At 59.9% G+C, this 54201-nt stretch carries 40 protein-coding genes and 3 pseudogenes; 22 read left to right on the forward strand and 21 right to left on the reverse strand.

Going from position 1 to position 54201, the window contains the following annotated elements:
• Positions 1-33: 33 nt before the first annotated feature.
• The gene (locus tag BHU62_RS21550) at positions 34-333 is read right to left on the reverse strand and encodes an Arc family DNA-binding protein (protein WP_073534488.1); all 300 of its coding nucleotides are present in this window, start codon (positions 331-333) and stop codon (positions 34-36) included.
• A 172-nt stretch (positions 334-505) separates the two neighbouring features.
• Positions 506-766: a multiple stress resistance protein BhsA gene (gene bhsA, locus BHU62_RS21555; RefSeq protein ID WP_073534489.1), complete on the reverse strand. Its 261-nt coding sequence runs from the start codon at positions 764-766 to the stop codon at positions 506-508.
• A gap of 329 nt (positions 767-1095) precedes the next feature.
• On the opposite strand from bhsA, the gene pyrF reads away from it, so the two are divergent.
• Positions 1096-1824, forward strand: coding sequence for an orotidine-5'-phosphate decarboxylase (pyrF, locus tag BHU62_RS21560; protein WP_171971342.1), 729 nt, complete (start codon positions 1096-1098; stop codon positions 1822-1824).
• Positions 1825-1834: 10 nt separating this feature from the next.
• A complete protein-coding gene (yciH, locus tag BHU62_RS21565) occupies positions 1835-2161 on the forward strand; it encodes a stress response translation initiation inhibitor YciH (RefSeq protein WP_060418537.1) in 327 nt (108 codons plus the stop codon).
• A gap of 191 nt (positions 2162-2352) precedes the next feature.
• Here yciH and osmB read toward each other — a convergent pair whose 3' ends face one another.
• From osmB to BHU62_RS21585, 4 genes are all read right to left on the reverse strand, one after another.
• Entirely contained in the window at positions 2353-2571 is a 219-nt protein-coding gene (gene osmB / locus BHU62_RS21570; protein WP_004930634.1) for an osmotically-inducible lipoprotein OsmB, read from the reverse strand.
• A 267-nt stretch (positions 2572-2838) separates the two neighbouring features.
• Positions 2839-3585 carry a DNA-binding transcriptional regulator YciT gene (locus tag BHU62_RS21575; protein ID WP_073534491.1) on the reverse strand — a complete coding sequence of 249 codons (747 nt, stop codon included), beginning with the start codon at positions 3583-3585 and terminating at the stop codon, positions 2839-2841.
• Between the two features lie 50 nt (positions 3586-3635).
• Positions 3636-6068 (reverse strand): formate C-acetyltransferase/glycerol dehydratase family glycyl radical enzyme, encoded by a 2433-nt coding sequence (locus BHU62_RS21580; protein ID WP_073534492.1) that lies wholly within the window; start codon positions 6066-6068, stop codon positions 3636-3638.
• A gap of 4 nt (positions 6069-6072) precedes the next feature.
• Entirely contained in the window at positions 6073-6972 is a 900-nt protein-coding gene (locus tag BHU62_RS21585) for a glycyl-radical enzyme activating protein (protein ID WP_073534493.1), read from the reverse strand.
• Positions 6973-7121: 149 nt separating this feature from the next.
• Between BHU62_RS21585 and fsa the strand changes: the two genes are divergently transcribed.
• From fsa to BHU62_RS21605, 5 genes and pseudogenes are all read left to right on the forward strand, one after another.
• Complete coding sequence (fsa, locus tag BHU62_RS21590) at positions 7122-7787, forward strand: fructose-6-phosphate aldolase (RefSeq protein WP_047567218.1); 666 nt, start codon at positions 7122-7124, stop codon at positions 7785-7787.
• 281 nt (positions 7788-8068) lie between these two features.
• Positions 8069-9790 carry a ShlB/FhaC/HecB family hemolysin secretion/activation protein gene (locus tag BHU62_RS21595; RefSeq protein WP_073534494.1) on the forward strand — a complete coding sequence of 574 codons (1722 nt, stop codon included), beginning with the start codon at positions 8069-8071 and terminating at the stop codon, positions 9788-9790.
• A gap of 56 nt (positions 9791-9846) precedes the next feature.
• Positions 9847-16857, forward strand: a pseudogene (locus BHU62_RS25620) (filamentous hemagglutinin N-terminal domain-containing protein); the annotation flags it as partial.
• Between the two features lie 273 nt (positions 16858-17130).
• Positions 17131-20733: pseudogene (locus BHU62_RS25625) on the forward strand (hemagglutinin repeat-containing protein); the annotation flags it as partial.
• Positions 20733-21272 (forward strand): hypothetical protein, encoded by a 540-nt coding sequence (locus tag BHU62_RS21605; RefSeq protein WP_073534495.1) that lies wholly within the window; start codon positions 20733-20735, stop codon positions 21270-21272. The pseudogene BHU62_RS25625 and the gene BHU62_RS21605, both read left to right, overlap by 1 nt.
• Before the next feature lie 54 nt (positions 21273-21326).
• On the opposite strand, the gene BHU62_RS21610 is transcribed toward BHU62_RS21605, so the two are convergent.
• On the reverse strand, positions 21327-21650 hold the full coding sequence (locus BHU62_RS21610; RefSeq protein WP_073534496.1) for a hypothetical protein: 324 nt from the start codon (positions 21648-21650) through the stop codon (positions 21327-21329).
• A 724-nt stretch (positions 21651-22374) separates the two neighbouring features.
• Here BHU62_RS21610 and BHU62_RS21615 point away from each other — a divergent pair.
• The gene (locus BHU62_RS21615; RefSeq protein WP_078062099.1) at positions 22375-23658 is read left to right on the forward strand and encodes a glycosyltransferase family 9 protein; all 1284 of its coding nucleotides are present in this window, start codon (positions 22375-22377) and stop codon (positions 23656-23658) included.
• A gap of 9 nt (positions 23659-23667) precedes the next feature.
• Here the strand turns inward: BHU62_RS21615 and BHU62_RS21620 are convergent, their stop codons facing one another.
• Complete coding sequence (locus tag BHU62_RS21620; RefSeq protein ID WP_073534497.1) at positions 23668-25734, reverse strand: carbon starvation CstA family protein; 2067 nt, start codon at positions 25732-25734, stop codon at positions 23668-23670.
• Between the two features lie 384 nt (positions 25735-26118).
• Here BHU62_RS21620 and BHU62_RS21625 point away from each other — a divergent pair, with 384 nt between their 5' ends.
• Positions 26119-27282 (forward strand): M20 aminoacylase family protein, encoded by a 1164-nt coding sequence (locus BHU62_RS21625; protein WP_073534498.1) that lies wholly within the window; start codon positions 26119-26121, stop codon positions 27280-27282.
• Positions 27283-27312: 30 nt separating this feature from the next.
• Positions 27313-28623, forward strand: coding sequence for an MFS transporter (locus tag BHU62_RS21630; protein ID WP_073534499.1), 1311 nt, complete (start codon positions 27313-27315; stop codon positions 28621-28623).
• 75 nt (positions 28624-28698) lie between these two features.
• On the opposite strand, the gene BHU62_RS21635 is transcribed toward BHU62_RS21630, so the two are convergent.
• Both BHU62_RS21635 and gloA read right to left on the reverse strand, forming a co-directional pair.
• The gene (locus tag BHU62_RS21635; protein WP_073534500.1) at positions 28699-30633 is read right to left on the reverse strand and encodes an exoribonuclease II; all 1935 of its coding nucleotides are present in this window, start codon (positions 30631-30633) and stop codon (positions 28699-28701) included.
• 187 nt (positions 30634-30820) lie between these two features.
• Positions 30821-31348: a lactoylglutathione lyase gene (gene gloA / locus BHU62_RS21640; RefSeq protein ID WP_073534501.1), complete on the reverse strand. Its 528-nt coding sequence runs from the start codon at positions 31346-31348 to the stop codon at positions 30821-30823.
• Positions 31349-31447: 99 nt separating this feature from the next.
• On the opposite strand from gloA, the gene BHU62_RS21645 reads away from it, so the two are divergent.
• On the forward strand, positions 31448-32302 hold the full coding sequence (locus BHU62_RS21645) for a LysR family transcriptional regulator (RefSeq protein WP_073534502.1): 855 nt from the start codon (positions 31448-31450) through the stop codon (positions 32300-32302).
• A gap of 15 nt (positions 32303-32317) precedes the next feature.
• On the opposite strand, the gene BHU62_RS21650 is transcribed toward BHU62_RS21645, so the two are convergent.
• Positions 32318-34624 carry an FdhF/YdeP family oxidoreductase gene (locus BHU62_RS21650; RefSeq protein ID WP_073534503.1) on the reverse strand — a complete coding sequence of 769 codons (2307 nt, stop codon included), beginning with the start codon at positions 34622-34624 and terminating at the stop codon, positions 32318-32320.
• A 282-nt stretch (positions 34625-34906) separates the two neighbouring features.
• Here BHU62_RS21650 and dacD point away from each other — a divergent pair, with 282 nt between their 5' ends.
• Both dacD and BHU62_RS21660 read left to right on the forward strand, forming a co-directional pair.
• A complete protein-coding gene (dacD, locus tag BHU62_RS21655) occupies positions 34907-36076 on the forward strand; it encodes a serine-type D-Ala-D-Ala carboxypeptidase DacD (RefSeq protein WP_073534504.1) in 1170 nt (389 codons plus the stop codon).
• A gap of 65 nt (positions 36077-36141) precedes the next feature.
• Positions 36142-37047 carry a LysR family transcriptional regulator gene (locus tag BHU62_RS21660; protein WP_073534505.1) on the forward strand — a complete coding sequence of 302 codons (906 nt, stop codon included), beginning with the start codon at positions 36142-36144 and terminating at the stop codon, positions 37045-37047.
• A gap of 44 nt (positions 37048-37091) precedes the next feature.
• Here BHU62_RS21660 and BHU62_RS21665 read toward each other — a convergent pair whose 3' ends face one another.
• The 6 genes from BHU62_RS21665 to sapA all read right to left on the reverse strand — a co-directional run bounded on the left by BHU62_RS21665 (position 37092) and on the right by sapA (position 43992).
• The gene (locus tag BHU62_RS21665) at positions 37092-38276 is read right to left on the reverse strand and encodes a CMD domain-containing protein (RefSeq protein WP_073534506.1); all 1185 of its coding nucleotides are present in this window, start codon (positions 38274-38276) and stop codon (positions 37092-37094) included.
• 421 nt (positions 38277-38697) lie between these two features.
• Positions 38698-39510 carry a putrescine export ABC transporter ATP-binding protein SapF gene (sapF, locus tag BHU62_RS21675; protein ID WP_004930589.1) on the reverse strand — a complete coding sequence of 271 codons (813 nt, stop codon included), beginning with the start codon at positions 39508-39510 and terminating at the stop codon, positions 38698-38700.
• Between the two features lies 1 nt (position 39511).
• Positions 39512-40504, reverse strand: coding sequence for a putrescine export ABC transporter ATP-binding protein SapD (gene sapD / locus BHU62_RS21680; protein WP_073534508.1), 993 nt, complete (start codon positions 40502-40504; stop codon positions 39512-39514).
• Positions 40504-41394: a putrescine export ABC transporter permease SapC gene (sapC, locus tag BHU62_RS21685; RefSeq protein WP_004930580.1), complete on the reverse strand. Its 891-nt coding sequence runs from the start codon at positions 41392-41394 to the stop codon at positions 40504-40506. Before sapC ends, sapD begins: the two co-directional genes overlap by 1 nt.
• The gene (sapB, locus tag BHU62_RS21690) at positions 41381-42346 is read right to left on the reverse strand and encodes a putrescine export ABC transporter permease SapB (RefSeq protein WP_073534509.1); all 966 of its coding nucleotides are present in this window, start codon (positions 42344-42346) and stop codon (positions 41381-41383) included. Before sapB ends, sapC begins: the two co-directional genes overlap by 14 nt.
• Complete coding sequence (gene sapA, locus BHU62_RS21695; protein WP_073534510.1) at positions 42343-43992, reverse strand: ABC transporter substrate-binding protein SapA; 1650 nt, start codon at positions 43990-43992, stop codon at positions 42343-42345. The genes sapB and sapA overlap by 4 nt, the downstream gene beginning before the upstream one ends.
• 204 nt (positions 43993-44196) lie before the next feature.
• Between sapA and folE2 the strand changes: the two genes are divergently transcribed.
• The 3 genes from folE2 to zigA are packed head-to-tail and all read left to right on the forward strand — an operon-like array spanning position 44197 to position 46871.
• Positions 44197-45123 carry a GTP cyclohydrolase FolE2 gene (gene folE2, locus BHU62_RS21700; RefSeq protein WP_073534511.1) on the forward strand — a complete coding sequence of 309 codons (927 nt, stop codon included), beginning with the start codon at positions 44197-44199 and terminating at the stop codon, positions 45121-45123.
• Positions 45113-45673 (forward strand): carbonate dehydratase, encoded by a 561-nt coding sequence (locus BHU62_RS21705; RefSeq protein WP_073534512.1) that lies wholly within the window; start codon positions 45113-45115, stop codon positions 45671-45673. The genes folE2 and BHU62_RS21705 overlap by 11 nt, the downstream gene beginning before the upstream one ends.
• A gap of 10 nt (positions 45674-45683) precedes the next feature.
• The gene (zigA, locus tag BHU62_RS21710) at positions 45684-46871 is read left to right on the forward strand and encodes a zinc metallochaperone GTPase ZigA (RefSeq protein WP_073534513.1); all 1188 of its coding nucleotides are present in this window, start codon (positions 45684-45686) and stop codon (positions 46869-46871) included.
• 428 nt (positions 46872-47299) lie between these two features.
• Here the strand turns inward: zigA and BHU62_RS21715 are convergent, their stop codons facing one another.
• The 4 genes from BHU62_RS21715 to pspF all read right to left on the reverse strand — a co-directional run bounded on the left by BHU62_RS21715 (position 47300) and on the right by pspF (position 50509).
• Positions 47300-47866: a papain-like cysteine protease family protein gene (locus BHU62_RS21715; RefSeq protein ID WP_073534514.1), complete on the reverse strand. Its 567-nt coding sequence runs from the start codon at positions 47864-47866 to the stop codon at positions 47300-47302.
• Positions 47867-47935: 69 nt separating this feature from the next.
• Complete coding sequence (locus BHU62_RS21720) at positions 47936-48445, reverse strand: hypothetical protein (protein ID WP_073534515.1); 510 nt, start codon at positions 48443-48445, stop codon at positions 47936-47938.
• Positions 48446-48471: 26 nt separating this feature from the next.
• A complete protein-coding gene (locus BHU62_RS25105; RefSeq protein WP_139282315.1) occupies positions 48472-48891 on the reverse strand; it encodes a hypothetical protein in 420 nt (139 codons plus the stop codon).
• Between the two features lie 610 nt (positions 48892-49501).
• Positions 49502-50509 (reverse strand): phage shock protein operon transcriptional activator, encoded by a 1008-nt coding sequence (gene pspF, locus BHU62_RS21725; protein WP_073534516.1) that lies wholly within the window; start codon positions 50507-50509, stop codon positions 49502-49504.
• Between the two features lie 184 nt (positions 50510-50693).
• Between pspF and pspA the strand changes: the two genes are divergently transcribed.
• From pspA to BHU62_RS21755, 6 genes and pseudogenes are all read left to right on the forward strand, one after another.
• Positions 50694-51359, forward strand: coding sequence for a phage shock protein PspA (pspA, locus tag BHU62_RS21730; protein ID WP_073534517.1), 666 nt, complete (start codon positions 50694-50696; stop codon positions 51357-51359).
• Between the two features lie 63 nt (positions 51360-51422).
• On the forward strand, positions 51423-51650 hold the full coding sequence (pspB, locus tag BHU62_RS21735) for an envelope stress response membrane protein PspB (protein ID WP_004930553.1): 228 nt from the start codon (positions 51423-51425) through the stop codon (positions 51648-51650).
• Positions 51650-52009 (forward strand): envelope stress response membrane protein PspC, encoded by a 360-nt coding sequence (gene pspC / locus BHU62_RS21740; protein ID WP_004930552.1) that lies wholly within the window; start codon positions 51650-51652, stop codon positions 52007-52009. The genes pspB and pspC overlap by 1 nt, the downstream gene beginning before the upstream one ends.
• A gap of 104 nt (positions 52010-52113) precedes the next feature.
• Positions 52114-52371 (forward strand): phage shock protein PspD, encoded by a 258-nt coding sequence (gene pspD, locus BHU62_RS21745; protein WP_073534518.1) that lies wholly within the window; start codon positions 52114-52116, stop codon positions 52369-52371.
• Positions 52352-53749, forward strand: coding sequence for a YcjX family protein (locus BHU62_RS21750; protein WP_073534519.1), 1398 nt, complete (start codon positions 52352-52354; stop codon positions 53747-53749). Before pspD ends, BHU62_RS21750 begins: the two co-directional genes overlap by 20 nt.
• Positions 53746-54201, forward strand: a pseudogene (locus BHU62_RS21755) (TIGR01620 family protein); the annotation flags it as partial. The gene BHU62_RS21750 and the pseudogene BHU62_RS21755, both read left to right, overlap by 4 nt.

Consider the following 54201-nt stretch of genomic DNA (forward strand, 5'->3'; position numbering starts at 1 on the left):
CGAATCATCGCCCCGTTTTTTTATGTTCATCGCTTACTTTTTCTTGCCGTTTTTAGTGCCGGTTTTCAGCAGTTGACGTAGTTTCTTCAGCTCTTTCTGGCTCAACGGCTGTTCAATTTCTTCTTCGGTACTTTGATTGTCGATCTCGCCGTGGTGCAGTTCTTCCGCTTTCTTGGCCGATTTTTCTGGCTTGGTGGCGGGCGCGCTGAAGCTGCTGTCCAGGCGCTGGCACACTTCCACGCTCAACGAAAACTCGTTTTCAGCGGCGGCGGCGCGGATTTTTTCCTTGAGTTCCAGAGGAATTTTAATGGTAAGTGTCGATATCTCGCTCATTTTGAAAGCCTTTCTGCAGGAAGATGCCTTCAAGCTAAGCCACTGGCGATCGGGTGTCTAGTGTGTAATAAAAATTTAATATTTCTGTAACAATAAAGGGCGGGGTCAAGGCAGTGATTTCAGGCGGGAAACAGAGGCAGGGCCCGAAAGATCGGGCCCTGTACCGGAAATGTTATTTGTAGATGATCGCGGTGCCGCTCAGCATGTTGTTACCGCCGGCGGAGATGATGCGGTAGCTGCCGGCGCCCTGAGCATCTGCTTTAGCGGCCAGTTTTTTCTCCAGGCTGCTGAGGGTGGTCGCGTGGCCTGCGGAAACGATGCCGGTGGCGGTCAGGCTGTCTGCCTGCCGGCTGTTGACCGGTTCAGCGGCGAAGGTGGCGAAAGAGGTCAGTGCGATAGCGGCAGCGGCTGCAAAATATTTGATGGTTTTCATAGGTGACTCCAGTCGGTTTATTTAGGAAGGAAGCCATTCGCTTCCGATGTGTTGAATAATAAAGCATCTGAACCGATTGAAAATCTGATAATGCTGATCTAGTTATTCAAAATATTTGATTGATAATTTACGCATCTTTACGGCGTTTTACGCTGCGTGGTTTATCGCCGGCGCGCTTTCATTGACGCGCCATGACAAAGGCGGGAGGTAACATGACACAGCGCCGGTGCGCGCTGCGGCTGGGATTTCTGGCCCCCGGCATGTAGAATGCGGCGGTCAGTTTCGCGGGTGAGTGCCTGATTATGTCCATTTTACAGAAGGTAGAAGAAATGAAGTCTGAAAATAACGCTAATAACAATGACTTAAAATCATCTCCAATCGTTGTGGCGTTAGATTACGCCGATAAGAACGCTGCGCTGGCGTTCGCCGACCGTATCGATCCGCAAGACTGCCGGCTGAAAGTGGGCAAAGAAATGTTCACGCTGTTTGGGCCGCAGCTGGTGCGCGATTTGCACGGACGCGGCTTCGACGTGTTTCTCGACCTGAAATTCCACGACATTCCCAATACCACCGCGCATGCGGTCGCGGCGGCGGCCGAGCTGGGCGTTTGGATGGTCAACGTCCACGCCAGCGGCGGCGCACGCATGATGACCGCCGCTAAAGAAGCGCTGGCGTCTTATGGAGCGGATGCACCGCTGTTGATTGCCGTCACGGTGCTGACCAGCATGGAAGCGGAAGATCTGCGCGGCATCGGCATTGAGGTCAGCCCGGCTGAGCACGCCGAACGCCTGGCGCGCTTGACCCGCGACTGCGGGTTGGACGGCGTGGTGTGTTCCGCACACGAAGCGCAGCGTCTGAAAGCCGCCTGTGGGCAGGCTTTCCAACTGGTCACGCCGGGCATTCGCCCTGAAGGCAGCGCGGCGGGCGATCAGCGCCGCATCATGACGCCGGTACAGGCGCAGGCCGCCGGCGTGGACTATATGGTGATCGGGCGTCCGATCACCCAATCCGCCGATCCGGCCGCGACGCTGCGCGCGATCCGCGCCTCTTTGGCCTGAGGAACCGCCGATGAATGACGATAACAGCCGCCTGGTGTACTCCACGGACACCGGCCGCATCAAGCAGGAAGAGGTTAAACCGCAACGCGCCAAGGGCGACGGCATCGTGCGTATCCAGCGTCAGACCAGCGGCCGCAAGGGGAAGGGCGTGTGCCTGATCGCCGGTGTCGATCTGGACGACGCGGCGCTCGACAAACTGGCGGCCGAGCTGAAAAAGAAATGCGGCTGCGGCGGTTCGGTGAAAGACGGGATCATCGAGATCCAGGGCGATAAACGCGATCTGCTCAAACAGCTGCTGGAAGCCAAAGGCATGAAGGTCAAGCTGGCGGGCGGTTGAGGCGAATCGCCATGCCGCGGTGCAATGCCGTGGCATGGCTTGAGGTTGTTGCTGCCGGGTGTTAGCCCGTTAACGGCAAAAGAACCCTAGGATTAAAGAATAACAGACCTGAAATCATCGTTATTTTGGTTAATGCGTCAAAGCGCCGGCGGCGCTTTTGCCAGCCTGTCGGCAGGAGACTATCGGTGAGGTTACTTGCCTACCTGGTGACCGATGATGCCCCCAACCGCAGCCCCACCCAGCGTACCCAACGCGCTGCCGTTAGTCAGCACTGCGCCACCCACAGCACCGGCGCCGGCGCCGATAGCGGTGTTGCGATCGCGTTTGGACATGTTGGAACATGCGCTGAGTGAAAACGCCAGAGTCAGAGCCAGAGCGGCGGTGGCGAAACGTTTATTGATAATCATCATAATGACTTCTCCTTAGCATTGGCTATATGGAAGTGCCCTATAAGTATAGGCGTTAACCATAAATCAGGCCTGCCGTTGGTTCCCATAGAGTATCGATATTAAAAATGGCATTTTTTGTTAACGGCCGAATAATTAGCAGGTTACGGCCAAAAAGTTGCCGAAACTGAGTATAGGTTTCTCGGGAAGGATAAACAGGTAAATAGTCTTAAAATCTCGCCGCGCAAGGGGAAAAGACGCGCGGTTCGGCCCGCGCGGCGGCGGCTTGCGTTATTCGTTGACTAATTCCACCTGCACGCCCTGGCGTTTCAGCTGATGCTGATACTCCAGCGCCAGGCGTGAATCGGTGATCACCCGGCTGATTTGCCCCGGCTGCGCCAGCGGGTTGGGTTGGATTTGGCCGAATTTGCTGGAGTCGGTCAGCACGATATTCTCTACGCCCTTGGCCAACACCGCGCTGACCACGTCGGCACGCATCATATCGCGGCCGGTAAAGCCGGTTTCGGCGTGGAAACCGTCAATACCGATAAATGCCTTGTTGAAATGCACCTGTTGTATGCACAGCCGCGTAAGCGGCCCTACCACGGTCTCGCTTTTTTTCTGGTACATGCCGCCCAGCACAATCACATCGCAGTCGGTTTCTTTCAATAGGTTGGCGATGTAGTGGCTGACGGTGATCAGCGTAATGCGCTTGCGCTCAGCGATATAGCGCGCCAGCAGGGCGTTGGTGCTGCCGCTCTCGATAAAGATCGTTTCGCCGTCGTTGACCTGCGCGGCGGCGTACTGCGCCAACCGCTGCTTGAGAGTGAAATTGGACATCATGCGGGCGTCGACGTCGTCGCTCTCCAACGCCACGGCGGAACCGTGTACCCGCTTCAGATAACTGCGCTTTTCCAGCAGGTTGAGATCCTGACGGATGGTGACTTCCGATACGCCTGAGGCCCGCGCCAGTTCGTTGACGCTGATCCGCCGGCGATCGTTAACCAACTGCAATATGGTCTGTTGTCGTAAATTCATATCGGCCTGATGAGACGGCCGCCAAGGCGCGGCCGCTAAGAGTCAAAGGTTTAAATAGTATGTTCTGTGCGCGCAATAATATCATCCTGCGCCTCAGGGGATAATGCGGTAAAGAAGGCGGAATAGCCAGCTACGCGAACCACTAAATCACGATATTGGTCAGGGTGTTGCTTCGCCGCCAGCAGCGTTTCGCGCGACACGATGTTGTACTGCACATGCCAGCCGCGATAGCTCTCGAAGAAGGTGCGCAACATCAGCATCAGCTTTTCCCGATCGCGTGGGTTGTCCAGCGTCGCCGGGTTCAGCTTTTGGTTAAGCAGCACGCCGCCGAGGATCGCCTCGGTCGGCAACTTGGCGAGCGAGTTGAATACCGCCGTCGGCCCGAGGTGATCGGTGCCGGACGCCGGGCTGGCGCCTTCCGCCAGCGGGGTGTGCGCCTTACGGCCGTCCGGCGTGGCCAGAGTGGCGGCACCGAAGGGCACGTTGGCCGAGATTGACGAGGTGCCGGCGTAGTAACCGCCGCCGATCGGCCCGCGGCCGAAGCGGGTGTTGCGATACTGTTTCAGTTCTGCGATGTAGGTTTGGTAGGCGCGCACCAGCAGCCGATCGACCTCGTCCACATCGTTGCCGTATTTGGGCGCGGCGTTGAGCAGACGCTGACGCAGTTGCTCGCCGTCCAGCCCGGCGAAGTCGTCGGCCAGCGCCGCCGCCAGCTGTTGCTGGCCGATTGCCCCTTGGTCGAATACCAGTTTGCGTACCGCCGCCAGGCTGTTGCCCAGGTTGGCGATGCCGACCTGCAGGCCGGATACCCAGTCGTATTTGGCGCCGCCTTGCTTGATGCTTTTGCCGCGTTCGATGCAGTCATCCACCAGCGCGGAGCAGAGGATATCGTGGGCATTTTCTTCCAGCACGCTGTCCACCACGCACTCAATTTCGATCGACTTGCGCGTGTAGTAGCGGATTTGCCGATCCCAGGCGGCCATCACCTGCTCGAAATCGGCGAAGTTTCCTTTGGACAGCGCCTGTTCCTGCGGCAGGAAGATCCGCCCGGAAGTGGCGTCGCGGCCCTGTTCCAGCGCCGCCAGCAGCACGCGGGCGAAGTTGATGAAGCTCATGCCGGTGCAGCGATAGCCCCATTTACCGCCGACGGCGGTCTCGATGCAGCCGATGGCGGCGTAGTCGTAGGCGTCTTGCGGTTCAACGCCCAGTTTGATGAATTCGGGAATGACGATTTCGTCGTTGTTGAACGCCGGCATGCCGAAACCGCAGCGGATCACCTGCACGCAGGCGTCGAGGAAATCGGCGCTCATCCCGGCGTGGTAACGCACGCTGAGGTTGGGCTGGGTGGAGCGCAGGCGGCCGCAGGATTCGAGAATGGCGTAGGACAGCGGGTTGACCGCGTCGCACGGCCGCCCGTCGATCAGCTGTTGCCCGCCGATGGTGACGTTCTGGTACAGCGGGCTGCCGGCGGAGGCCTTGGAATGCGAGCCGGAGCGGATCTTGTTGACCTCCAGCAGCTTCAGCCAGCAGCCGTGCAGCAGCTCGATGGCGTCTTCCCGCGCCAGGTTCTGCTCCAGCTCCACGTCGCGCCGATACCAGGGATAGAGATATTGGTCGAGGCGGCCGAAGGAGACCGAATGGCCGTTGGATTCGATCTGCAACGTCAGCTGGATGAAATAGCACAGCTGCAGCGCCTGCCAGAAGGTGCGCGGCGGGCGATGGGCGATCAGATCGCAGTTGCTCGCCATGGTCAACAGTTCGGTGCGGCGCCAGTCGCGGGTTTCGCGTTGCGCCATAGCGCGCGCCAGGTGGGCGAAGCGCAGGATATGCTCGCTCAGCGCCGTCAGTACGATGTCGATAGCGTTGAGAAACTGCGCTTTGTGCAGGTCTTCCCACTCGCTCAGGCGCAGACGGCCATGGCGTTCGCGAACTTTCTCGCGCAGACCGTCGAGGCCTTGCTCCAGCAGCAGCGGGAAATTGACCGCCAGATGGGCGTCGCCGGAGGTCATGTTGCCCTCGGCCTTGATGATGCCGGTGGCGAGCAGCGCCTTCTGTTCGTCGGTAAACATACCGTAGCAGCGATCCTGCACCGTTTGGCCGCGCCACCAGGGGCAAAGCCGATGCAGAATCGCCTTGTTCTCTTCGCTGACCGAGAAACCGGCGCCTGGCCGGTCGGCCAGTTGATCGATCTCGTTTTCTATCCAGCCGACGGTGTATTCAGGAAAGATCGGCGCGGCGCGCAGCTCACTGGCCTGGTTGCCGATAATCAGCTCGTCGTTGGCGATCCAGATGCTGCGCTTCGCCAGGTGGTTGGCCAGCGCCAGCGCGCGGCGCACCGGCAGCGGCCGATCCTGATGCTGTTGATAGGCCTCGGTATAGTGCTGCGCGCGTTCGGTGCACACCGGCGGCTTGACGATGTGAATCAGCGCGTTTTTATGCGCCTGAATGCGGGCGCTTAGGGTGGTCAAATCCAACGTGGTCATGGCGTTATCCTCGCAAAATGGCGGTCAGGCCTTTGGCGCCGGCGTAAGTTTCGGCGAAGGCCAGCAGATCGGGTGCGTCCAGCGGCGTGCGTGCGGCGCGGTAGGGCTCGCCAAGCAGGTGATACTTGTTGATGCCCAGCGTGTGGTACGGCAGAAAATGGATCTCCGACACGCCGATCTCGTCGGCGGCGAAGTCGACGATCGCGCGGACTGAGTGGCGATCGGCATTGAAATCGGGGATCAGCGGTACGCGCACGGTCATCTGCACGCCGTGCGCCGCCAGACGGCGGAAATTGTTCATCACCCGACGGGCGGAGCCGCCGGTCCAGGCTCTGAAGCGCGCTTCGTCGGTGTGCTTGAGGTCGGCCAACAGCAGATCCAGCCAGGGCAACGAAGGGGCGATGTATCGCCACGGAACGTGCAGACAGGATTCAACGGCGGTGTGGATGCCGGCCTCGCGGCCGCGCCGCAGCAGCTCCGCCGCCACCTCCGGTTGCATAAAGGGTTCACCGCCGGACAGCGTTAAACCGCCGCCGCTGCGCAGGTAGAAAGGCTTATCCCGCATTACCTCGGCCATGATATCGTCGGAATTGACCGCGCTGCCGCACAGGCTGAGTGCGCCGGTCGGGCAGGCAGCGGCCAGTGCCGCATAATCGTCGGCGCTGATGAGCTCGCGCCGCAACGTCAGGGCCCCTTCGTCACGCTGCAGGCCTTGCGGGCAGCGCTCGGCGCACAGCCTGCAGCCACTCAGGCACAGACGCTCGTCAAACAGCAGATCCGCGCGGCGCGAGCGGCTTTCCGGGTTTTGACACCAGCGGCAACTCAGCGGGCACCCTTTTAAAAAGACCACGCTGCGGATACCGGGGCCGTCATGCGTCGAGTAGCGCTGCAGATTGAAGATCATGGGTCACCCGTTTGGCGTTGCTGAATCTTTCGTCATTAAAAGTGTTTCGAATGAAAGTTGAGTTGATTTTGGTCAAAAGTTGACAGGGTTTTTGCCCTATGATGATCAGAGTTTGAATCCGCCCACAGAACATGACACAGGAGTCCGTGATGGAGCTTTATCTCGATACCGCCGATGTGACTGCGGTAAAACGCCTGGCGCGCATTCTGCCGCTGCACGGTGTCACCACCAACCCAAGCATCGTGGCGAAGGAAGGCAAGCCGATCTGGGAAGTGCTGCCCGCGCTGCGCGACGCCCTCGGCGGCACCGGCAAGCTGTTCGCGCAGGTGATGGCGGCCGATGCGGAGCGCATGGTGGCGGAGGCGGCGCTGCTCAGCCAGCGCGTGCCGGGGCTGGTGGTCAAGATCCCGGCGACCGCAGAGGGGCTGGCGGCGATCAAGAAACTAAAAACGATGTCCATCCCGACGCTGGGCACCGCGGTGTATGGCGCCGGGCAGGGGCTGCTGGCGGCATTGGCCGGGGCGGAATATGTGGCGCCTTACGTCAACCGCGTGGACGCGCAGGGCGGTGACGGCATTGAAATGGTGCACGAGTTGCAGCAGCTGTTGAGCCTGCACGCGCCGTCGGCGCAGGTGCTGGCCGCCAGCTTCAAGACGCCGCGCCAGGCGCTGGAATGCCTGCTGGCGGGCTGCCAGGCCATCACGCTGCCGGTAGACGTGGCGGAGCAGTTCCTGAGCGCGCCGGCGGTGCAGGCCGCGGTCGAGAAGTTCGAACAGGATTGGCAGGGCGCTTTCGGCAGCAATTTGCTGAGCTGACGGCAGCCAGGCTCGCGTGCATTGCCTTTTGCCCGGCAATCCCTTTCTAAAGGATGGCGGCCACGCCGCCATCCTTCCCGTCATTATGTTTTCCTGTCAGACCGTTATTTCCCCACTTAATCATTCCTGAACTGTTTTATTTTTGCATTGACCAAAATAGATTGATTTTTGATTTGTTTTGCTCATAATTCGTTCGCAAAGGAGTGTACTTACAATAATTTAAATTATTTATAATATTGCACTCATAAATTTCTTGAAATAATAATGATGGGGAGCCAGGGATGCGCTCAAATTATGCTCGTGCTTTGCCTTGTTTTATCCGCTGTAGTTTGTCGGGATTATTGCTCAGCGCCGTGCCGCTGTTATCCGCCTCCGCAGCCGGGGTTTCCGGTGAGGGCGCGGCGGCGATTGACGCCCGCGAGCAGCTGCGCCAGCAAGAACGAGAACGCGCCCTGCAGAGCCAAAATGCCCCCCAGGCTGATGCGCGCTTGGCTGGCCCCGAGCTGGTTCTGCCCGATTACCCTTCCCACGAAAGCCCTTGTTTTACCATCAATCGCCTAATGCTCGTCGGGGAGTCGGCCGATCGCTTTCAGTGGGCGCTCGCGGCCGCCAACGATGCTAAAGGCCGTTGTCTGGGCGGGCAGGGGATCGTGCTCGTCGTCAATAAGGTACAGAATGCCATTCTGGCCAAAGGCTATGTCACGACACGGGTGATGGCGCAGGAGCAGAACCTGACCCAGGGCGAGCTGACGCTCACGTTGCAACCCGGGCGTATTGGCGACATCCGCTTTGAGGAGCCGGTCTCCTGGCGTGGGCGGTTGTGGAACGCCGTGCCGGCATCACGTGGCGATATTCTCAACCTGCGCGATATCGAACAGGGGTTGGAGAACTTCAGGCGGGTACCCAGCGCCAATGCCGACATTAAAATCGTCCCCGGAGAGCAGGACGCCACCAGTGATCTGCGGATCAACTGGCACGAGGGGCGCCCGGTGCGGCTCAGCCTGGGGCTGGACGACAGCGGCTCCAAAAGCACCGGGCGTTATCTCGGTTCGGCCACCCTGGCTATCGATGCGCCCTTTGCGCAAAATGACCTGCTCTACGCCAATATCGGCAAGGATCTGTTCCAGCACGGGCCGTTCGGCAACCGTTCACATGCCCTGAACTACTTTTTCCCGGTGGGATACTGGGCCTTTTCGGCCAACTACAACGACTACACCTACCACCAGAACATTCCCAACGCCAATGAGGTGCTGCGCTACAGCGGCAAAAGCGACAACATTCAGCTGACGGTCTCCCGGCTGTTGTACCGTGATCAAGCGCATAAAACTACGCTCAATCTGCGCGGCTATCGCAAACACTCCACCAATGCGGTCAATGACATCGCGTTAGATCAACAGAAGCGCCGTACCGCCGGCTGGGAAGTGGGGCTGAACCAGCGCAGTTATTTCGGCGCTTCCACGCTGGATGCGTCTATCAACTGGCGGCGCGGCACCGGGGCTATGGGGGCCTTGCGCGCGCCGGAAGAAGTGAATCACACAGGCTCGGCCCGAACCGGCATTCTGCTGGGTGATGCAGGCATCAACATGCCGTTCACCTGGGGCGCGCAGCCTTGGCGGGTATATACCAGCGTGCGCGGCCAGTGGAGCCCGAACGCGCTGACGCCGCAGGAACGGATGGCCATTGCCGGGCGTTATACGGTGCGCGGTTTTGACGGCGAACAGATGCTGTCTGGCGAAAAGGGCCTGATCTGGCGTAACGACATCGCCTGGAATGTGTTTGCCCGCGGGCACGAACTCTATTTGGCCGCAGACTATGGGCGGGTGGACGGCCTGAGCACGCGAGGCTTGCCGGGGCGGCAGTTGGCGGGCAGTGCGCTGGGTGTCCGCGGCGCATTGTGGGGGCGATTCAGCTATGACCTGTTTGCCGGCGTTCCCTTGTATAAACCTGCGGGCTTCCACTCCTCGGGTGCCACGGCCGGCTTCAGCGTAAATCTGGAAATCTGAATATCGCGTTGCTGATACTGATCTGAACGGACTGACTTTTCTCACGGATGTGACCCATGAACAAGCATTGCTATCGCCTTATCTTTAGCCGCACCCACGGGGAGTTGCGGGTAGTGTCCGAACTGGCCCGCAGCTGCAGCACCGAACCGGGGCAACACCGCGGCGCGGGCGCGCCTCGCCTGTGGGTGACGGTGCGGCGCGCCGTGTGGATGCTGGGTATGGCCCTATTCGCCGGGCCGGTGATGGCCGATGGCATCGTGGCGGACGGTGCCGCCAACCCTTCCCAGCGGCCTGAGGTTATCGCTACGCAGAACGGGTTGTCGCAGGTTAACATCACCGCCCCCAATCAGGCCGGGATATCGCATAACCAATATCAGCAGTTCGATGTTGAAGCCAAAGGCGCCATCCTCAACAACTCGGCAGTGATGACCTCGACCCAGATGGCTGGGATGATCCAGGGTAACCCTAATCTCAATCCCAACGCTGCACCGGCGCGCGTCATCCTCAACGAAGTCAACAGCAACAATCCCAGCCAGCTGCGCGGTTTTATGGAAGTGGCCGGCGGCAAGGCGCAGGTGATCGTGGCTAACCCGGCGGGAATCGTGTGCAACGGCTGCGGCACCATCAACGCCGGGCGCATGACGTTGACTACCGGTAAACCGCAGATGAATGCCGACGGCAGCGTGGCGGGCTACCAGGTGGAGCGCGGCGTGGTGCGCATTGAGGGTGGCGGACTCAACGGGGATGCCCGTCACGATACCGAATACGTAGACATTCTGGCGCGCGCGGTGGCGGTCAACGCCGGCGTCTGGGCCAAAGAAGGCGTGACGGTGGTAGCCGGTCGTAACCGTGTGAGTGCGGACGGTAAAACCGTGACGCCGCTGGCGGATGACGGCGGCGCCAGGCCTGAACTGGCTATTGATATGGGCCAGATGGGTGGCATGTACAGCGGCAGTATTCGCATGATCGGCACCGAGGCCGGCGTTGGCGTACGCAATCGCAACGGACAGGTACAGGCGGGCAAGACGCTGACCGTCAGCAGCGAGGGGCAGCTCAGTTGGCAGTCTGATGCGCCAGACGCCGCCACGCAGGCCGGCGGCAATATTCATCTGGCGGCGAAAGGCGACATCGAGTATCACGGCAAATTGCACAGCGGCGGCCAGCTTGCCGTGCAGAGCCGGGAGGGGGCGCTTACGCAGTCCGGCACGTTGGCGGCGGCCGGGGATGTGCAGATAAACGCCGCACACGGCATACAAAGCGGCGGCCATCTGCTGGCGGGCAGCGATGCCGACAGCCGGATTGTGCGCGCCGCGAGTTTGCGCCTTGACAGCCAGGGCGACATTCGTGCCGGCGGCAGCTTACTGAGCAAAAAGGATGTTAACGCAACCGGGCGTCGGGTTGACCTCAGTGGCGCGAAGGTGGCCGCAGGCCGTACCACGCTGACGGCTCAGGACGGCGGCGTGGCGCTGAGCCAGTCGACCGTCGACAGCGGTGAATTTACCGTGAATACCCCAGGTGATGTGGATGCCCGACAGGCGCAGATCAAAACCGGGCGCTGGCAGGTTGACGCCAACAATGTGTTTAACCAACAGGCCGTTTGGTCCCAAACCGGCATCGGCGAGAGCCGTTTCAGCCTGGAAGGCGAGCTGAATAACAGCGACGGCGCTATTGAGAGCCGCCAACTCGACCTCAAAGCGGCGGCGTTGGTTAATCAGCGTGGCCGCCTGGTGGCGCTCGACAATGCGGCGCAGCACTGGCGGGTTGGCGGCCTGCTCGATAATAACGGCGGCACAATGGGCAGCAACGGCGCTCTTCGCCTTGACGCCGACCGCCTCGATAACCAGAGCGGCACGGTAAAAACTCAGACGGGGCTCACGATTCATGCCGAAGGCGCGGTTAACAACGCCGGGGGCAATTTGCTGGCAGGCCAGGGGCTGACGCTCGAGGCGGGTGGCGGCCTGAACAATCGCTCCGGCACCCTGAACGGCGGCGACGTGCGTCTGGTGGCGCAGCAGCTGGATAACGCGCAGGGACAGGTCATTGGTCAGGGCAATCTCGATCTGACGGCAAGCCGGCTGGATAACCAACGCGGCCTGATTGGGGCCGGCAAGGCGCTGGAGGTAAATGCCGGCGACTGGGACAACCGCGGCGGCACGGCGCAAGGTGAAACGTCAGTCACGGCCACGGCAGGTACCCTCAACAACGACGGCGGCAAGCTGCTGTCCGGCCGGGCGTCCACCCTGAAGACCACGGGCAACGCCACCAATCGCGGCGGCGAAATCAGCGCCGCGGTGCTGACGGTGAATACTGACCTTCTCGACAACACGCAGGGCAAGGTGATTGGCCAGCAGCGGCTCGATCTGCATGCCCGCCAAGGGCTGGACAATACGCAGGGGCTGCTGGGTGCCGGAGGGGCGCTGACGGTGCGCACCGACGGCGAGCTGAATAACCGCCGCGGCACGGTCTCGGGGAGCGGGCAAACCCACATAGCGGCAGGGGACGTGCGCAACGAGGCCGGCAAGGTGTTGGCTGGGCAACAACTGGTATTGAACAGTGCTGCCAAGCTGACGAACCGTGAGGGCGAAATCAGCGGTGAATCGCTCACGCTGACGGCGCAACGGGTGGATAACGCGCAGGGCAAAGTGGTGGCTCGCCAGGGGTTGGGCCTGGCGGCGCAACAGGGGCTGAACAATGCCGCCGGCTGGCTTGAAGCCGGCGATGCACTCTCCGTGCAGACCAACGGGGACTGGGATAACCGCGGCGGCGCCGCTCAGGGCGGGCGTCAGGTCACCGCCTCCGTGCGCACCTTCGACAATACCGGCGGCAGGCTGCAGTCCGGCGCAGGTCTTCGCCTGGACGCCGCAGGCGATGTCCTCAATACAACCGGCAAGTTGACCGCGCAGCAATCGTTGGCGGTTAATGGGAGTGCCGACAGCCTGTTTGACAACGGCGGCGGGTCGCTGCAAAGCGGCGGCGATCTGTCGCTGCGGGGTGGGCGGTTGACCAATCGCGCCGCGGGCGTGGTCTTCAGCGGGCAGGCGCTCTCCCTAAACCTGACCGGCGGCTGGGACAACCAGGGCGGCACGTTTACCGGCAATGGGCGCACGCAGGTGCGCGCCGCCGGCCTGAACAATACTCAAGGGGCGGTCAATGCGCTGGACCACCTGGATATGCAGTTCACCGGCGCGTTGGATAACCGCCGGGGCAGGATTTTCAGCTCGCTGTCTCAGGCGCTCACGGCGCAGGACATTTTCAACGCTCAGGGCTGGATGGGCAGCCTGGGCAGCTGGCACGTCGTCAGCGGCGGTTTTGACAATACGGAAGGCAGCGTACAGAGCCAGCAGGACGCGCAGCTGGCGGCGGGCTGGCTGGGTAACGCTAAGGGTGTGATGCAGTCGGCACAAAACCTGGTACTGCGCCTCAAACAGGATATCGACAATCACGGCGGTAAGGTCTCGGCGCAGGGAGAATTGGTCGTACAGGGTTCTGGCAACGGCGAGCATGTCGGCGCCATCAATAACATCGGCGGCGAGGTGTTGGCCGGCCAGGCACTGACTATCGCCGCCCGCAGTCTCAATAACACCCAGGCGGGGCAGGTGTACAGCCAAAAACAGCTGCGGCTCAATCTGAACGGCGGGTTGGACAACCGTGGCGGGAAGCTGCAGAGCGGCGAAGCCTTGTCGCTCGATGCGCAAACGCTGAACAATGCCGGCGGGCAGATCGAGGGCCAGCAGCAGGTGGCGCTGCGTATTCTCGGTATGCTTGACAATACCGGCGGCGCGGTGCGCAGCAATGGCGAACAACGGATCTCGGCGGCCGGTATTGAGAACCGCCAGGGCGTATTCAGCAGCCGCAGCGGCATTGATCTGGCGGCGGCGCGGCTGGACAATGCCGGCGGTACGCTCATCAGTCAGGGAACGGGCGCCTACCGCATCGACACGCTCAACAACCGGCAAGGTAAGGTACACAGCGGCGGGGCGCTCACGCTCGACGGTGCGCAGATGAATAACCAGGGCGGGCAACTGGTGTCGACCCAGGGGCTGACGCTCAAGGCCGGGACGCTCGATAACAGTGGGCAGGGCAGGCTCAGCAGCCAGGCGGAACTGGATGTGCAGACCGATCGCCTGAACAACCGCGATGGCGGCCTGATACTGGGCACGGCTCGCACCGGTATCACCGCCCGTGACATCGATAACACGGCTGGTCGGCTCCAGAGCGCCGGCCATCTCACCCTCACGGACGTCGCCACGCTGGATAACCGCCAGGGGCGCATCCTGGCCAACGGCAATCTCGATATTAACGCCGGGCGTCCGTCAACCGACTCGCCGTTGGCGCTGCTCAACCAGGGCGGGCGCGTGGAGAGTGCCGAACAACTCACCGTGCATGCGCGTACTCTGGATAACCAGAGCGGCACTCTGCTGGGGCTGCAGGCGCTGACGCTGTCCGCACGGCAGGACTACACCCGCCAAGCCGGCGACACCGTCAGCAGTAACGGCACGGTGACGTTCTCCCTGAGCGGCGCCTTTACCAACCTGGCGGACTGGTTACTGCCAGGCAATCTGGTGCTCAATGCGGCCAGCATCACCAATCCGGCGACGCTGGTGGGTAAAACGCTGCAGCTGACGACCGGGGCGTTGCAAAACACCGGGCGCCTTGAAGCGGACAGCATGACGCTGAACGTCGATACCCTGGACAACGCCGCGGCGCTGATGGGTGACGATATCACCGTGCACGGGCGCGTTATCGACAACCACGGCGCGCCTGCGGTGATGGCGGCGACCCACAGCCTGACGTTGCAGGCCGGTGAACGCCTGACCAACCGGGAGGGGGCACTGATCTACAGTGGTGACCGTCTCCATCTGCACAGTGATGACCTGATTGAAAACCGGGCGAGCTTTATCGAAGCGGACGGTGACGCCACCGTCGAGGCCCGTCGCCTGAACAACCTGCGCGAAGGGCTGGTGATTGAGCGTGACGCCGAGAAGAGCGACTACAAATGGCACCGCTACAACTACTACTGGCGCTCCTACGGCTCCAAGGTCAATCCCGATAAAAGCACCATGGCGCCGACCACCCAGCAGTTGACCTATCAGGATGACGCGGCGGCACAAACCAACCGCTACGGCACCCTGCTGGCCATTGATGCAGTGGGCAAACGCGCGCAGGTGCGCGTCAAGGACAACAAAGGCCAACTGACCGACCTGTGGGTCAACTACCTGGCGCTCAAGCCGAATGCCGACGGCAGCTATGCGATGACGTTCTACGAGACGCGGGGGGGAAATCAGTTGGCGAGTATTCCGACGCCTTATCAAAACGGCTTCCACTGGGAACACGACTGGACGCAGGTGATGACCTGGGACCCTGAGAAACACCTCGATATCGCCACCGCGCCGTTCGTCACCGATTACAACAACCTGCGCGAACGTACCGAGAGCGGCACGGTGACGCGTGACAGGCTGGTCTCTGAAGGTATCGGCGGGCGTATTCTGGCGGGCGGCAATATGGTGCTGCGCATCACGGGAGCGTTGCTCAATGATGCCAGCGTCATTACGGCCAACGGCAACCTGACGCAGGACGGCGGCGGCAGCGTGGACAACCGCGGTTACTCGGTTAACGAACGGCGCCAGGCGGTTATCGTCGACCACTATGACAAGGACACCCACCACTGGTACCCCACGTTCAACCGGGACGAAAACACGGCGCTGGCGACCGTTGATGGTGTGATCACTGGCAACGGCACGGTCACCATTAACGGCGCCAGTATCACCAACACCACGGTCAATCAGGCGCAAATCAGTCAACTGGATGCGGCGTTGAAGGCAGTGGATGCCGAACGCGCCGAACTTGAGCGCAACCCGCTGGCCTTCACGGTAGAGGGCGCATCCCGAGCTGAAGGCGATACGACGCTAACACCGGGCAGAGGGATGACGCAACCCGGCACCACGCCATCCTCGCCGCTGGGGCGCCCGCTGCTACCGTCTGAGCTGGCGCTGACGCAGTTGCAACATCTGGGCAGTGTGGCCACCACTATCCCCAATAACGGTCTGTTCAGCCAGCATACGGCGACCGGCAGCCCGTTCCTGGTGGTGACCGACGCGCGCTTTACCCGCCGCGACAACTTTATCAGCAGTGATTACATGCTCGAGCGCGTAGGGTATGACCCCGCGCAGGCCCATAAACGCCTGGGCGACGGCTTTTACGAGCAGCGCCTGGTGCGCGAGCAGGTGCTGGCGCTGACCGGCAAACCGTCCGTCAAGGGCTGGGATGCGATGGAACAGTATCAGCAACTGATGAACAACGGCAGCAAAGTTGCCCAGGACTTCCACCTGGTGCCGGGCGTGGCCTTGACGCCGGAGCAAATTGCGGCGTTGCAACAGGATATCGTCTGGCTGGTGAGCGAGACGGTGCAAACGGCCGACGGCCCGCAAACGGTGTGGGTGCCAAAGGTGTATCTGGCGCAGACCACGCTGCGCCTGACCGGCGATGGCGCGGTGATTGGCGGCGGCGACCTGCATCTCTCGGCGGGCAGCATCACCAATACCGGCAACCTGTTTGCCGATAAGGCGCTGTCCGTTGATGCCGGGCAGTTCCTGCATCAGGGCGGCGACATCAAAGCCGGCAGTATTGACGTGCAGGCAGGCAGTCTGGCCATGAGCACCAACCTGCAGGATGCGCTGCGTCAGGCGACCATGAGCGCCGGCGACATTCGCCTGCACGGCACCGATATCACGCTCACGGGGGCGAAGCTCGATGCGACCGATACGCTCAACCTGAGCGCGCGTAACGACCTGACCATCACCGCCGCCAAAAGCAACCATACCGCCGATTTTGAGGTTATTTCCGGTTCAATGGGTAACCGCACCCGCGGCGGCACGGAAGCGGCTGGCGAGCGGCTGGCGCACGTCAGCGGCGAATGGCAGCAGGCACAGGGGAGTGAGCTTAACGCCGGCGGCAACCTCACGCTCAATGCCGGGCGCGACGTTCTGCTTACGGGGAGCCAGGCAAAAGCAGGTGGCCAACTCGGCGTGCAGGCCGGCGGCGATATCAACATCAGGGCCGAAAGCACCACCAATACCACGCACCTGGCCGCCAACAGCCGCACCTCATCGGTGAGCAACGACCGCCAGGAAGAGCGCCTGACATTAAGCGGACTCGGCGGAGACCAGGGCGTCACCCTGGTGGCGGGCAACCAACTGCTGGCCGAAGGTGCGCAGGTTGACAGTAAAGAGGGGCGTATAGGCGTCAGTGCGCAGGACGTGACCATTAAAGATGCACGTATCCGCACGCAAGATCGGGATAGCGAAAACAAACGTGAGGGCAAAACCCGCAGCCATCGCATCGAGCAAACCGAACGCGAAATCAGCACCGGCAGCACCTTCAGCGCGCGCGACGGTGTGACCGTGATCGGGCGTGAAGGTGACGTTACGGTTACTGGCAGTACCCTGCACAGCGACCAGGGTGCCATTGCCCTGCAGGCGAAAAATGATGTGACCCTTAACCACACCACCGACAGCGAGCATCGCGTCTCCAATGAGGAGAGCCGCGGCCGGAAAACCAAAGGTGAGCGCGCCGAAGAAATCCTGCGGGAAAATGTGGTCGGCAGCACCCTCAGTGGGCGCGACGGCGTCACGATAGTGGCGCAGGACGGTAGCATCACCGCCACGGCAAGCGCCTTGCACAGTGAGCAGGGTACGGTTGCCCTGCAGGCGAAGCAGGATGTGACCCTCAATACCGCCACCGAACGCGAGTCGACCTTCAGTGAAGAGCGGTCGCAGAAGAAAGGTTTCCTGAAAAAAAGCAGCAGCCACAGTATCGCCAACGATGCCACCACGCGCGAAAAAGGCAGCCTGCTGAGCGGCGACCGCATCAGCGTCAACGCCGGCAACGACCTGACGGTCTCCGGCTCGGCCATTGCCGCCGACCGGGACGTGAACCTGCAGGCCGGCCATAACGTCGATATCGGCGCGGCCACCGAGACCGACACGCATTACCTGCTGGAAAAGAAGAAAAAGAGCGGCCTGCTGGGCAGTGGCGGCATCGGCTTCACGATTGGCAAACAGTCGAGCAAACACGAAATCGACGAGAAAGGCACTACCCAGAGCCAAAGCGTCAGTACCGTCGGCAGCAGCCAGGGCAGCGTCAACATCACGGCGGGCAACCAACTGCACATTGGCGGTGCCGATCTGATCGCGAACAAGGACCTGGCTCTTACCGGCGACAGCGTGACTATCGACCCTGGCTACGATCGGCGCACGCGTAAAGAAACCTACGAGCAGAAGCAAAGCGGCCTGAGCGTGGCGCTGTCGGGTACCGTGGGCGGTGCGCTCAACACCGCCGTCAGCTCGGCGCAGCAGGCAAGGAAAGAAGGCGACGGGCGCCTGAACGCGCTGCAAAACACCAAGGCTGCGCTGTCCGGCGTGCAGGCCGCACAAGCCGTTGAACTCGACAAGCTCAACACAGATGCGGGGAAAAGTGCCACCAATACGGTGGGCATCAGCGCTTCCTACGGCAGCCAGTCGTCGAAGAGCGAAACCCGCACCGTCAGCAGCCAGTCGCAAGGCAGCACGCTCACCGCCGGGCAAAACCTGTCGATAACGGCGCAGGGCAATAACCACAACGCACAGAGTGGCGATATCGCCATCGCCGGCAGCCAGTTGAAGGCGGGCAAAGACCTGTCGCTCGATGCGGCGCGGGACATTACCCTGCAGTCTGCGCAGAACAGCGAAAGCACCGTCGGCAAGAACAGCAGCAAAGGCGGTAACGTCGGTGTTGGTATCGGCGTCGGCTCTGGCGGTTATGGCATCAGCGTCTCGGCCGGCGTCAATGCCGGCAAGGGGCATGAGAGCGGCAACGGCCTGACCCATACCGAAACCACCCTGGATGCGGGCAGCCATCTCAGCCTGACCAGCGGCCGCGACACCACGCTTACCGGCGCGCAGGCGAGCGGAGAAAAAGTCACCGTCGACGTGGGCCGTGACCTGACGCTGCAAAGCGAACAGGACAGCGACCGCTATGACGCCAAACAGCAAAACGCCAGCGCGGGTGGCAGTTTCACCTTCGGTTCGATGACCGGCTCCGCCAACGTGAGCGCCAGCAAGGACAAGCTGCACAGCAACTTCGACTCGGTAAAAGAGCAGACCGGGCTGTTTGCCGGCCAAGGCGGGTATGACGTCAAGGTCAAAGAACACACCCAGCTCGATGGCGCCGTCATCGCCAGCACGGCAGACAAAGAGAAGAATCGCCTCGATACCGGCACGCTGGGCTGGCGCGATGTCCATAACCAGGCCGATTACAAGGCCGAGCACAGCGGCGGCTCACTCAGCACCGGCGGGCCGGTGGGCAAAGATCTGCTGACCAACACGGCCGGCGGCATGCTGTCGGGCGCCAACCACAGCGGACATGCCGAGGGCACGACAAAAGCCGGCGTCAGTGAGGGTACGCTGATAGTTCGCGATACCGACAAACAGCAGCAGGATGTGACGCAGCTAAACCGGGATACCGAGCATGCCAACGACGGCAGCATCAGCCCGATATTCAACAAGGAGAAGGAGCAAAACCGGCTGAAGCAGGCGCAGCTTATCGGCGAGATCGGCGGCCAGGCGATGGATGTCATCCGCACGCAGGGGGATATCTCTGGGCTGAAGGCGCAGAAAGACCCGGCGGCGCTGGCGCAGGCCCGGGAGCAGCTTGAGAAGAGCGGCAAACCGACGAACGATGCGGCGGTGATGAAGCAGGCGTACGACAACGCGATGCGGCAATACGGCACCGGCAGCGACCTGCAGAAAGCGGCGCAGGCGGTAACGGGGGCGCTGACGGCGCTGGCGGGTAACAACCTGGCGGGTGCGCTGGCGAGTGGTGCTTCGCCGTACCTGGCGATGGAAATCAAGAAACTGACCACCAACCCGCTGACCGGTAAGGTAGACGTTGCCGCCAACGCGATGGCACACGCGGTGCTGGGCGCGGTGACGGCGGAGCTGAACAACCAGTCAGCCGCGGCAGGGGGACTGGGCGCGGGCGGCGGGGAACTGGCGGCGCGCTACATTGCCGGGCAGCTGTTCCCGGGCAAAACGGCAGAGCAGCTGAGCGAAAGCGAGAAGCAACAGGTCAGCGCACTGAGCCAGTTGGCGGCGGGGCTTGCAGGCGGGCTGGCGACGGGTGATACTGCGGGGGCTGTTACCGGCGGGCAGGCTGGCAAGAATGCGGTTGAGAATAACTTGCTGGGCGGGAATGAAGAGACCCAGACCAAGTTCGTGCAGGAGCACGGCAAGAATATTGCGTCTTGTAGCACTGACCCAAGCTCAGAGTCTTGCCGGAAAGGGCTGGCGATGAACGATGCGCTGATGGTGGCGCTTCCTGCCGGTCTCGGTGGCGGTTTACTGGCGGCGGCAACACCAGAAATCGCAGCGGCTGCTAAAGTAGCGATACAGGCGTGTGCAGGTAATGTGGTGCTGTGCCTGAATAATGCCGGTATCCAGATGTCGGAAGCCATCGTACCGGGCGGTGTTGGGGTCGGTGGTGCGGTCGGTATCGGTAAGACTGCGGCAGAGGCGACGGCGGCGAAAGCTGAAGCTGTGGCGGCTAATGCGGTGAAGAACAGCCAGTTACCAACAGGGACTGTTTTTGATTCAATTAAAGCTACTCAGCCAGCTATACCTGGAACATCGATTCCTAAATCCTTTGAATTAACGGTTAATGGACAAACTATCTGGGTAAATCCGAATGCTACCAAGCATATGGGTGAGTACCTAACTCGAAATGGGTTGTCTCATAGTACAAGTGAAGGAAGCCAAGCCATGTTGACTAGTCTTCAAGATGCTGTTAAAAATGCATCCTCTCAGGGGATAAAGTTTAATGAAATGATGCAGGTTGGGCGTTGGGAGCTGGTATTTAGCCAACGACCTACCGACCCTTATCCAGTATTAAAACATGCGTTGTATAAATAATGAATTTAATCATTGATACTGTAGTTAAAGGGCATGATAACGTCGTCATTAATATTGATGGCGACGTTCCCCTTGATATTAAGCTAGTTGACTCAGAAGGTAGATCTCCTCTTTACTGGAGAGTTGGTGATGGGCGTAAAAGCTTGCTTGAGTTGGCTGTGTTACCGAAAAATGGTTTTTTATCTGCGATTACGTTAGTGATGATGGATATTAATTCTATCCATAAGGTGGAGAACAGTCAGGTTGAGTTATCCTGCGAGGAAGCTGGGCTGCCGATTGTTAACTTAGATTTATGGGAAGATTCGGCGAGCAACAGTTTTTCACAGCGTTTTATTGATGATTTTAACTGTGATATGCGGGTATATATATCGGAAGATACTATTTTAATTGAAATAAGTGGAAGCAATAATAAAATCAATTGGGTACGATGTGGGAGTAATTTTTACTTGGGTTTAAATGAAGGGAGAAGTATTACACATTTATTTTTAAATGGGTTGTCGCAAGTAGATATATCAAATTTTACTGAGTCTATCTATTAAATAAATCACAACCATTGGCTGGGGAAGTTGCTCCTATGCCCTAAGTGCTCCCACCTATCGCCGCTGCACCCGGATCACACCAGGAGCAGTGGTGATCTCCAGTTGTTCAACGTTGGTGCTCCCAGACTCGGTGAGCCAATTGCCGCCGATAGTTACCTCGTCGTTCTCCCGTACCCAGTCGGCCCCCAAATCTTGCCGTTGTTGGCTGGCTTCACACACTGCTTCCCAGGTTGCCTGGTCAGTGACGGTGGTGATCCACAGCCCATCGGGCCGTAGCGTCAGCTGCACCGGCTCCCCAGTCCCAAAACCCAGCTCGGCCAGGGTGTTGCCGCTCAGCGTCAGCTCCGGCAACGGCTCATGGGGAAAAGTGATGTTCATCCGGCGCCCTCCGTGGTGGGTGTGATACGGATATCTGGCGGCGACGGCGACGGCGACGAAAGCTGAAGCTGTGGCGCCTCGATACCGGCACGCTGGGCTGGACGGACATCCACAACCAGGCGGACTACAGCGCAACGCATAGCGGCGGGTCAATCAGTACCGGTGGGCAAAGATCTGCTGACCAACATGGCCGGCGGCATGCTGTCGGGCGCCAACCACAGCGGGCATGCCGAGGGCACGACAAAAGCCGGGGAAGAACCGCAGGATATCCCCGGTTTGCCGCGAATTTGTCGAGTACACGCACCACTCGCTGGGTTGGAAAATTTAGGTCTATTTCGATCTGGTTTATGTCTTGGATGAAAGCATGGAAACAAACGTAATTGTGATTAAGACGAAGCGTTCTTTCTCTGGAATATCTGTCTAGGCAGTCATCGATGTTGGTGGTAAAGTAATTCGCTCAGGCGATAATATATCACGGTTAACATAGTCGGTAAGGTGGTTGATATTACCCCTGTCTGGATTTGATATAAATGGTGAATGTGTTTAAGTGTAATCATGCTATGAGTGAATTATTATTCCCTGCAGCGGGTGGGTGAGTGATAGGTAATAATTCCGCATCTAAAGCCTCTTGTCACGGTAACCGAAAAGATCAATTGCCACGTAAATTTCATACGGTTTCTTCTCGGTTGTTGGTTTTTGTTTATTCAAACTAATGGAGTGTATTATGCATAAGGACTTGGACGTTTCCATCTCAACAGGGCGATTTAGAAAAATAAGAGAATGGAACAGGAGACGCAATTATTATTTCAAGAAAGTAAAGCTGAATATTAAGATTTATATTGCAAAACTTATCTGGGATAAGCGTAGAAAAAGTGTGTTTGATATCAAATCGGTCAAAACCGTATTGCTCCTGCGCAATGAAGGGACCGTAGGAGATGTTGTGGTTACGACGCCGCTAGTGAAATGTCTTTATGAGTCGGGTTATACAGTGGATTTATTGCTCACGCAATCAAGTGGCGTGGTGATGAAACATAATCCCTATGTCAGGAACATCTACGAGGCAGATGATTGTAATAATGAAGTTTTTTTGAAGGGGTTCACTCATACCGTTGCGAAGTCAACGGTTAAGATGTTGAAGGGGAATAATTATGACCTTGTGGTCGATCTTTGCTTGTTTGATACACCGGTACATAGGATGATGCTTTTTAGCGATATAAACGCAAGGTTTGTTCTGGGTTTTAATAAATGGAGTTGCATTAACCATTACAGCAAATCTATTTCATTTGAAAATGGTAAGGAACACGTAACTAAAGCCATTGCTTTGGTTGCCCATGCCGTAGGGACTAATCTTAAAAATCGCCGTGCCTATGACCTGCATATCCCAGACGATATACTTTTTGAAGTAAGGAAGTATTTAAGTGGTTGGAGTGATAAGGTTAAGGTTATAATTAATGCTTTCACTGGGAGCCCAGAGAGAAACCTATCTAAAGAACAACTCTCCCGACTTGTTGAAATGCTTAATAAAACCTCGCTCAATATAAAAATAATTATTCTTGATCATCGAAAAGAACTGGATATATCCCTGTCAGATAGTGTTGTTATAAATCCATTTAATTCACTGCACCATGTCATGGCATTGATTCGAGAGGTTGATGTAGTTATATCCCCAGATACGGCGATCGTACATATTTCTGCTGCATGGAATAAAACGTTGATTTGTGTTTACAAAAACGTAACGGATAATAATGATTTGTGGGGGCCAGGGTATGAAAATGCGAAGCAGATTATTGTTAACAGCAGAAAAATAGCTGATGTGGATAATGTTCCGGAGCTTATATTGCATGAGATTGGTCAAAGAGACCTGTTCGGTGGGCAAGAGATAAAACGCCGCCGCAGTTCGTTGAGCGGTGAGACGGATACCGCCGCTAACGCAATGTCACCCGCCGGCGCGGTAACGGCCCAGCCCCTTAAGCAGTGTACTGCTCCAGAGGCCGGCCGTTTATCTTAACGTCGAGACTCAGCTGCGGCCGGCCTCCTCTCGCAGGGCCACATTGACCTCGTGCGCCGTCGGCTGTTCAGATCGCAGCGCACGGCGAACCGCGAAGAAGGCGGCGATCAGCATGGTCACCGCCACCAGCATAAAGAACCCGCACAGTGCGGCGTTGATCTGGTTGCTGAATACGATGGTCTCCATGTCTTTCAGCGACTTGGCCGGCGCAATAATCGTGCCTTGTTCGATACCGGTGGAGAATTTCTTCGCCTGCGCCAGGAAGCCGATGCTTGGTTTCTCATGGAAGATCTTCTGCCAGCCGGCGGTCATGGAGGTCACGAACAGCCAGGCGGTCGGCAGAATAGTGACCCAGGCGTAACGCTGCTTTTTCATCTTGAACAGCACCACGGTGCCGAGGATCAGCGCCATCGACGCCAGCATCTGGTTACCGATGCCGAACAGCGGCCACAGGGTATTGATGCCGCCGAGCGGATCGACCACCCCCTGATACACGAAGAAGCCCCAACCGGCTACCGCCACCGTAGTGCCCGCCAGGTTGCCGAACCACGAACGGTTGTTGGCCAGCTGCGGCACCGCCACGCCCACCAGGTCCTGCACCATAAAGCGGCAGGCGCGGGTGCCGGCGTCGACGGCGGTCAGGATGAACAGCGCTTCGAACAGAATGGCGAAGTGGTACCAGAAGGCCATCATCGCCCGGCTGTTGAACACCTCGCTGATGATGTGTGCCATGCCCACGGCAAAGGTCGGGGCGCCGCCGGCGCGCGACAGTACGGAGTTTTCGCCCACCTCTTTGGCGATCAGCGCCAGCGTTTCCGGCGTAACGATAAAGCCCCAGCCGTTGATTACCTGCGAAGCATTTTCCACCGTGGTGCCGATCAGCGCCGCCGGCGAGTTCATGGCGAAGTAAACGCCCGGATCCAGCACCGAGGCGCAGATCAGCGCCATGATGGCGACGAAAGACTCCATCAGCATGGCGCCGTAACCGATAAAGCGAATGTGGCTCTCGCGTTCCACCAGTTTAGGCGTGGTGCCGCTGGAGACCAGCGCGTGGAAACCGGAAATGGCGCCGCAGGCGATGGTGATGAACAGGAACGGGAACAGGGCGCCGGCGAACACCGGGCCGCTGCCGTCGATAAAGCGCGAAACCGCCGGCATTTTCATCTCTGGCATGGCGAAGACGATGCCGACAGCCAGGCCGATGATGACGCCGATTTTCATAAAGGTGGAAAGGTAGTCGCGCGGCGCCAGCAGCAGCCACACCGGCAACACCGAGGCGACGAAGCCGTAGATCACCAGCACCCAGGTCAGGGTGGTGCCATGCAGCGTGAAGAACGGCCCCCAGTAGGGATCTTGCGCCACGTTGCCACCGTAAATGATCGCCAGCAGCATCAGCACAAAGCCGATCACCGAGATTTCTGCGATCTTGCCCGGCCGGATAAAGCGCATGTAGATGCCCATGAACAGCGCGATCGGGATGGTGGCGGCGATGGTGAACAGCCCCCACGGGCTGTCGGCCAACGCTTTCACCACTACCAGCGCCAGCGCCGACAGGATGATGATCATCACCCCCAGCGCGCCGAGCATGGTGATCACCCCGGCGAATGCCCCCAGCTCCTGCTTGGCCATTTCCCCCAGCGAACGGCCGTCGCGGCGGGTGGAGATAAACAGCACCAGGAAGTCCTGCACCGCGCCGGCCAGCATGACGCCGACCAGGATCCAGATGGTCCCCGGCAGAAAGCCCATCTGTGCGGCCAAAATCGGCCCCACCAGCGGCCCGGCGCCGGCGATGGCGGCGAAATGGTGGCCGAACAGCACCCATTTATTGGTGGGGACATAGTCCAGGCCGTCGTTGTGGCGTTCGGCCGGGGTCAGACGGCGGTCGTCCAGTTCAAAGACCTTGTCGGCGATGAACCGGCTGTAGAAGCGGTAGGCGATGCTATAGCAGGCGACGGCGGCGACCACCAGCCAGACGGCGTTGACGTGCTCGCCGCGACTGAGCGCCAGCATGGCGAAGGCGAAGGCGCCGACCAACGCCACCAGCAGCCAGATAAGTCCGGATCTGAGGTTTTTCATGAAAAACTCCTTGGCGTACAGAGGTAAAAACCGACGTTGTTATTAGGAATGACGTTTTAACAGTAGAAGTTTTGCCGCCGAACCGCGGCAGGTCGGATGAGAAATGTGAAGCAGGTGGGGTTTTATTGTAAAAACAAAGTGATGAAACACGCTCGACGTGGGCTGTCGCCCGCGCGTTGCCGGGTAGCTTTTCATTCTGCATTTTCACTTGGCGCACAGCGAATGATCGTCGTTTTTTATCTGAATGCGGCGTCTGGCGGCTTATTATTTTATCTGTCGAGGTGTGCCGAAATAAAATCATCCATGCCGTGTTATACCTTTATTTCAATCTGCAGATTTAACCATTCATAAAACAAATAATAAATCTACGAAAGGAATTTAATTATGATAAATAAAATCATCGAAGGGTATTTACCGCAGCTCACGGCTATTCGGCACGATATTCATCAGCACCCTGAATTGGGTTTTGAAGAGTTCCGCACCAGCGATCTGGTGGCGGATTATCTGAGTTCGTGGGGCTATGAGGTGCACCGTGGATTGGCGGGCACCGGCGTGGTAGGGACGCTGCGGGTGGGTGACGGTATTAAACGCCTTGGGCTGCGCGCCGATATGGACGCCTTGCCGATCGAGGAAAACAACGGCAAACCCTGGAGCAGCAGCGTGGCCAACCGTATGCACGCCTGCGGCCATGACGGCCATACGACCATGCTGCTCGGCGCCGCCCGCTACCTGGCGCAAACGCGCAACTTCAACGGCACGCTGCACCTGATTTTCCAACCGGCGGAAGAGATGCTGAACGGCGGCGCACGCATGGTGGAACAGGGGCTGTTCGAGCGCTTCCCCTGCGACGCCATCTTCGCCATGCACAACATGCCGGGTATGCCACTCGGCGAGTTCTTCTTCCAACACGGCCCGTTTATGGCCTCGATGGATCAGTTCAACGTCCGGGTGCAGGGGCGCGGTGGCCACGGTGCCATCCCGCAGCTGGCGGTCGATTCGGTGCTGGTGGCCTCGCATATCACCGTCGCGCTGCAGAGCATCGTCTCGCGCAATATCGACCCACTGGAGGCGGCGGTGATCACCGTCGGCAGCATCAAGGCCGGCGAGGCGGCCAACGTGATCCCGGACAGCGCGGAGATGAAGCTCAGCGTGCGTTCTCTGGATCGGCAGGCGCGCGCCACCCTGCTGGCGCGCATTCCGGCGCTGATTGAAGCGCAGGCGGCCAGCTTCGGTGCGAGCGCGGTGGTGGAACACGTTAACGGCGCGCCGGTGTTGGTCAACGACGAAGCGATGACCCGTTTCGCCCACCGCGTGGCGGAGCAGCAGTTCGGCACCGCCCGCGCGCACTACGGCGCCCGGCCGCTGATGGGCAGCGAAGACTTCGCTTTTATGCTCGATGCGCATCCGCAGGGCTGCTACCTGATCATCGGCAACGGCGATGGCGAAGGGAGTTGCATGGTGCATAACCCGGGATATGACTTTAACGACGGCTGTCTGGCGGCCGGCAGCCATTATTGGGGAGCGCTGGCGGAAGCGTATTTAAAATAAACTCGAAAAATAATAACAGGGAAGATAATGATGAGTGAAAATACGGCTGAGACTCAAACGGCAATAATATCGACACCGAAGGCCGGCGGCAAAAAGGTCATATTCGCCGCCTCCTTTGGCAATGCGCTGGAGTTTTTCGACTTCGGTATTTACAACTTCTTCGTCATTTATATCAGCGTATTGTTCTTTCCGCCGTCCAGCGATCCGCACCTGGCGTTGCTGTTGGCGTTCGCCACGTTCGGCGTCAGCTTTTTCATGCGGCCGCTGGGCGGCATTCTGATTGGTGCCTATGCCGACCGCCGGGGCCGCAAGCCGGCGATGATCCTGACGATTTCATTGATGAGCCTGGGCACGGCGATGATCGGCTTTGCGCCGACCTACGCCAGCGCCGGCTATTGGGGCACGAGCACGCTGGTGGTGGCGCGCCTGATCCAGGGGGTAGCGGCGGGCGGCGAGGTGGGGGCGTCGATGTCGTTGTTGGTGGAGTCGGCGCCGCCCAACCGGCGCGGCTTCTATTCCAGCTGGTCGCTGGCGACGCAGGGCATCGCCACCGTGGTGGGCGGTGTCACGGCGCTGGCGCTTAGCGCGGCCTTGCCGGCGTTCACCGGCGATCCAAACGCCATGGCCGAGTGGGGATGGCGCATTCCTTTCTTTATCGGCGTGGCGTTGGCGCCGCTCGGCTGCTGGCTGCGTCTCGGGCTGGAAAGCGACCGGCCGCCGGTGTCGCGCGCCCATGAGCCGCCTGCACAGCTGCGCAGGCACTCGCGGGCGGTGGTGCTCGGCGTGATGCTGACCATCGGTGCCACCGTTGCCACTTACATCTCGATGTATTATCTCGGCACCTATGCGGTGAAATATCTGGGCATGGCGCAGGCCTACGGCTATGGCGCGATGCTGCTGGCGGGGCTCGTGACCTTCGGCGGCAGCCTGTTGGTTGGGCACTGGTGCGATCGCTATGGCCGTCTGCCGCTGATCCGTGGGTCGCGCATCGCGATTCTGATCGTGGCTTTGCCGGCATTTTGGTGGCTGAGCGCGGTACCGCATCCGGCGGTGCTGCTGCTGATTGTCGCGGTGCTGGTCGGGTTGACCACGCTCGGCTCGGTGCCGACCATGCTGATGATTTCGGAACTGTTCCCGCAGCGCATTCGCGCGCTGGGGTTTGCGTTGGTCTACAGCCTCGGGGTAGCGATCTTCGGCGGCTTCGCCCAGTATATCGCTTCGCAGTCGATCGCGCTGAGCGGCTCGCTGCTGGCGCCCGCCGTCTATCTGATGCTGGCGACGCTGGCTTCGCTGGCGGTGCTGCCGTTGCTGCGTGAAACCGGCGGCGAACCCTTGCGCTAGCCAGCGCGGGGCGAAAAAAAACGCCGGCGGTTTTCACCGCCGGCGCTTTGCGTTGCGACCGTTTCAGGCTGGCGTTCAGGCCGCCGGACGGGCGATCACGCTGCGGGTTTCCATACGCACTTCGGCGATGGTGACCTGCAAAGTGTCGCTCTGGCGGTAAACTACTTCACCCTTGATTTGCACGGTGCCGGTTTCCTGGCTGCACTGCATTTCGTCACGTACCGCGTGAATAAACGGCGCCGGGATGAAGGCAACCGCGCCGTTGTCCAGCAGGCGCACGCGCAGGCCGCCGCGGGTCACGTCGATGATCTCGGCGTTGAAGCGGGTATCGGTACCGGCCTTGTCTTGCAGGAAGCGGGCGTACAGCCAGTCGCCGACGTCGCGCTCCGCCATACGGTTCAGGCGGCGGCGTTCCGCCAGCTGCACCGTCACGTCATCCTGCGGTTTTTCTGCCGGCTGTTGGTTGATGATCGCCTTCAGCAGGCGATGGTTGACCATGTCGCCGTATTTACGGATCGGTGATGTCCAGGTGGCGTAAGCCTCCAGCCCCAGGCCGAAGTGTGGCCCCGGCGTGGTGCTGATCTCCGCGAAGGTCTGGAAGCGGCGGATGCGGCTGTCGAGGAACTGGGTCGGCTGCGCGTCCAGGTGGCGGCGCAGTTCGCAGAAGCCGTCGAGGGTCAACAGCTTCTCGGCTTCGGCTTCCACGCCGTTGGCCTGCAGCACGGTAACCGCTTGCTCCACCAGCGCAGGATCGAAACCGGTGTGCACGTTGTACACGCCGAAGCCCAGGCGATCGCGCAGCACGATGGCGGCGCAGACGTTGGCGGCGATCATGCATTCCTCAACGATGCGGTTGGCGCTGCGGCGCTGTTCGGTGATGATCTCCAGCACGTCGCCTTTTTCACCCAGTACGAAGCGGTAATCCGGGCGATCTTTGAATACCAGCGCATGCTGGTGGCGCCAGGCGTTGCGCGCATCGCAAACGCGTTTCAGCAGCGTTACCTGCTGTGCGATGGCGTCGCTCGGCGGCTGCCAACCGGCAATGCCTTCCAGCCAGTCGGAGACTTCGTCGTACACCAGTTTGGCTTTGGACTCGATCTCGGCGGCGAAGAACTGAATATCGTCACCCAAGGCGCCGTCGGCGCCGATGGTCACGCGGCAGGCCAGCACCTGGCGGCGCTCGTTAGGGCGCAGCGAGCACAGGTTGTCTGACAGATCGCGCGGCAGCATCGGGATGTTGAAACCCGGCAGGTAGTTAGTAAAGGCGCGCACGCGGGCGATATCGTCCAACTTGCTGCCTTGCTCGACGTAAGCCGTCGGATCGGCGATGGCGATGGTCAATTGCAGCGAACCGTCGCCGTTGTCGGTCACGTACAGCGCATCGTCCATGTCTTCGGTGCTGGCGCTGTCGATAGTGACGAATTCGAGCGCGGTCAGGTCTTCACGCGTCAGCGCGGCGTCCGGCTCGTTGAGGGCCAGCATTTCCGGCGCCTCTTTTTCCAGGTTGTGACGCGCCAGCGTCACCCACCACGGTGCGAAATGGTCTTCACCGTCGGTGATAAAGCGGGTCAGGTCGGCGTTGAAGCCACGATCGCCTTTCAGCGGGTGGCGGCGCATCTCCGCGACCGCCCAGTCGCCGGCCTGGAAGTTGTGGGTCAGTTCACGCACCGGGCGGCACTGAATCGCATCTTTCAGCAACGGGTGATCGGGCACGATGGACAGGCGATCGTCACGCTTCTGCACGCGGCCGACAAAACGCGACAGGAACGGCTCGACCAGGGTTTCCGGCTCGGCGATTTCGCGCTCTTTCTCGGTGTGCAGGGTGGCGATAATGCGATCCCCGTGCATGACTTTCTTCATGTACGGCGGCGGAATGAAGTAACTTTTTTGACCGTCTACTTCAAGAAAGCCAAAGCCTTTCTCAGTCCCTTTCACTACGCCTTCAACGCGCGGGGTCTGAGAGTGAAGTTGCTGTTTAAGCTGCGCCAGCAGCGGGTTATCTTGAAACATATCGTCCAGTGAATGGGTTGTGAGTGGCAAGATTTGCGGCAGACAGTTTTACGCGAATCACCCGCTGCGAGCAAGCCTAACGTCACGGAACCCCGCGCTGCCGCGCGATTTTGCGCAAGATCGGTCAATCGAAGCGCTATCGATAAAAAACCCCGGCGCGGAGGCCGGGGCGAAAGGCGGGTGACGATCAGTCTTGCAGCGGCGTCGGCTGCAGGATTTCAATCCAGTAATCGTCCGGATCGCGAATGAAGGCCACGTAGTTCATGCGGCCTTCGTGCAGGCGTTTCTGGAAGGTGACGCCCAGGCGTTCAAAACGCTCGCAGGCGGCGCGCACGTCCGGCACCGTAACGCACAGGTGGCCGAAACCGCGCGGCTCGCCGTTGCCGTTGTGGTAGTGGAAATCCGCCTGATTCTCGGTGCCGTGGTTATGGGTCAGCTCAAGAATACCCGGCTGGTTCAGCGCCCAGCGCTTGCGCTCCTCGTCGTCCTGCGGGATCTGCTCGCGCGGGCTGCGCGTCAGGTAGCAGATGGTGAAGGCGGCTTCCTGGAACGTTTCCAAATAGACTGGCGTGAAACCCAGCACGCGGGTGTAGAAATCCAGCGCTTTGGTCAGGTCTTTCACGCGGATCATGGTGTGGTTGAACACGTAACCGTCGGTTACCGCATCCGGTTGGGCCGCCACGCCGGGCAGCGTCAGTAAGTCATTCAGTGGCATCAAAAATCCTCCTCAGGGTGTCGGCAGACTGTAGGTGAAATCGATGCTAATCTAAAGTGATTGTTTTTAACTAAAACACTGACTGAAAGTGAATAAAAGATGAAACTGAGCCAGCTGAAGTTTTTTTGCACCGTGGTGGAGCGTAAAACCATCGCCGCCGCTGCGCGTGAGCTGCACTGTGTGCCCTCCAACGTCACGCTGCGGCTGCGCGAGTTGGAAGAGTCGCTGGGCGGCGAACTGTTTTTCCGCGACAAGAACCGGCTGTACGTGAACCCCAAAGGGCGGCTGTTTTACCAGCAGGCGCGCGACATCGTGGCGCAGGCGGAACGCAGCAAACAGCTGTTTGCCGGCGAGCATCAACACGGGTTGCTCAACCTCGGGGCGCTGGATTTCTCGCTGGTCAGCCATTTGCCGGCGCGCATTGCCCGGTTGCGCCGGTTACAGCCCCATCTGCACATCAACGTGCTGAGCCGCGACTCGTTGGTGCTGGAACGCATGCTGATAGACAGTACGCTCGATCTGGCGATCACCGACGGCCCGATTGAGCACCCGTTGTTGGCCAGCCAAAAGGCGTTCGACGAACGGTTGGTACTGCTGATGCCGGCAGAGGCCGGGCAACCCGACGCCGCCACGCTGGCGGCGCTGGAGTTTTACACCTTCAGCCGCGAATGCTCGTTCCGCCTGAAGGTCGACCACTGGCTGGCCTCACGCGGGTTGAAACCGCGCATGACGTTGGAAATGGAATCTTATGCCGCGATGGCGGCCTGCGTGCAGGCCGGTTGCGGCGTCGCTTGCGTGCCGGGCTCATTGCTGCCGCTGATCTTGCCGGCGCCAGGGCTGAAGGTGGTGGAAATGGGCGAGGAGGGGGTGAGCGATCTGTACTTCGTCTGGCGACGGCATCAGCTGTCTGACGAATTGCAGACCACTCTGGATATTTTGGCGCGCCCGGCGTGAACCGGGCGCGCATTTTCAGGCGATGCGCAGCGAAGGCTGCTGTTCGCTGCGGCGAATCACCACCGGAATCGACTTCGAGGTCGGGGTGCCGGTGCCGTCGCCGAAGCTGGCCAGCGGCACCAGCGGGTTGGTTTCCGGATAGTAGGCCGCCAGGTTGCCGCGCGGAATGTCGTAACTCACCAGCTTGAACCCGTCCACTTTGCGTACCACGCCGTCGTTCCACAGGGTTTCGATCTCCACCCGTTCGCCATCCTGTAGGCCCAGCGCCGCCAGATCCTCCGGATGGATGAACAACACTTCGCGTTGGCCGTAAACGCCGCGGTAGCGGTCATCCAGGCCATAAATGGTGGTGTTGTACTGATCGTGCGAGCGCAGCGTCTGCAGGGTAAACGGTGCTTGCTCGCCGCCCAGCTGCGGGAACAGGGTGGTCGGCAGCGCGGCGGCGCTGAACTCCGCCTTGCCGCTCGGCGTGGCGAAGCGCAGTTCGGCGGCGGCATTACCCAGGTAGAAGCCGCCGGGCTGGTCGCAGCGCCGGTTGAAATCCTCGAAGCCGGGAATGGTGGCGGCGATGTGATCGCGGATCAGCGAGTAGTCGTCGGCCAGCTCCAGCCAGTCCAACTGTTGCGTGCCCAGCACCGCATCGGCGATGCCGCAGACGATCGCCGTTTCCGAACGTTGGGTCTCCGCCAGCGGTTTGCCGATGCCTTCCGAAGCGTGCACCATGCTGAACGAATCCTCGACCGTAATGTACTGCGAGCCGCTGGCCTGCATGTCTAGTTCGGTGCGGCCGAGTGTCGGCAGGATCAGTGCGTCTTTACCGGTCACCAGATGGCTGCGGTTGAGCTTGGTGCTGATATGCACCGTTAAATCACAGCAGCGCAGGGCGCGTGCGGTGCGTTCGGTGTCCGGCGCGGCGGCGGCCAGGTTGCCGCCCAGCGCGATCAGCACTTTCACTTCGCCGCGCAGCATCGCTTCGAGCGCTTCCACCGTGTTGTGGCCCAGCGACCGGTTGGCGGTGAAGTTAAAGTGGCGCTCCAGGCTGTCGAGCAGCGCTTTGGGCGACTTCTCGTCGATCCCCATGGTGCGGTTGCCCTGTACGTTGCTGTGGCCGCGCACCGGGCACAGCCCGGCGCCCGGTTTGCCCAGTTGCCCGAACAGCAGCTGCAGGTTGGTGATTTCACGCACCGTCGCCACGGAATGCTTGTGCTGGGTCACACCCATCGCCCAGGTGCAGATCACCCGTTCGGCGCCCTGGTAGGTGGCCGCCGCCTGGCGCAGTTGCGCTTCGCTCAAGCCCGATTGTTCGGTAATGGTCCGCCATTCGGTCGCGTCCACCTGCGCCAGATAAGCCTCGACGCCGACGCTGTGCTGTTCGATAAAGGCCAGATCGAACAGGGCGGGCTCACCGGCGGCCAACCGTTGGCGGTGGGTCTCCAGCAGCGCTTTTACCATGCCGCGCACCGCCGCCATATCGCCGCCCAGATTGGGCTGGTAATAGGAGGAGCTGATCGGCGAGGATTTTGGCGTCAGCATTTGTATCGGATCCTGCGGATCGGCGAAACGTTCCAACCCGCGTTCACGCAGGGTGTTGAAGCTGACGATGCGCGCGCCGCGTCGGGCGGCGTTTTTCAGGCTGTGCAGCATGCGCGGGTGGTTGGTGCCGGGGTTTTGGCCGAACACGAAGATGGCGTCGGCCTTTTCGAAGTCATCGATGCGGATGGTGCCCTTGCCGACGCCGATGCTCTGTTTCAACCCGACGCCGCTTGCCTCGTGGCACATGTTGGAACAGTCGGGGAAGTTGCTGGTGCCGAGCATGCGGCCGAACAGCTGATAAAGGTACGACGCTTCGTTGCTGGCGCGGCCGGAGGTATACAGCTCGATCTGGTTCGGGTTGTCCATGCCGTTGATGTGTTTAGCGATCAGCGCCAGCGCGTCCGGCCAATGGATGGGCTCATAGTGGTCGGTTTCAGCGTTGTAGCGCATCGGATGGGTGAGGCGCCCCTGATACTCGAGGAAGTAATCGCTCTGTTGCTGCAGGGTACTGACGCTGTGGGCGGCGAAGAACTCGGGCTCCACGGCGCTGCGCGTCGCTTCCCAACTGACCGCTTTGGCGCCGTTTTCGCAGAAGCTGAAGGTGCTGTGGTTGTCGTCGCCCCAGGCGCAGCCGGGGCAGTCGAAGCCGCGGGCCTTGTTGACGCGCATCAGGTTGCGCATGTTTTTAAGCGTTTGTTTGCTGTCGAGGACAAAGCGGGTGGTGGCTTCAAGCGAACCCCAGCCGCCCGCCGGGCCGGTATAAGGCTTGATTGACGGTTTGAATTTCATGGTGACACTTCGCAGGTGGTTGTAGCTAAAAAGTAAACGCTTTTTTATGCGTCTTGCGTATTTATGTCACAAGTTTAGGGGCGCTGCGGGGGGGCGTCTAATCGAATGGGGCAATGGCGGCATAGAGCGTATCTATCGCAGGCGGGCGACGGCGTAAACAAATGGTTGCATAAAGACACCCGCTGCAAAAGAGTAATGGTTTCGTCAGAAAGTGAATTAATGCAGTCTATCTCGCGGATTATATTGGCATTTTATTCAGCCTGCGGGCCTGAGGAACACAGCGTGAAGCGTTCAGTATCAGTGGTGATCGGCGGCATTTTACTGCCTTTAGCGGCGCAGGCGGCGGAAACGGCGCCCAATTTTCCCACCATGACCCCGCCGGCGATAGACGCCGCCTCTTACGTTTTGATGGATTACACCACCGGCCAGGTGCTGGCTGCCGGCAATGCTGACCAACGGCGCAACCCGGCCAGCCTGACCAAACTGATGACCGGGTTGGTGATCGACCATGCGCTCGACCAGCATAAGATTGGCCTCGACGATGTGGTTACCGTGGGTAAAGACGCCTGGGCGCAGGGCAACCCGGTGTTCAAAGGATCTTCGTTGATGTTCCTGAAACCCGGTGACAGGGTCACGGTACGCGATCTCAGCCGCGGCATCATCATCGATTCCGGCAACGACGCCTGCGTGGCGATGGCGGACTATGTGGCGGGCAGCCAGGCCAACTTCGTCAAGCTGATGAACGAGAAGAGCGCGCAGCTGGGCCTGCAGAACACCCATTTTGAAACGGTGCACGGGCTGGATGCGCCGGGGCAGTTCACCACCGCCGGCGATCTGGCGGTGATTGCGCGCGCCATCATCATGAGCGAACCGGCGGAATACTCTATGTACAGCGAGAAGTCGCTGACCTGGAACGGCATCACGCAGCAGAATCGCAATGGCCTGTTGTGGGATAAAACCCTGCACGTCGACGGCCTGAAAACCGGTCACACCGCCTCGGCCGGTTTCAACATCATCGCTTCTGCCACCGAAGGCGATCGCCGCCTGATCGCCGTGGTGATGGGCGGTAAAAGTTCCAAAGGGCGTGAGGAGCAGGCGCGTAAGCTGCTCACGTGGGGACTACGCGACTTTACCACCGTACATTTGTTCAGCGCCGGCCAGAGCCTGGGGGAAGAGCCGATCTGGTACGGCGAGAATCACCGGTTGCCGGTTGGCAGCTCGCAAGAACAGGCGCTCAGCCTGCCGAAAAGCGAGGCGGACAAGCTGAAAGCGCAGTACGTGCTTAACGTCGCGCGGCTGGAAGCGCCGGTTAACAAAGGGCAGACCGTCGGCGAGATCCGCATCAGCGATAATGGCCAGGTGCTGAAAACCCTGCCGCTGGTGGCGCTGCAGGCGGTGCCGCAGGGCGGTGTGTTCTCGCGCCTGATGGATTACGTGAAGCTGAAACTCTGACTCACGGGGCAGGTGATGGCGCCCGATGGTATACTGAGCGCGAATGCCGATTATTGAGCCGCGCTATGGATATTAAACAACTGATTTATCTGTGTAATTTAGAACGGGAACGCCACTTCGGCCGGGCGGCGGAGGCCAGCTTCGTCAGCCAGCCGACGCTGTCCATGCGATTGAAAAACCTGGAAAAAGAGCTGGGCGTTTCGCTGATTAACCGCGGCAACCATTTCGGCGGCTTCACCGCCGAGGGCGAGCGGGTGCTGGCGTGGGCGCGTGAGATCGTTTCGGTTTATCAAGGGCTGAAGCTGGAGGTGGAGTCGCTCAAGCACGGCTTGCACGGCACGCTGCGCCTTGGGGTGGTGCCGCAGTGCAGCATCTCGGTGGCGGAAATGCTCAAGGCGGTCAGCGAACGTTATCCGCATCTCGATTACCGGCTGGCGGTGCTGAGCGCCGACCAACTGCTGGAGGCGCTGACGGCGCATACCGTAGACATCGGCATCGGCTTTTTCGAACTGTCGACGCTAAAGGAGCTGCATTTCCAGTCGCAGCCGCTGGTGGAAACCGGCGTCGAGCTGGTGTTTCATCCGCTGCATTTCCCGAAACTGGTGGGCGACGCGCCGTTGCCACTGGAAGCGGTGGCCGCCTTGCCGCTGTGCCTGGCCGAGCCGACGCGTTATTTCCGCCGCTATCTCGATCAGCACTTCCGCGACGCCGGATTGACGCTGCACACGCGGCTGGAAACCACCTCGATCTTCCAACTGCTGGAGGGGATTTTCGTCGGTTTGGGCTGCGGGCTGTTCCCGCGCGGGCAGCTGCAATCGTCGCTGATGCCTGAATTACAGCGGCGTCCGGTGGCCATCGGCGCCATGCCGCGCCATGCTGCGGTGGTGGTCGATATGGCGGAACGCGCTACGCCGCTGGCGCAAAAATTCTTCGACGCCGCCAGCGAATGGCTGCGGCAACAGAATCTCTGAAGGCGTTATCTCTTGCGGCCGGCGATAAGGCCGCGTCGCGACATTCAGTCGGCAATAGCCGGTAACTCAGCATCGCCCAATGTTTGGCGCAGGCGGTTCTCCCAGGCGTAGAGCGCGACGGTGAGGATCACGTCCAGCGCCTGTGCCTGATCCAGGCCGCTGTTGAACAACGGCTGCACGCTCTGCGGGGTGAATTTTTCCGGTGCGCGCGTCAGTTCGGCGGCGGTGTGGATCACCGCGCGTTTGACCGTATCCTCGGCATACGCCGCCCCTTGAGGCAGCCCGGCGAACAGCGCCTGAAGCAATCCGTTATCCTGCAGCTCTTGCGCCACCGTGGCCGCGCAGTAATGGCTGCCGTTGATGCGCGAAACTGCCAGCGTCGCCAGCGCTTTCAAGCGGCTCGATAACCCGTATCCCTCGGCGTTGATGCCGTTGAATACGCCGTTGCGTTCGCGCAGCGCGGCGGCGTCGTGCGCCAGCAGCAGATAATAAGACTCGGCGCGCGCCTGCGGGTGGCTCTGATCCAACTCGTCGAGCTGTTCGGCGGTGGCGGTTTCCACGTCGATCGTCGGCAGGCGTGCAGACCAGCCCAGCACTTCGGTGCTGAAGGCGACGCCATCGGCATCTTCGAGGTTCGGGAAGCCGGGCACCACCACCGTCGGCCGGCCGGCCAACGCTGCGACGCCTGCCACCACGCGCGCCTGATAGCTGACAAAACCGATCACCTGCGAAAAGGTCACGATATCCGCCGGGCTCAGGCCGACGTCGCCAAGCTGTTGCAGCGCCTTGCGGCAAATCAGCGTGGGCTGGCTGGCGAGCTGACGGGCGTATTGGGTGATCTGGGCGAGGCGGATATTGCTTTCCCGGGAGGCGTCCGGGCTGTGCAGCGGGGCAAGGCGGGCAGCGTAGTGGCTACAAAGCGACTGCACGCCCGTCACCTGAGCGACGGTCAGCGCGGTGCTGAGGCGATCGTAAGGTGACAATGTCACGTATCGTGATAACGGCACCTGATCGGGAAACAGGGCGTGGTAACCGGCCAGCGAGGCGTTGAATACCCCGGCGCGGGCGCTTAGCGCGGTGTTTAACGCGTCATCGGCGAAGGCACCCAGCCCCAGCAGAAAACGATCGCGCAGGGTGGCCGCCTGCGGCTCCAGCGGCGCATCGCCCCGCACGCTGCTTTGGGTTTCGTGATACCACTGGGCATTATGTTGTCGACGGAGTCGTTCCATAGGGTCAATCCTTAATCATGAGCAACGGCCACCGGTGCGTACGGCAGCGGCGGCTGGACAAAGAGGCAACATGCCCGCAGGCGGGGCGAAAGGCGGATTTAGCGCAGCTCATCGCAGCACAGCGCGTGGCCGTAAACAGAGAAACCGGCGGCCAGCGTGAGCAGAAACTGCGTGAGGCGGCGATGGCGAAGGCTGTTCATCAGTGCGATATCCTGTCGTATGAGAGGCTCAACGTAGGGGATATCCTCACCGATCGCCCTGGCGAGATAAAATAATGTTACGGACTAATCAATAACTGAAAAGAATAAAATATAAGGATATATAACAAGAATGTAATTTGTATGTGCGCTTTCTCGCTAAGCGGCAGGCGCATGCGGCAATAAAAAACCCGCCGCAGCGGGTTTGCATGTGCAGACCTGGTTCAGAAACGGCCGCCGTCACGCCGCCAGGCGTCGGCGGTCAGCGCCTCGCCGAAGTGGCTGGCGATAAGCCGCTTGGTCAGTTCGTGCAGCGGTGCCGCCAACACCTCGGCGGTGCTGCCGCGTTCGACGATTTCCCCTTCGTGCATCACCAGCACCTGGTCGCTGATATGTTTCATCATGCCGAGGTGCTGGGTGACATAGATATAGGAAATACCGTGCTTTTCCTGCAGCTCCAGCATCAGGTTGATGATTTGCGAGCGCATTGACATGTCCAGCGAGGCCAGCGCCTCATCGGCGACGATCACCTTCGGTTGCAGGATCAGCGCGCGTGCCAGTGCGACGCGCTGTTTCTGCCCGGAAGCCAGCATGTGCGGATAATAGTAGGCGTGATCCGGCAGCATGCCGACCTGGCGCAGCGTCTGGTTGATGCGTTGCTCGCGCTCGGCGGGTTCCAGATCGGTGTTCAGCCGCAGCGGCGCGTCCAGCAGCTGGCCGATGCGTTGGCGCGGGTTGAGCGAGGTGCTCGGATCCTGAAAAATCATGCGAATGCGCTGGCTACGGTAGCGATAATCGCCGAATTCCAGCGGGTGATCGTCGATCAGCAGTTCGCCGGCGGTGGGTTCCACCATGCCGGAGAGCATCTTCGCCAGCGTGGATTTGCCGGAGCCGTTCTCGCCGATCACCGCCAACGTCTGGCCTTCGCGTAGGGTAAAGCTGACGGATTTCACCGCCTCGACGTGCTGGCGGCGGAACAGCCCGGTGCGGTAGCGGTAGGTTTTGCTCAGGTTGCGCACTTCCAACAGCGTTTCCATGTTATTGCTCCTCCATGTTCAGCGGGAAGTGGCAGGCAAAGAAGTGGTTCTTGACCGGGCGCAGGCGCGGCGTTTCGATGCACTTCTTCTGCGCGTAAGGGCAACGCGGCCCCAGGCGGCAGCCGATCGGCAGGTGTTCCAGCGAAGGAATGGCGCCCGGCAGCGTGTTCAACCGGCTCTTGTGCGGCAGCGAGCGGCCGAAGTCCGGCATGGCGCGGATCAGCGCCTGAGTGTAAGGGTGGTGCGGCGCCGCCAGCAGCTCTTCGCACTGGGCGCTTTCCACCGTTTGCCCGCAGTACAATACGTTCACCCGGTCGGCCCACTTGCTCATCATCTGCAAATCGTGGCTGATCAGCAGGATGGTGGTGTTGTTGTTCTGGTTGAGACGCGCCAACAGGCGGAAAATCTGCGCCTGGGTGGTCGGCTCCATGGCGTTGGTCGGCTCATCGGCGATCAGCAGGCGCGGCTGGTTAGCCAGCGCAATGGCGATCATCACTTTCTGGCACTCGCCTTCGGTCAGCTCGTAAGGGAAGCTGCCCATGATGTCGTCGTGATCCTTGATGCCGACGCGGTGCAGCAGTTCGATGGCGCGCCGTTTGCGCCAGTTGAAGCGCTGCCACCAGCGGCCTTTGTAGGTCCAGCCCGGGATGGCCTGCGCCAGCTGGCGGCCGATGCTCTCGGAAGGATCGAGACAGGACTGCGGCTCCTGGAAAATCATCGAGACGTTGTGGCCCACCAGCTTGCGCCGCTCGCGCGGGCTCAGCTGCAGCAGATCGATGTCGTCGAAACGAAAACGGTCGGCGGTGACGCGCCAGTTGTCTTTGGTCACGCCGCAGATGGCTTTGGCGATCAGGCTCTTGCCGGAGCCCGATTCGCCCACCAGGCCGCGCACCTCGCCCTCGGTCAGCGTCATGCTGACGCGATCGACCGCCTTGACCGGCCCTTCGGCGGTCATAAATTCAATCGTCAGATTGCGGATATCGAGTAACGGCATTATTCCACCCCGGCATTGATTGCGCGGCGCATACCGTCGCCTAACAGGTTAACCAGCAGCACGCTGACGAGGATGGCCGCGCCGGGCAGCATCACCGTCCAGGGCGCGACGTACACCAGCTCGAGCGAATCGCCGAGCATCGCTCCCCATTCCGGCGAAGGCAGCTGCGCGCCGAGATCGAGGAAGCCGAGCGCGGCGATATCCAAAATGGCCATCGACAGCGCGCGGGTGAACTCGGTCACCAGCACCGCCGCGATATTCGGCATCACTGCATACCACAGGATCTGCAGCGTGGAGGCGCCGTCGAGGCGCGCCGCCACCACGTACTCTTTCTCCAGCTCGTCGTGCACCGCGCTGTAGATGGTGCGCACCATGCGCGGCAGCAAGGCGAGCCACACCGCCAGCATGGCGTGTTCGAGTTTGGGGCCGATAAACGCCACCACCACGATCGCCAGCAGCAGCGACGGAATAGACAGCAGGGTATCGAGAATGTGGTTGAGCACCGCCGAGCGCAGCCCGTGAGTGACGCCGGCGAACACGCCGAGGATCACCCCGCAGAACGCCGCGGCCAGCGTTACCGCCAGCGCCGAGCCGAAGGTGGCGGCGGTGCCGGTCAACAGGCGGCTGAGGATGTCGCGCCCGAGATCGTCGGTGCCGAGGAAGAACGACACGTTGCCGTAGCGCGACCAGGAAGGCGGCAGCAGTTGATAACCGAGGAACTGCTGATCCAGCGCATAGGGCGCCAGCAGGCTGCCGAACAGCGACAGCAGCAGCAGGGCGATCACCCCGTAAAAACCGATCATCGCCAGCGCGTCGCCGTAGAAAATCCGCCAGGTGTAGCGCAGCGGGCTCGGCATCTTCTTCTCGCGGTATACGTTATCGAAGGGCATACCATTCCTTATGTTTCAGCGGGTTGGTTGCCGCACCCAGAATGTCGGCCAGGACGTTAATGGTGATCACCAGCGTGCCGACCACCATGACGCCGGCGGAAATCGCCGCATAGTCCTGCTGGCGAATGGCGTTGATCAGCCACCGTCCGAGGCCCGGCCAGCTGAACACCACTTCGGTGATCATTGCCAGCGTGAGCATGGTGGAGAACTGCAGCCCCAGTTTGGGGATGATCGGCGGCAGCGCATTGTGCAACACGTGGCGGCGAATGATGGTGAAGCGCGACAGGCCGCGGGTGGCGGCGGCCTTAATGTAGTTTTGGCTCAGCACGTCGTCGGTGCTGATGCGCATCAGGCGCACCACTTCGGTGGTGGGTGCCACCGCCAGCGCGGCGATCGGCAGGATCATGTGGCGCAGCGCGCTGCCGATCATCTCGGCGCGGTACGGCGAGTCCGACAGCCAGGCGTCAATCAGCGCGAAACCGGTGATCGGTTTCACCTGATACAGCAGGTCGAAGCGGCCGGAAACCGGCAGCCAGCCCAGGTGCAGCGAGAAGAACAGCATCAGCAGCAGCGCCAGCCAGAACACCGGCATCGAGAAGCCCAGCAACGCGAAGGTGCTGATGGCGGTGTCCTGCCACTTGCCGCGCAGCACGCCGGCGATGATACCCAGCGGAATGCCGATGAACAGCGCCAGGGTGAACGCCAGCAGGCACAGTTCCAGGGTAGCGGGGAACACTTCGCGCAGCTGTTCGCTGATCGCCTGGCCGTTGATGCTGGAGACGCCGAAGTCCCAGTGCAACAGGCTGACGAAGTAGAACTGATAGGCGTCCAGCAGGGCGGCGCCGTTCAGCGGCGCGCGCGGTGTGAAATAGCTCAGGCTGAAGCTGACCAGCGTCAGGAAGAACAGCGTGATCAGCAACAGCAGGATGCGGCGCAGGGTAAAGATAATCACTTTTTCACCTCCGGCGCGGATTCACGGTACACCCCGGCGAACGAGGCGTTGCCGAACGGGCTCAGCACCAACCCCTTGATGTCGTAGCGGTAGGCCTGCAGACGCAGGGAAGAGGCCAACGGCAGCACCGGCAGCTGCTGCTCGAGGATCTTCTGCGCCTTGCGGTAGTTGTCGATGCGCTGAGACAGCTGCTGCGACAGCAGCGCGTTCTGCAGCACCTCGTCGAAGCCCGGGTCACACCAGTGAGCATAGTTGGTTTGCGAACGGATTGCCGCGCAGCTCAGCAGCGGCCGGAAGAAGCTGTCCGGATCGTTGCTGTCGGTGGCCCAGCCGGTCAGGGTCAGATCGTGGTTCATCTCCATCAGGCGCGCTTCCTGGAAACGGCCCTCCACCGGCACGATGGTGACGTTGATGCCTACCTGGCCGAGATCGGCCTGGATCAGCTCGGCGGTTTTCAACGGGCTCGGGTTGTAAGACTGCGAGGCGGTCGGCACCCACAGCTTCAGGTTCAGCTGGCCGACGCCGGCCTGGCGGAGCATCTCGCGCGATTTGGCCGGATCGTACTCGGTGACGTGCGCGTCGTTGTCATAGGCCCAGGAGGCACGCGGCAGGATCGAGGCGGCGGTTTCCGCCGTGCCGTAATAGATCGACTGCATCAACCGCTGGTTGTTGATCGCCAGCGAGATCGCCTGGCGCACGTTGAGATTGTCGAGCGGCGGTTTGCGGGTGTTGAACGCCAGATAGGCGATGTTCATCCCCGGACGCAGCGTCAGGCGCAGGCGCGGATCGTCGCGCAGAATAGACAATTGGCTGGCCGCCGGATAAGCCAACACGTCACACTCGCCGGTCAGCAGTTTGGAGAGGCGGCCGGTGCCGCCGGCACCCAGATCGATCACCACCTGTGGCATGCGCGGCAGGCCTTTCCAGTAGGCGGCGTTGCGCGCCAGGCGAATATATTGCCCCGAACGGTATTCGTTGAGCAGGAACGGGCCGCTGCCGACCGGTTCGCGGTCGATCAGCTCCTGATGGCCTTCGCGCGTCAGCAGATCGGCGTATTCGGCGGACAGCACCGGCGCGTAGTGGGTCGCCAGGTGCCACAGGAACGAGGCGTCCGGTGACTGCAGGCGAATCTCCACCGTGTAATCGTCGAGCTTTCTCACGCTCTGCACCGAATCGCCGAACTGCAGGCTGTCGAAATAGGGGTATTCGCCGCCGTTAACGTCGTGATACGGGTGTTTCTGATCGAATACGCGCGCGAAGCTGAACACCACGTCGTCGGCGTTCAGCTTGCGGGTGGGCGTGAACCAGGCGGTAGTCTGGAACGGCACGTCCTTGCGCAGATGAAAGCGGTAGGTGGCGCCGTTGTCCAGCACCTCCCAGCTTTGCGCCAGCTCGGGGATCAGCCGATAGGTGTAGGGATCGACATCCAACAGGCGATCGTACAGCTGGGCGGCCAGGGTATCCACCGTCAGGCCGCTGCTGGCCATTTGCGGGTTGAAGGTATTCAGTATGCCGCTGACGCAATAGACAAAGCCGCTCTGGCGAATGTCCGGCAGCGGCGCCGCGGCGGGCGCGGGGGGTGTTGTCGCGGCCAGGGCGGAGCCGGTAAAGCACAACGACAAGATCCAAAGAGGTAAACCACGCATAGAGGCTCATGGGTTAATCAGCAATAGCGTTAGTGTATCGCACTCTGACCGGCAGCCCAATCCATTGAGCAAAATCGCTGAGTTTTCTGCTACTTGATTAATCAGGCCGCTCAGCGGCGTGAAAAAAAAATCCATTTGATATGTTATAATATAACAAAACCATGTTACCGTTCCCCGGCAAAGTCACATAACGCAAGGGGATGTATGAACGAAGTTGCACTTCCACCACGCCGTTCGCTGCCGGACGCTCAGGCATGGCGCGGTGAAATGAGTGATGTCGGGCTCGATTGGGTCGGGATGCAAGGGATCGCGCTGCCGCTGGAGCTGGCCGGCAAGCCACTGATGGCTAAGGTCGACGCCGGCATCAACCTGCGCGCTGAAGCGGCGTGCGAACGCGGCATTCACATGTCGCGGCTGTACCTGGCGCTGGACGAATTGACGCAGGGCGAGCTGACGCCGCAGCGCATCGGCCGAACGCTACAGGCCTTTCTGGATTCGCAGCCGGAATACAGCGATCGCGCCAGCCTGGCGATCAGCGGCGAGCTGTTGCTGTCGCGCCCGGCGCTGTTATCGCCGCAGCGCGGCTGGAAGGCTTACCCCCTGCGTATCGAGGCAACTCTGGCGGACACGCTGATGCCGGCGCTAACCGTCGGCGTACCTTACTCCTCTACCTGCCCGAGTTCGGCGGCGCTCAGCCGCCAGCTGGCGCAGCAACAGTTCCAGTTTGATTTCGAACAGGCGGCGGAGCAGGTCAGCCAACGCCAGGTGAGCGATTGGCTGCTGGAACAGGGGATGCCGGCCACGCCCCACAGCCAGCGGAGCTGGGCCTGGATCACCGTGACGCCCGAGAATGAACGGGCGTTCGAACCGGTGAAGCTGATCGATCGCATCGAACACGCGCTGGGCACGCCGGTGCAAACGCTGGTGAAACGCCGCGACGAGCAGGCCTTCGCGCTGGCCAACGGTCAGAACCTGATGTTTTGCGAGGACGCGGCACGGCGCCTGTATCGCATGCTGCGCAGCCAGTGCGACTACCGCGCCTTCTCGCTGCGCGTCGAGCATCAGGAGAGCCTGCATGCCCACAATGCGGTGGCGGAGCTGAGCTGGCGGGGAGAACATCATGCTGCGTAAAAATCCCAGCGGCCATCTGCCGCAGGTTTCGCCGCTGGCCTACATCGATCCCACTGCCATTATTTGCGGCCGGGTGATCGTCGAAGAGTTCGTCTATGTCGGCCCTTATGCGGTGATCCGCGCCGATGAGTTGAACGCCGCCGGTGACATGGAACCGATCGTCATCGGTTCGCATTCCAATATTCAGGACGGCGTGGTGATCCACTCCAAGAGCGGGGCGGCGGTCACCATCGGTCGCTACAGCTCGATCGCCCACCGCGCCATCGTCCACGGCCCGTGTCGCATCGACGATCGGGTGTTTATCGGTTTCAACAGCGTGCTGTTCAACTGCCACATCCGGTCCGGCTGCGTGGTGCGTTACAACGCGGTGGTGGACGGCGTGACGCTGCCGGAAAACCGCTATATCCCCTCGACCGAGCGCGTGGGGGCGGACAGCGATCTGTCGCGCTATCGCCAGGTCGATCGCGGCGCGCTGCAATTTTCGGAAGAAGTGGCCGCCACCAACGTCGAACTGGTGCGCGGTTACCAGGCATTACGCAATGAATTTTAATGAGGCTCCCATGAAACAACTTCCCGTGACCGTGCTTTCCGGCTTTCTCGGCGCCGGCAAAACCACGGTGCTGAACCATATCCTGAACAACCGGCAGGGCATGCGCGTGGCGGTGATCGTCAACGACATGAGCGAAGTGAACATCGACGCCGCGCTGGTGGAAAATGCCGTGCATCTCGATCGCCAGCAGGAGAAGCTGGTGGAGATGAGCAACGGCTGCATTTGCTGCACGCTGCGCGAAGACCTGCTGGTCTCGGTGCGCGAGCTGGCGCAGGACGGGCGTTTCGATTACCTGCTGATCGAATCGAGCGGCATCTCCGAACCGCTGCCGGTGGCGGAAACCTTTACGTTTGAGGACGAAAAGGGCGAAAGTCTGTCGCAGTTCGCCCGGCTGGATACCCTGGTGACGGTGGTCGACGGGGTGAATTTCATTCAGCAGTACCAGCAGGCGCAAAGCCTGCAGGAAGCCGGCCAAAGCCTGGGCGAGGACGACCTGCGCAGCGTGGCGGACCTGCTGATCGAACAGATCGAATTCTGCGACGTGATCCTGGTCAGCAAGACCGATCTGCTGACGGAGGCGCAGCAGGGCGAAGTGATGGCGCTGCTGGCCAGCCTGAACCCCGACGCCCGCATTGTGCCGATCGCGCCGGGCAAACTGCCGCTGGAGGCGGTGCTGAATACCGGCAGCTTCAGCTTTGAAAAGGCGCAGCAGGCGCCCGGCTGGCTGAAAGAGCTGCGCGGCGAACACGTGCCGGAAACGGAAAACTACGGCATCAGCAGCTTCGTCTATCAGGCGCGGCGGCCGTTTGCGCCGGACAAATTCTACCGCGTGATCAACGGCGACTGGGGCGGCGGAAAACTGCTGCGGTCGAAAGGTTTCTTCTGGCTGGCGACGCGGCCACGGCAGGCTGGGCAGTGGAGCCAGGCCGGCGGAATCGCCCACTACGGCCTGGCGGGCACTTTTTGGCGCGCCATCCCGCAAGATGACTGGCCGCAGGATGCAGAAACGCGGGCGCACATTCAGGAAAAATGGGTGGAGCCGTTCGGCGACATGCGCCAGGAACTGGTGTTTATCGGCCAGCATCTGCAGCAGGCGACGATCGTGCGTTTGCTGGACGACTGTTTGCTGAGCGACGATGAAATGACTGCCGGCGTGGACCACTGGCTGGATATGGCGGACCCGTTCCCTGAGTGGTAATTGCGCAATCTTCGTGTGGTAATGAGAAAAATTCTCAACAAAGTGCTTTACAGACGATACTGATAACTATTATCATCGCCTGGCAGTTCACGGAAGGCCACAGTTTGCGGCTCTGACGTGGAAGGCACGACATTGCTCACATTGCTTCCAGTGTTTTTTAAGCCAGCTCGGGTGCTGGCTTTTTTTTTGCCTTATCTTTTCCGCCTGAAAAGCGCCGCCCGGTACTTGTAACGGCCCGCCTTTATCATTTACCGGCCCACAATAACTGCAGTCAGCAGTTTTGCCGGGCATGGAATTATGCGGCAGAGTATCAGCTCGGGAAAAGAGCTGCGGCTACTGGGCCGCCACGCTCGTGCCGGAGTCAAGTCATGGGTATTATTGGAACCCGTGTTAGCCTTGTTCATGCGGCCTGCAAATGACGCGTACGATCAGTACGGACTTTTCGAAAAGAAAAGCCAAGAGCTGTCAATGCGAAAATCCTGTAATTGAGCAAACGAGTATTTCTTTTTGCCATACCAGGGGTCAGCGATAAGGTATTGTCCATTGTCGTACCCGTACAAGGTAGCTGCATGACCAGTATTATACCCAATAACGATGGGCTCATCCGCTTCCAAAGCTTGAAGTATTAGCGGGGTAACACTCGGATCCAAGGTGGAAAAAAGTGTTTGATGGCTAAATATTTGCAAATGTCTCATTGGTACATCTGGATATCCCGTTTGATTACATGGATGAGTGCCTGGGAGTTTATTTGGAAACTGCTGATTCTCCACACAGGCGTTTCTGCCTGTGGTGACGACGTCAGCATACACTTGGCATTGCCTGCTCTGCTCAACCGGAAAAACAGATTTCTCCGCTGCATAATAGTTCGCCACCGCAACCGAAGTGGCTATCCAGCACCAGTTGCTCTGTTGCTGCGGCTGGAAGTATTTACTGAAATTTCTGATTTCGTATTTGCTAGGAGAAGATTCTGGAATGTAGAACAGATTGTCAGCCATTTGTATTCACGCCTTGGTGTAGAAAATCGTTTTGCAGAGAGTAAGCAGAATCACAGAATTTTCATTGTCCTACACGACTACGGTGAAGTGGGGATCCCACTGGAAATAGATAGTACGGGCTCGTAACCCCCCGGTTACCAATTTGCATTTGATCCTGTAAGTTGAGTTGCTGTTATTTATAACTTGCCCAACCCAAAAGTTGGGGTGCACATTTTCCACCTTAATCGGAAAGCCGTCTGAACCGAATATATCACCAGACAAAACTTGAAAGCCTTCAATTGACACTATATCTCCCAATGTGGTGTCGATAGGATCGATATAAAATCCAACAAAATCCCGGAGACGTACATGCGTGTTTGGATCTAATCCACCCTGTCCGGCGCTGCCGAGATTGCCACGGTTGTCAATCATGTAGACACCTTTATTGATCACGCTCGTGCCAGCATTGGCGGATACACTGGCAGTATCCACAAAAATACGGATAACCGTTTGCGGCTTATACTCACTCCATGCTTCACTCCGAATGATCTTTGGATTGCTATTATTGTTGGCGCTGGAAGTGGTTTCTTGATTGCTCATTGGGGGTCCTTTAATCTTCTGATGGATTAAATAACGTGCAAATTATGTGGTACACTTAGCGTCATTCCATCTCCATCACTGGTAACAAGTTCAATGGCGATGTTGTAACTGTAACTTCCGGATTCTTCGGCCTCACCGGTGTATGCATTTGGGTTATCATAAGCGGGTTCAGGTTGTCCGCTGAACCCCCATGCCCGGCAATTGCCAATTTCAGTCAATCCGACTGTGCCCCCTGAGTTTGGGTCGACCAGAGTAATTCGCCAATAAATTTTATCCCCCTTTGCAACCGTTGTTGCAACACTGGGGAGCGCGGAGTGAGCGGAATTGTTTCCCAATTGATTATCCATCAGATAAATACCCTTTATTGTGCCTTCCTGGGCAAGATTTTCATCGATGCATATCAATATCTGAATGGCACAGTCGTCTATTTTGTGTGAGTGACCCACGCAAAGGCTCCTGATTTAATTAGTTGGTTGCTGTATGTTAAATTTGTCCGGTCGCGACGCGAGTCTGACCTGAAAATAGAACGTTGTTCAATGTGTTTCAGCCACCTTCCATTTATTATAAAGATGGCGGCCGATATTGGTAATAGTTAAAGTTCGCGATTGCTGCAAGATAAAACAGTACATTCATAAAATGAAATCAACAGATTTGTGAGCTGTATGGCTATTCAAAAAAATATTATATTCCTGATGGTAATATAGCAAATAGTGGTCTAACTCTTCTTCTGCCGCTTACGCCGGACGATCTCGACAGAAGTTTGAATTCTCACGCATTCACAGTCCCGTTGCGGCATTTCATACTCTTGCTCATCGACGCGCTGGCCACGAGGAGAATGCCTGTGATTATCCAACAAACTCCCATCAAGTCAGGATTCGGGCCCAAAACGATCGCCGGTGAGGTGGCGTGCCCGGAAGCGCGGGTGGGGCCTGGCTGGGATAGAAGTGACCGTCGGGAAAGGCCGACATCCCCAGGCGGCCGCTCTCTGGCCGTATATCTCAACCTGGGGCTAATAGCTGGCAGCCGGGAAAGACCGGCACCCATTTCCCATCGCTGCTATGCGTCGTCCGGCTCGCCGCTTTGCAGCAGCGCATGCTTTTTCAGCATGCCGCGCAACTGGTGATAGGTCAGCCCCAGCAGCTGCGCCGCCTTGCGTTGGTTGAACCGCCCTTGCTGCAGCGCCGCTTCGATCAGCGCCTTTTCCTGTTCCAGTTGCCAGTGTTTCAAGTCCAGCGGCAGCGCCGGCAATGCGCCGGCGCCCTCGGCGGCGGGCGCGATCGGGGCCGCCTCGCGCGGGGCGAATGGGTTGATGACGATCTCGCTCAGCGGGTTGTCGCTGTTGCCATGACGATAGACCGAGCGTTCCACCACGTTTTTCAGTTCGCGCACGTTGCCTGGCCAGCCGTAGCCGAGCAGCGTTTGCCTGGCATGTTCGGTAAAGCCGGGAAACAGCGGCAGCGCCAGCTCGCGGCACATTTGCATGGCGAAATGCTCGGCCAGCAGCATGATATCGGGCCGGCGCTGGCGCAGCGGCGGCAGCTGCACCACGTCGAACGCCAGCCGGTCCAGCAGATCGGCGCGGAACTTGCCCGCCGCCGCCAGCGCCGGCAGATCGTCGTTGGTGGCGCACACCAGGCGTACATCCACCCGCAGCGGCTGGCTGCCGCCCACGCGCTCCAGCTGGCCGTATTCGATCACCCGCAGCAATTTTTCCTGCACCAGCATCGGCGCGGTCGCCAGCTCATCGAGGAACAGCGTGCCGCCGTCGGCGCGCTCGAAGCGGCCCAGATGGCGCTTCTGCGCGCCGGTAAAGGCACCGGCCTCGTGGCCGAACAGTTCGGAATCCAGCAGGTTTTCATTCAGCGCCGCGCAGTTGAGCGAGATGAATGGCCCTTGCCACCGGTTGGAAAGATAGTGCAAACGGTGGGCGATCAGCTCCTTGCCGGTGCCGCGTTCGCCGATCACCAGCACCGGCTTGTTCAGCTTGGCCACCTGGGAGACTTGCTCCAAGACGTCGACAAAGGCGTTCGCTTCGCCCAACAAATTTTCTGGCTGTTCGCTCATGATGAAATTCGCCAATGTTTGGTGAAAATAATCACTCTACAGCAAGCGCGCAGAGAGTCAAAAATTAATAGTCTTTGTTTTTCAATGGAATAAAAGTTGGCACGGGTTTTGATTGTATCTTTGGGCAAGCTGTACGACTTAACGCGGCGCTTCAGACGCCATCAGAACCAAGAGGAAGTGAATTATGGGTATTTTTTCTCGTTTTGCCGACATCGTGAACGCCAACATCAACACTCTGCTGGACAAGGCGGAAGATCCGCAAAAGCTGGTGCGGTTGATGATCCAAGAGATGGAAGACACGCTGGTTGAAGTTCGCTCTACGTCGGCGCGCGCGCTGGCGGAGAAAAAGCAGCTGCTGCGCCGCATCGAGCAGGGTGAAAACCAGCTCAGCGACTGGCAGGAAAAAGCCGAGCTGGCGTTGCGCAAAGATAAAGAAGATCTGGCCCGCGCGGCGCTGATCGAAAAACAGAAGGTGGCCGATCTGATCGCCACGCTGACGCAGGAAGTGGCTACAGTAGAAGAAACGCTGGCGCGCATGAAGAGCGAAATCGGCGAGCTGGAAAACAAGCTGACCGAAACCCGCGCGCGGCAGCAGGCGCTGGCGCTGCGCCATCAGGCTGCATCGTCCTCCCGCGAAGTGCGCCGCCAGCTCGACAGCGGCAAGCTGGATGAAGCGATGGCGCGTTTCGAACAGTTCGAACGCCGCATCGATCATATGGAAGCCGAAGCGGAAAGCATCAGCATCGGTAAAAAGAAGTCCCTGGACCAGGAGTTTGCCGAGCTGAAAGCCGACGACGCCATCAGTGAGCAACTGGCGGCGCTGAAAGCCAAGATGAACCGCTCAGAGTAAGGCGAACCGCGGCCACCTGCTGGAGGTGGCCGCCTATCCAGGATCCGATAAGAAGGAATAACAATGAGTGCTTTATTACTGGCCATTCCGCTGACAATTTTCGTGCTGTTTGTCGCGCCGATTTGGCTTTGGCTGCATTACAGCAATCGGCAACAGACCGGCATCCAATTGAGTCAGCAAGAGATGCAGCGCCTGGCGCAGCTGGCGGAAGACGCCAAACGCATGCGTGAACGCATTCAGGCGTTGGAAGAGATCCTCGATGCGGAACACCCGAACTGGAGACAGTCTTGATGAGCACGACGCTGGGCAGTAAAAAGCTTTATCGCGTTCCCGAAGAGGGCATGGTGAAAGGTGTCTGCGCCGGTTTGGCCCACTATTTCGACGTGCCGGTGCGCCTGATCCGCGTGATGGTGGTGCTGTCGCTGTTCTTCGGGCTGTTCTTCTTCACGCTGGTGGCCTATATCGCGCTGGTGTTCGTGCTGGACGAAGCGCCGGCCAGCCGTTTCGAAGGCGAGCATCAGAAGACGCCGCGCCAGCTGCTCGATCAGCTGGAGTATGAACTGGGCAGCGGCGAGCAGCAGCTGCGTCAGGTCGAGCGCTACGTGACGTCCGACACCTTCGGCGTGCAGAGCCGCTTCCGCAAGCTGTAACCCTTCTTGCGATGCACAGGCCTGCGCAGGCGCAGGCCGGGCATCCGCGCCGCCGTCATCCCGTTGAGTGAATCCTTATCGTCACCGTGCCGGAGGGCATTGCCATGAATAAAACCTACGCCGCCAAATCAGGTGGATTTAAACAAGGGGCGGCGGCAATGTTGAAGACATTGGCTAAAGTCATCATCATAGCGTTATTGAACTACGGCCCGGCGGGCGCCGCCGGCTGGCTGTTGAAGACTGTCGGCCGCAAACCGGTGCGCTTCGTGCTGGCGCTGGTGCTGGAACCGCTGTTTCGCAAAGGCCTGAACAAGGCATTCGGGCGTTACGTCAAGGAGAGCAATGAAACGACTGCAAAATGAGTTAACCTCGCTGGTCAACCGCGGAATGGATCGCCATCTGCGCCTGGCGGTGACCGGCCTGAGCCGCAGCGGTAAAACCGCCTTTATCACCGCCTTCGTCAACCAACTGCTGCATGTGCACAGCGGCGCGCGGATGCCGCTGTTTTCACCGGTGCGCGAAGAGCGCCTGCTGGGCGTGAAACGCATCCCGCAGCGCGATCTCGGCCTTCAGCGTTTCACCTATGACGAAGGGCTGGCGCAGCTGTACGGCACGCCGCCGGCCTGGCCGACGCCGACGCGCGGCGTCAGCGAAATCCGCCTGGCGCTGCGTTACCGCTCCAATGATTCTCTGCTGCGCCACTTCAAAGACACCTCCACGCTGTACCTGGAGATCGTCGATTATCCCGGTGAATGGTTGCTGGATCTGCCGATGCTCGAGCAGGATTACCTGGCCTGGTCGCGCCAGATGGCCGGGCTGCTGCAGGGCGAACGCGCCGAATGGGCTAAGCCCTGGCTTGAACTGTGCAAGGCCTGTGATCCGCTGGCACCGGCCGACGAAAACCGGCTGGCGGCGATCGCCCAGGCCTACACCGACTATCTGCTGCGCTGCAAGAGCGAAGGGCTGCACTTCATTCAGCCGGGGCGTTTCGTGCTGCCGGGCGACATGGCCGGCGCGCCGGCGCTGCAGTTTTTCCCGTGGCCCGACGTTGCCGCGGTTGGCGAATCGAAGCTGGCGCAGGCTGACAAACACACCAACATCGGCATGTTGCGCGCTCGCTTCAACTACTACTGCCAGTCGATCGTCAAAAATTTCTACAAAGAGCATTTCGTCCGTTTCGATCGGCAAATCGTGCTGGTCGACTGCCTGCAGCCGCTCAACAGCGGCCCGCAGGCGTTCAATGACATGCGTCTGGCGCTGACCCAGCTGATGCAGAGCTTCCATTACGGCAAACGCACACTGTTCCGCCGGCTGTTCTCGCCGACCATCGACAAACTGATGTTCGCCGCCACCAAGGCGGATCACATCACCGCCGATCAGCACGCCAATCTGGTGTCGCTGTTGCAGCAGCTGGTGCAGGAGGCGTGGCAGAACGCGGCGTTCGAGGGCATCAGCATGGACTGCGTCGGCCTGGCTTCGGTGCAGGCGACCGAGAGCGGCATCGTCGATCATCAGGGGCAGCGCATTCCGGCGCTGAAGGGTAACCGCCTGAGCGACGGCACGCCGCTGACGGTGTTCCCGGGCGAAGTGCCGGCCCGCTTGCCGGGGCCGGCGTTTTGGCAGAGCCAGGGATTCCACTTTGATGAGTTCCGTCCACGCGCCATGAGCGTGGACAGCCCGTTACCGCACATCCGTCTGGATGCGGTGATGGAGTTTTTACTGGGAGACAAATTGCGATGAGCGAGCCGATCAAACCGCGTATCGATTTTGACGAGCCGCTGCAGCCACCGCAGGAACCGGCATTGCGCGCCGGTGTCGCGTTCGATGCCGAGCAGGCGGAAAGCTTCTTTCCGGCGGCGCCGGAGCTGCAGCAGGAAGAGGAAGAAGGGCGCGCTGAAGGCATTATTAACGCCGCGCTAAAGCCGAAACGCAGCCTGTGGCGCAAGATGGTGACCGCCGGCCTGGCGCTGTTCGGCGTCAGCGTGGTGGCGCAGGGCGTGCAGTGGGTGCATAGCGCCTGGGTGCAGCAGGACTGGATCGCCATGGGTGGCGGCGTGGCCGGCGGGTTGATCGTGTTCGCCGGCGTTGGCTCGGTGGTCACCGAGTGGCGGCGTTTGTATCGGCTGCGACAGCGCGCGGAAGAGCGCGACGTGGCGCGCGAACTGTTGCACAGCCACGGGCTGGGGCAAGGG

Source organism: Serratia marcescens (genome assembly GCF_001902635.1).
Lineage (GTDB): Bacteria > Pseudomonadota > Gammaproteobacteria > Enterobacterales > Enterobacteriaceae > Serratia > Serratia marcescens_F.

What these genes read in the sequence shown, in the direction of transcription:
- BHU62_RS21550 (WP_073534488.1), bottom strand. Translation starts at nt 333, where the DNA reads ATGAGCGAGATATCGACACTTACCATTAAAATTCCTCTGGAACTCAAG.
- bhsA (WP_073534489.1), bottom strand. Translation starts at nt 766, where the DNA reads ATGAAAACCATCAAATATTTTGCAGCCGCTGCCGCTATCGCACTGACC.
- pyrF (WP_171971342.1), top strand. Translation starts at nt 1,096, where the DNA reads ATGAAGTCTGAAAATAACGCTAATAACAATGACTTAAAATCATCTCCA.
- yciH (WP_060418537.1), top strand. Translation starts at nt 1,835, where the DNA reads ATGAATGACGATAACAGCCGCCTGGTGTACTCCACGGACACCGGCCGC.
- osmB (WP_004930634.1), bottom strand. Translation starts at nt 2,571, where the DNA reads ATGATGATTATCAATAAACGTTTCGCCACCGCCGCTCTGGCTCTGACT.
- BHU62_RS21575 (WP_073534491.1), bottom strand. Translation starts at nt 3,585, where the DNA reads ATGAATTTACGACAACAGACCATATTGCAGTTGGTTAACGATCGCCGG.
- BHU62_RS21580 (WP_073534492.1), bottom strand. Translation starts at nt 6,068, where the DNA reads ATGACCACGTTGGATTTGACCACCCTAAGCGCCCGCATTCAGGCGCAT.
- BHU62_RS21585 (WP_073534493.1), bottom strand. Translation starts at nt 6,972, where the DNA reads ATGATCTTCAATCTGCAGCGCTACTCGACGCATGACGGCCCCGGTATC.
- fsa (WP_047567218.1), top strand. Translation starts at nt 7,122, where the DNA reads ATGGAGCTTTATCTCGATACCGCCGATGTGACTGCGGTAAAACGCCTG.
- BHU62_RS21595 (WP_073534494.1), top strand. Translation starts at nt 8,069, where the DNA reads ATGCGCTCAAATTATGCTCGTGCTTTGCCTTGTTTTATCCGCTGTAGT.
- BHU62_RS21605 (WP_073534495.1), top strand. Translation starts at nt 20,733, where the DNA reads ATGAATTTAATCATTGATACTGTAGTTAAAGGGCATGATAACGTCGTC.
- BHU62_RS21610 (WP_073534496.1), bottom strand. Translation starts at nt 21,650, where the DNA reads ATGAACATCACTTTTCCCCATGAGCCGTTGCCGGAGCTGACGCTGAGC.
- BHU62_RS21615 (WP_078062099.1), top strand. Translation starts at nt 22,375, where the DNA reads ATGCATAAGGACTTGGACGTTTCCATCTCAACAGGGCGATTTAGAAAA.
- BHU62_RS21620 (WP_073534497.1), bottom strand. Translation starts at nt 25,734, where the DNA reads ATGAAAAACCTCAGATCCGGACTTATCTGGCTGCTGGTGGCGTTGGTC.
- BHU62_RS21625 (WP_073534498.1), top strand. Translation starts at nt 26,119, where the DNA reads ATGATAAATAAAATCATCGAAGGGTATTTACCGCAGCTCACGGCTATT.
- BHU62_RS21630 (WP_073534499.1), top strand. Translation starts at nt 27,313, where the DNA reads ATGAGTGAAAATACGGCTGAGACTCAAACGGCAATAATATCGACACCG.
- BHU62_RS21635 (WP_073534500.1), bottom strand. Translation starts at nt 30,633, where the DNA reads ATGTTTCAAGATAACCCGCTGCTGGCGCAGCTTAAACAGCAACTTCAC.
- gloA (WP_073534501.1), bottom strand. Translation starts at nt 31,348, where the DNA reads ATGCCACTGAATGACTTACTGACGCTGCCCGGCGTGGCGGCCCAACCG.
- BHU62_RS21645 (WP_073534502.1), top strand. Translation starts at nt 31,448, where the DNA reads ATGAAACTGAGCCAGCTGAAGTTTTTTTGCACCGTGGTGGAGCGTAAA.
- BHU62_RS21650 (WP_073534503.1), bottom strand. Translation starts at nt 34,624, where the DNA reads ATGAAATTCAAACCGTCAATCAAGCCTTATACCGGCCCGGCGGGCGGC.
- BHU62_RS21660 (WP_073534505.1), top strand. Translation starts at nt 36,142, where the DNA reads ATGGATATTAAACAACTGATTTATCTGTGTAATTTAGAACGGGAACGC.
- BHU62_RS21665 (WP_073534506.1), bottom strand. Translation starts at nt 38,276, where the DNA reads ATGGAACGACTCCGTCGACAACATAATGCCCAGTGGTATCACGAAACC.
- sapF (WP_004930589.1), bottom strand. Translation starts at nt 39,510, where the DNA reads ATGGAAACGCTGTTGGAAGTGCGCAACCTGAGCAAAACCTACCGCTAC.
- sapD (WP_073534508.1), bottom strand. Translation starts at nt 40,504, where the DNA reads ATGCCGTTACTCGATATCCGCAATCTGACGATTGAATTTATGACCGCC.
- sapC (WP_004930580.1), bottom strand. Translation starts at nt 41,394, where the DNA reads ATGCCCTTCGATAACGTATACCGCGAGAAGAAGATGCCGAGCCCGCTG.
- sapA (WP_073534510.1), bottom strand. Translation starts at nt 43,992, where the DNA reads ATGCGTGGTTTACCTCTTTGGATCTTGTCGTTGTGCTTTACCGGCTCC.
- folE2 (WP_073534511.1), top strand. Translation starts at nt 44,197, where the DNA reads ATGAACGAAGTTGCACTTCCACCACGCCGTTCGCTGCCGGACGCTCAG.
- BHU62_RS21705 (WP_073534512.1), top strand. Translation starts at nt 45,113, where the DNA reads ATGCTGCGTAAAAATCCCAGCGGCCATCTGCCGCAGGTTTCGCCGCTG.
- zigA (WP_073534513.1), top strand. Translation starts at nt 45,684, where the DNA reads ATGAAACAACTTCCCGTGACCGTGCTTTCCGGCTTTCTCGGCGCCGGC.
- BHU62_RS21715 (WP_073534514.1), bottom strand. Translation starts at nt 47,866, where the DNA reads ATGGCTGACAATCTGTTCTACATTCCAGAATCTTCTCCTAGCAAATAC.
- BHU62_RS21720 (WP_073534515.1), bottom strand. Translation starts at nt 48,445, where the DNA reads ATGAGCAATCAAGAAACCACTTCCAGCGCCAACAATAATAGCAATCCA.
- pspF (WP_073534516.1), bottom strand. Translation starts at nt 50,509, where the DNA reads ATGAGCGAACAGCCAGAAAATTTGTTGGGCGAAGCGAACGCCTTTGTC.
- pspA (WP_073534517.1), top strand. Translation starts at nt 50,694, where the DNA reads ATGGGTATTTTTTCTCGTTTTGCCGACATCGTGAACGCCAACATCAAC.
- pspB (WP_004930553.1), top strand. Translation starts at nt 51,423, where the DNA reads ATGAGTGCTTTATTACTGGCCATTCCGCTGACAATTTTCGTGCTGTTT.
- pspC (WP_004930552.1), top strand. Translation starts at nt 51,650, where the DNA reads ATGAGCACGACGCTGGGCAGTAAAAAGCTTTATCGCGTTCCCGAAGAG.
- pspD (WP_073534518.1), top strand. Translation starts at nt 52,114, where the DNA reads ATGAATAAAACCTACGCCGCCAAATCAGGTGGATTTAAACAAGGGGCG.
- BHU62_RS21750 (WP_073534519.1), top strand. Translation starts at nt 52,352, where the DNA reads ATGAAACGACTGCAAAATGAGTTAACCTCGCTGGTCAACCGCGGAATG.